Origin of the sequence: Xanthomonas hortorum pv. cynarae, assembly GCF_002939985.1 — a bacterium.
In the GTDB taxonomy this organism is placed as follows: domain Bacteria; phylum Pseudomonadota; class Gammaproteobacteria; order Xanthomonadales; family Xanthomonadaceae; genus Xanthomonas; species Xanthomonas hortorum_D.
The window spans coordinates 1-44,794 of record NZ_MDFM01000036.1 but is presented as its reverse complement, the minus strand read 5'-3'; the positions used below and the strand labels follow the sequence as shown (position 1 = coordinate 44,794).

General features: G+C 64.7%; 38 protein-coding genes and 1 pseudogene. 20 read left to right on the top strand and 19 right to left on the bottom strand.

All coding sequences use genetic code 11. The features are described 5' to 3' along the window. Positions 1-282: 282 nt before the first annotated feature. The 3 genes from XcyCFBP4188_RS19395 to XcyCFBP4188_RS19385 form a co-directional block, all read right to left on the bottom strand. Complete coding sequence (locus tag XcyCFBP4188_RS19395; protein WP_006450226.1) at positions 283-663, bottom strand: cupin domain-containing protein; 381 nt, start codon at positions 661-663, stop codon at positions 283-285. 127 nt (positions 664-790) lie between these two features. Further along, entirely contained in the window at positions 791-1,090 is a 300-nt protein-coding gene (locus tag XcyCFBP4188_RS19390) for a hypothetical protein (protein ID WP_104592660.1), read from the bottom strand. A gap of 148 nt (positions 1,091-1,238) precedes the next feature. Continuing rightward, entirely contained in the window at positions 1,239-3,374 is a 2,136-nt protein-coding gene (locus XcyCFBP4188_RS19385) for a TonB-dependent receptor family protein (protein WP_167393575.1), read from the bottom strand. Positions 3,375-3,530: 156 nt separating this feature from the next. On the opposite strand from XcyCFBP4188_RS19385, the gene XcyCFBP4188_RS19380 reads away from it, so the two are divergent. Together XcyCFBP4188_RS19380 and XcyCFBP4188_RS19375 are read left to right on the top strand one after the other, a co-directional pair. Next, on the top strand, positions 3,531-4,733 hold the full coding sequence (locus XcyCFBP4188_RS19380; protein WP_104592658.1) for an amino acid aminotransferase: 1,203 nt from the start codon (positions 3,531-3,533) through the stop codon (positions 4,731-4,733). Between the two features lie 251 nt (positions 4,734-4,984). After that, positions 4,985-6,001, top strand: a complete 1,017-nt coding sequence (locus tag XcyCFBP4188_RS19375; RefSeq protein WP_104592657.1) for a class 1 fructose-bisphosphatase — start codon at positions 4,985-4,987, stop codon at positions 5,999-6,001. A 168-nt stretch (positions 6,002-6,169) separates the two neighbouring features. On the opposite strand, the gene XcyCFBP4188_RS19370 is transcribed toward XcyCFBP4188_RS19375, so the two are convergent. Continuing rightward, positions 6,170-7,441: a right-handed parallel beta-helix repeat-containing protein gene (locus tag XcyCFBP4188_RS19370; RefSeq protein ID WP_236613485.1), complete on the bottom strand. Its 1,272-nt coding sequence runs from the start codon at positions 7,439-7,441 to the stop codon at positions 6,170-6,172. A gap of 391 nt (positions 7,442-7,832) precedes the next feature. Here XcyCFBP4188_RS19370 and XcyCFBP4188_RS19365 point away from each other — a divergent pair, with 391 nt between their 5' ends. From XcyCFBP4188_RS19365 to XcyCFBP4188_RS19315, 9 genes are all read left to right on the top strand, one after another. Next, entirely contained in the window at positions 7,833-9,461 is a 1,629-nt protein-coding gene (locus XcyCFBP4188_RS19365; RefSeq protein ID WP_167393574.1) for a TldD/PmbA family protein, read from the top strand. A 1,315-nt stretch (positions 9,462-10,776) separates the two neighbouring features. Next, on the top strand, positions 10,777-12,411 hold the full coding sequence (locus XcyCFBP4188_RS19350) for a TldD/PmbA family protein (protein ID WP_167387205.1): 1,635 nt from the start codon (positions 10,777-10,779) through the stop codon (positions 12,409-12,411). Positions 12,412-12,426: 15 nt separating this feature from the next. Further along, a complete protein-coding gene (locus tag XcyCFBP4188_RS19345) occupies positions 12,427-13,761 on the top strand; it encodes a TldD/PmbA family protein (protein ID WP_074056279.1) in 1,335 nt (444 codons plus the stop codon). Continuing rightward, positions 13,758-14,570 carry a DUF4159 domain-containing protein gene (locus XcyCFBP4188_RS19340; RefSeq protein ID WP_104592656.1) on the top strand — a complete coding sequence of 271 codons (813 nt, stop codon included), beginning with the start codon at positions 13,758-13,760 and terminating at the stop codon, positions 14,568-14,570. Before XcyCFBP4188_RS19345 ends, XcyCFBP4188_RS19340 begins: the two co-directional genes overlap by 4 nt. 101 nt (positions 14,571-14,671) lie before the next feature. Further along, positions 14,672-15,676, top strand: coding sequence for an AAA family ATPase (locus XcyCFBP4188_RS19335; RefSeq protein ID WP_104592655.1), 1,005 nt, complete (start codon positions 14,672-14,674; stop codon positions 15,674-15,676). A gap of 1 nt (position 15,677) precedes the next feature. Next, a complete protein-coding gene (locus tag XcyCFBP4188_RS19330; protein ID WP_006449346.1) occupies positions 15,678-16,574 on the top strand; it encodes a DUF58 domain-containing protein in 897 nt (298 codons plus the stop codon). Positions 16,575-16,644: 70 nt separating this feature from the next. Then, a complete protein-coding gene (locus tag XcyCFBP4188_RS19325) occupies positions 16,645-17,835 on the top strand; it encodes a BatA domain-containing protein (protein ID WP_104592654.1) in 1,191 nt (396 codons plus the stop codon). Continuing rightward, positions 17,832-20,108 (top strand): DUF4175 domain-containing protein, encoded by a 2,277-nt coding sequence (locus XcyCFBP4188_RS19320; RefSeq protein WP_167393573.1) that lies wholly within the window; start codon positions 17,832-17,834, stop codon positions 20,106-20,108. The genes XcyCFBP4188_RS19325 and XcyCFBP4188_RS19320 overlap by 4 nt, the downstream gene beginning before the upstream one ends. Then, on the top strand, positions 20,105-21,874 hold the full coding sequence (locus XcyCFBP4188_RS19315; protein ID WP_104592653.1) for a hypothetical protein: 1,770 nt from the start codon (positions 20,105-20,107) through the stop codon (positions 21,872-21,874). Before XcyCFBP4188_RS19320 ends, XcyCFBP4188_RS19315 begins: the two co-directional genes overlap by 4 nt. Before the next feature lie 278 nt (positions 21,875-22,152). Here XcyCFBP4188_RS19315 and XcyCFBP4188_RS19310 read toward each other — a convergent pair whose 3' ends face one another. Both XcyCFBP4188_RS19310 and XcyCFBP4188_RS19305 read right to left on the bottom strand, forming a co-directional pair. Continuing rightward, positions 22,153-22,791, bottom strand: coding sequence for a DUF938 domain-containing protein (locus XcyCFBP4188_RS19310; protein ID WP_006452541.1), 639 nt, complete (start codon positions 22,789-22,791; stop codon positions 22,153-22,155). 633 nt (positions 22,792-23,424) lie between these two features. Beyond that, a complete protein-coding gene (locus XcyCFBP4188_RS19305) occupies positions 23,425-24,219 on the bottom strand; it encodes an EcsC family protein (protein WP_043911403.1) in 795 nt (264 codons plus the stop codon). Between the two features lie 170 nt (positions 24,220-24,389). Here XcyCFBP4188_RS19305 and XcyCFBP4188_RS19300 point away from each other — a divergent pair, with 170 nt between their 5' ends. Next, a complete protein-coding gene (locus XcyCFBP4188_RS19300) occupies positions 24,390-24,839 on the top strand; it encodes an SRPBCC family protein (RefSeq protein WP_006453265.1) in 450 nt (149 codons plus the stop codon). Between the two features lie 42 nt (positions 24,840-24,881). On the opposite strand, the gene proP is transcribed toward XcyCFBP4188_RS19300, so the two are convergent. From proP to XcyCFBP4188_RS19275, 5 genes are all read right to left on the bottom strand, one after another. Further along, the gene (proP, locus tag XcyCFBP4188_RS19295) at positions 24,882-26,372 is read right to left on the bottom strand and encodes a glycine betaine/L-proline transporter ProP (RefSeq protein WP_104592652.1); all 1,491 of its coding nucleotides are present in this window, start codon (positions 26,370-26,372) and stop codon (positions 24,882-24,884) included. Between the two features lie 334 nt (positions 26,373-26,706). Beyond that, entirely contained in the window at positions 26,707-27,042 is a 336-nt protein-coding gene (locus XcyCFBP4188_RS19290; RefSeq protein WP_006453263.1) for a thioredoxin family protein, read from the bottom strand. A gap of 18 nt (positions 27,043-27,060) precedes the next feature. Beyond that, positions 27,061-27,459, bottom strand: coding sequence for a host attachment family protein (locus XcyCFBP4188_RS19285; RefSeq protein ID WP_006453262.1), 399 nt, complete (start codon positions 27,457-27,459; stop codon positions 27,061-27,063). A gap of 102 nt (positions 27,460-27,561) precedes the next feature. Further along, on the bottom strand, positions 27,562-28,701 hold the full coding sequence (locus tag XcyCFBP4188_RS19280) for an alpha/beta hydrolase (RefSeq protein WP_043911398.1): 1,140 nt from the start codon (positions 28,699-28,701) through the stop codon (positions 27,562-27,564). A 65-nt stretch (positions 28,702-28,766) separates the two neighbouring features. Beyond that, entirely contained in the window at positions 28,767-29,213 is a 447-nt protein-coding gene (locus tag XcyCFBP4188_RS19275; RefSeq protein ID WP_043911406.1) for an NUDIX hydrolase, read from the bottom strand. A 254-nt stretch (positions 29,214-29,467) separates the two neighbouring features. Here XcyCFBP4188_RS19275 and XcyCFBP4188_RS19270 point away from each other — a divergent pair. The 4 genes and pseudogenes from XcyCFBP4188_RS19270 (at position 29,468) to XcyCFBP4188_RS19255 (ending at position 32,794) form a co-directional block, all read left to right on the top strand. Next, positions 29,468-30,118: pseudogene (locus tag XcyCFBP4188_RS19270) on the top strand (SDR family oxidoreductase). 110 nt (positions 30,119-30,228) lie between these two features. Further along, entirely contained in the window at positions 30,229-30,996 is a 768-nt protein-coding gene (locus XcyCFBP4188_RS19265) for a M4 family metallopeptidase (RefSeq protein WP_006453258.1), read from the top strand. Next, positions 30,993-31,304, top strand: a complete 312-nt coding sequence (locus XcyCFBP4188_RS19260) for a protealysin inhibitor emfourin (protein WP_006453257.1) — start codon at positions 30,993-30,995, stop codon at positions 31,302-31,304. The genes XcyCFBP4188_RS19265 and XcyCFBP4188_RS19260 overlap by 4 nt, the downstream gene beginning before the upstream one ends. 320 nt (positions 31,305-31,624) lie before the next feature. Continuing rightward, positions 31,625-32,794, top strand: a complete 1,170-nt coding sequence (locus XcyCFBP4188_RS19255) for an HDOD domain-containing protein (RefSeq protein ID WP_104592651.1) — start codon at positions 31,625-31,627, stop codon at positions 32,792-32,794. 795 nt (positions 32,795-33,589) lie between these two features. Here XcyCFBP4188_RS19255 and XcyCFBP4188_RS19245 read toward each other — a convergent pair. Continuing rightward, positions 33,590-34,573, bottom strand: a complete 984-nt coding sequence (locus XcyCFBP4188_RS19245) for a hypothetical protein (protein WP_006451428.1) — start codon at positions 34,571-34,573, stop codon at positions 33,590-33,592. Between the two features lie 177 nt (positions 34,574-34,750). On the opposite strand from XcyCFBP4188_RS19245, the gene XcyCFBP4188_RS19240 reads away from it, so the two are divergent. Next, a complete protein-coding gene (locus XcyCFBP4188_RS19240) occupies positions 34,751-36,271 on the top strand; it encodes a helix-turn-helix transcriptional regulator (RefSeq protein WP_006451427.1) in 1,521 nt (506 codons plus the stop codon). Positions 36,272-36,403: 132 nt separating this feature from the next. Then, positions 36,404-36,592: a CsbD family protein gene (locus tag XcyCFBP4188_RS19235; RefSeq protein WP_006451426.1), complete on the top strand. Its 189-nt coding sequence runs from the start codon at positions 36,404-36,406 to the stop codon at positions 36,590-36,592. 331 nt (positions 36,593-36,923) lie between these two features. Here XcyCFBP4188_RS19235 and XcyCFBP4188_RS19230 read toward each other — a convergent pair whose 3' ends face one another. Together XcyCFBP4188_RS19230 and XcyCFBP4188_RS19225 are read right to left on the bottom strand one after the other, a co-directional pair. Continuing rightward, entirely contained in the window at positions 36,924-37,550 is a 627-nt protein-coding gene (locus tag XcyCFBP4188_RS19230; protein WP_006451425.1) for a dihydrofolate reductase family protein, read from the bottom strand. A gap of 182 nt (positions 37,551-37,732) precedes the next feature. Continuing rightward, a complete protein-coding gene (locus tag XcyCFBP4188_RS19225) occupies positions 37,733-38,110 on the bottom strand; it encodes a winged helix-turn-helix transcriptional regulator (RefSeq protein ID WP_043909519.1) in 378 nt (125 codons plus the stop codon). 92 nt (positions 38,111-38,202) lie between these two features. Here XcyCFBP4188_RS19225 and XcyCFBP4188_RS19220 point away from each other — a divergent pair, with 92 nt between their 5' ends. Beyond that, positions 38,203-38,727, top strand: coding sequence for a DoxX family protein (locus XcyCFBP4188_RS19220; RefSeq protein WP_228996106.1), 525 nt, complete (start codon positions 38,203-38,205; stop codon positions 38,725-38,727). On the opposite strand, the gene XcyCFBP4188_RS19215 is transcribed toward XcyCFBP4188_RS19220, so the two are convergent. Next, a complete protein-coding gene (locus XcyCFBP4188_RS19215) occupies positions 38,724-40,808 on the bottom strand; it encodes a S9 family peptidase (RefSeq protein ID WP_104592648.1) in 2,085 nt (694 codons plus the stop codon). The genes XcyCFBP4188_RS19220 and XcyCFBP4188_RS19215 overlap by 4 nt on opposite strands. A gap of 256 nt (positions 40,809-41,064) precedes the next feature. Here XcyCFBP4188_RS19215 and XcyCFBP4188_RS19210 point away from each other — a divergent pair, with 256 nt between their 5' ends. Further along, complete coding sequence (locus tag XcyCFBP4188_RS19210; protein WP_046932057.1) at positions 41,065-41,511, top strand: hypothetical protein; 447 nt, start codon at positions 41,065-41,067, stop codon at positions 41,509-41,511. Between the two features lie 256 nt (positions 41,512-41,767). On the opposite strand, the gene XcyCFBP4188_RS19205 is transcribed toward XcyCFBP4188_RS19210, so the two are convergent. The 4 genes from XcyCFBP4188_RS19205 to XcyCFBP4188_RS23700 form a co-directional block, all read right to left on the bottom strand. Continuing rightward, on the bottom strand, positions 41,768-42,175 hold the full coding sequence (locus XcyCFBP4188_RS19205; RefSeq protein ID WP_228996108.1) for a hypothetical protein: 408 nt from the start codon (positions 42,173-42,175) through the stop codon (positions 41,768-41,770). Positions 42,176-42,543: 368 nt separating this feature from the next. After that, the gene (locus XcyCFBP4188_RS19200) at positions 42,544-43,179 is read right to left on the bottom strand and encodes a hypothetical protein (RefSeq protein WP_104592647.1); all 636 of its coding nucleotides are present in this window, start codon (positions 43,177-43,179) and stop codon (positions 42,544-42,546) included. Positions 43,180-43,742: 563 nt separating this feature from the next. Beyond that, positions 43,743-43,967: a hypothetical protein gene (locus XcyCFBP4188_RS19195; RefSeq protein WP_006451691.1), complete on the bottom strand. Its 225-nt coding sequence runs from the start codon at positions 43,965-43,967 to the stop codon at positions 43,743-43,745. Between the two features lie 115 nt (positions 43,968-44,082). Further along, entirely contained in the window at positions 44,083-44,331 is a 249-nt protein-coding gene (locus XcyCFBP4188_RS23700; RefSeq protein WP_428977249.1) for a SymE family type I addiction module toxin, read from the bottom strand. Positions 44,332-44,794 lie beyond the last annotated feature (463 nt).

The following is a 44,794-nucleotide window of genomic DNA, read 5'->3' as shown; positions in this document are numbered from 1 at the left end:
GCTTCGAGAAGCTAGATATCATGTTCCTTGGATTCCTCAGCTTCGTCCTAGTCGTTGATGGGCTTCGGATGTGTTAACAGGCCCTAATCACAACCAAGCACACCGACCATCTCCACTGGTCCTTGCCCGCCCACCGTCGCGGGACCTTACGCGGCATGGATGCCGCGTAAGAGCCTACACGGACGTACTTGCGGCGTGTCCCGCGACGGTGGGCGGGCAAGGGCCCTGCAGCAAATCGGCAGATCAGCCGCTCCACACCCACACGCACGCACCGCACAACAATCAAATCCAGACGTCGTTGTCAGCCGTGTACGCACCACCCGCATCGCCGGTGTTGACCACGCCGCGCGGCTCCACCAGCAACACGCTGCATTCCTGCTCCGCCACCGGCCGGTGTTCGACACCCTTGGGCACCACATGCATCTGCCCGGCCGACAGCGCGACCACACCATCGCGAAACTCGATCGACATGTTGCCGTCCAGCACGATAAACACCTCGTCCGTGTCCGCATGCTGATGCCACACGAAGGCGCCCTGCAGCTTGACCAGCTTGAACTGGTAGTCGTTCATTTCCGCCACCACACGTGGCGACCAGTGCTGCGACAGCAGCGCGAGCTTGTCGCTGAAATCGATCGGGGCGTAGCGCGTGTTCAACGGAAACATCCTTGTGCGGGGAATGCGCTTGCAAGCTTAGTGCATCGCATTGCCGGCAGTCACCGCTGCATCAACGCAGCGCCTTGCAGCGACGCGCGACGGACAGCGCGAGCGGTTTGCCCGGCGCGATGCGCGCTCATGCGCGCGTGGTGCCGGTGTCTGCCGCGCGCCACGCCTGCACGGCCGCGGTGACCTGCGCACCGTGACTGGCGCTGACATCACGCGCGGCAAAGTCGTGCGGCCGCCATTGCACCTGCGCGGCCAGCCGTGCGCAGGCGGCATGCCCGTCTGCCAGCACATCGGCCTGCTCGGTTGCGTTCAATGCCAGCAGGAGCGAGAAGCCGGTGGCCGAGATTGTGCAGTTGATGTCCAGCCAGTAGCGGTTGTCCTTGTGCAGGAGAAACCAGTCTGCGGGGGCGTGATCGATGACGATCATGTGTGGCCTGGGGTGGTGTTGGAGATGCAATTGCGCTGCTGTGGCCGTTGCGTGGCGACGCGCGTGTTATCGGGAAGGCTTCGTCGCGCCCGGGTGCGCTCCTACGGGCGGCGTGCGCGTTGTTGGACGCGCGCCGCCTGCGGGTAGCTCAGCCGCCGAAATCCCATTGCAGGCCCACCGTGTAGGTGCGGTCCGGACCCGGCTCGTAATAGCGTCCGTTGCCGTCGTTGACGATCACCGAGCCGATGTAGTGCCGGTCCAGCACGTTGTCGATGCGGGCGAAGGTGCGCAGCGCGCCGACACTCGTGGTCCAGCGCCTGGAGGCTTCCAGATTGACCAGCGCATAGCCGGGTGCGCGTTCGGTAGCCAGGTCGTTGACCACGGTGGCGTCGGAGGCCACCGTTTCGGCGGCGAACTGCCACTGCGCCGGCTGCCACTGCCAACGTGCGAACAGCTGCTGACGCGGCACGCCGGGCAGGCGTGATCCGCTCGCGACCGGCGCAGTGGGCGTGGCGCAGCCGCTGCTGGCGCAGGTGAGATAGCCATCGCGCACGGTGGCATCGACGAAGGTATAGGCCAGCTGCACTTGCTGGGTGTCGCCCACCGGTTGATTCCAGCTCAGCTCCGCGCCCTGGCGGCGGGTGGCGCCGATGTTGCGATAGGTGCTGCGGCCATTGGTGTTGCTGGCCACCGCCAGTTCGTCGTCGGTGTCGGCACGGAACAAGGCGAATTCCACCGCAGCACCGCTTTGCGCGCGCCACTTGCTGCCGACTTCGTAGTTGCGGCTTGTCGCCGCGCCCAGATCCAGCGCCAGGCCGGCGCCGCCATCGTTGCGATAGCCCAACTCATTGAAGGTGGGCGTTTCGAAACCGCGTCCGACCGACGCGTAGAAACGCAGATCCTCGGCGGCACGGAACACGATGCCGGCCACCGGCGTGGTCGCCGAATAATCGCGCTGTCCGCTGTCGTCGGGATTGCGGCCGATGATGTAATGGTCGTCCGAGTCGAAGCGCACCTCGCTATGGCGCACGCCCAGCAACGCAGACCAGCGATCGCTCCATTGCCACCACAGCTGCGCGAACTGGTCCACGTTCTCGACCTGATCGCGCTGATTGCGGCGCAGCGCACCTTTGACGCCGAGCGTGTCGCCGACGAAGTTTTCGTAACCGGTGCGGTGCTGACGCTGGCGATCGACATTGGCGCCCACGGTCAGCTGCAGCGGCCGGCCCAACGCGTCGCCTTGCCAGGCCCAACGTGCATCGGCGCCCTCGTAATTGCTGTCCAGATCGATCACCCCGCCCGAATGCAGCGGGTTGCGCTGCACCGCCACCGGGATCGCCAGATACTGCTCCACGCTGCGCTGCCCGCCGTAGGCCATCAGGCGCAGCGTCTGGCTGTCGAACTGCTGGGTGAAGATCGCCCCGGCCTGCGATTGGCGCACCGATTTGCGGGTGTTGAACTGGGTCGCCACCGCCGTGGCCTGCGCCGGGTCGGCATTGAACTGGGCGCGGGTCAGGCCGAGCGGGTCCTGCGCGTCGGGTGCGTCCAGATAGTTGAGCACCAGATCCAGCCGGCGGCCTTCGGCCAGATCGAAACCGAGCTTGGCGTTGACCGAATCGCGCCTGGCGCGGCTATGGTCGCGAAAGCCGTCGGTTTCGAAATGATTGGCGGCCAGGTTGTAGTGCACCGCGCCCTGCTGGCCGAGCAATTGCGCGCCGACATTGACGGTGGCGTTGCTGCCGTAGGTGGCCCGCAGCCGCCACGGGTCGCCCGGCTTGCCGTCGGCGCTCCACAGCTGCAGCACCCCGCCGGAGGAATTGCCGTACAGCGCCGAGAACGGGCCGCGCAGCACTTCCACCCGCTCGGCGCCCAGCACGTTGAAGTGCGAGAGCTGGCCCTGGCCATCGGGCATGCTGGCCGGGATGCCGTCCACCAGCAGGCGCACGCCGCGCACGCCGAAGGTGGAGCGCGCGCCGAAGCCGCGGATCGACAGCTGGGTGTCTTGCGCGTAGTTCTGGCGGTCGCGCGCCACCAGGCCTGGGATGCCATCGAGCAGCTCGGACACCTGCGCGCCGCGGCGGTTGTCGTCGTCGGCCGCCACCACGGTGAACGAGGCCGGCAGGTCGAAGTCGTCCACCCCGTGCACGCGCGCGGCGTCCACCTGCACGGTGGGCAAGCGCTGGATCGGTGTCGACGACGGCGCCGTGTCGGCGGCCAGGGCGAGCGGCGCGGCGCTCGTGGCGAACAGGCCGCACGCGGCGGCCAACAAGGTGAGTCTGGGCATGGGCGTAGTGTCCCTCATCCGTACTGCGAGCGCATTGTTGCGTACGGAACGAAGCATGCTACGCCCGCCATGGGCTGCTACGATGAAGTGGTTTGGCCCAGCCGCGGTCAAGCACCCGGAAGTCCCTCACTCTTTCGTCCTTCAGCGAGTCATGCCGTGTCCTTCTTTGCAAACGTGGAACAGATTCCAGGCGACCCCATCCTGGGCCTGACCGAGGCCTATAACGCCGATAGCCGCCCCAACAAGGTCAACCTGGGCGTTGGCATCTATTACGACGAAAACGGGCGCATCCCGCTGTTGCGCGCCGTGCACAAGATCGAGCAGCAGCTCGCGCTGGAGGCCAAACCGCGCGGCTATCTGCCCATCGACGGCCTGGCCGCTTACGACAAGGCCACCCAGGAGCTGCTGTTCGGCGCCGAGTCGGCGCTGGTGGCCTCCGGCCGCGTGGCGACCTCGCAGACCGTCGGCGGCAGCGGCGCATTGCGCGTGGGCGCGGACCTGCTCAAGAAGCTGTTGCCCACCTCCACCATCGCCATCAGCAACCCGAGCTGGGAAAACCATCGCGCAGTGTTTGGCGCGGCCGGCTTCGAGGTTGTCGACTACACCTATTTCGACGCCGCCAGCCATGGCCTGAATTTCGACGGCATGCTGGCCGATCTGGCCAAGCTCGAACCAGGCACGGTGGTGCTGCTGCACGCCTGCTGCCACAACCCGACCGGCGCCGACCTGACCAAGGAGCAGTGGAAGCAGGTCGCCGGGCTGTTGAAGGAGCGCAACCTGTTCCCGTTCGTCGACATCGCCTACCAGGGCTTCGACAAGGGCATCGAGGCCGATGCGTATGCGGTGCGCCTGCTCGCGGCCGAAGGCATCGACAGCTACGTGGTCGCCAGCTCCTACTCCAAGTCGTTCTCGCTGTATGGCGAGCGCGTGGGCGCGTTGTCGGTGGTCTCGGCTACCGCGGCCGAAGCCAAGGCCGTGCAGTCGCAGGTCAAGCGCATCATCCGCACGATCTACTCCAGCCCGTCCACGCACGGCGCCGCCCTGGTGGCCGGCGTGCTGACCAGCCCGGAGCTGCGCGATCTGTGGGAGCAGGAACTCACCGAAATGCGCGAGCGCATCCACGCCCTGCGCGCAGGCCTGGTCGCCAAGCTCGCCACGCTGGGCGCGCCGGAGTTCGACTTCATCCAGCGCCAGGCCGGCATGTTCTCGTACTCGGGCCTGACCAGGACCCAGGTGGACCGCCTGCGCGACGAGTTCGCGATCTACGCCGTCGGCACCGGCCGCATCTGCGTGGCCGCATTGAGCCAGCGCAACCTGGAATACGTGGCACAAGCGGTGGCCACCGTCAGCCGCATGTGACCGCAGCGGTTGGGTGAAACGCCTAAACCGGGAGCGCGCGGGCCTCCCGGTTTTTTTGTGCTTGTTCGCCGCCCTTGCAGCCGCGCGGAGGCGCTCAAACGGCGAGTGGTACCTGCCGGTAGCCCATGTGGTCGGCAACACATTCGCGCACGTTCGATCAGGTTTGCTGCAAAACGCACATCAAGTGATCGAAATCTAACGGCGCAATGGCGACAATGGGCGACCACTTCCTACACAGGCTGCCCGTTCCCATGTCGCGTCCCTCGCTGACCCGCTTCCTGATCGAAGAGCAACACGCCGGCCGTATCGATGCGGAATTGCGCCAGCTGATCACCATCGTCTCGCGCGCCTGCAAGCGCATTTCCATCGCTGTGAGCAAGGGCGCCCTGGGCGGCGTGCTCGGCGATGCCGGCACCGGCAACGTGCAGGGCGAGGCGCAGAAGAAGCTCGACGTGCTGAGCAACGACATCCTGCTCGAAGCCAACGCCTGGGGCGGCCACCTGGCCGCGTGCGCATCCGAAGAAATGGATCACAGCCAGCCGGTGCCCGACCAGTACCCCAGCGGCGACTTCTTGCTGCTGTTCGACCCGCTCGATGGCAGCTCCAACATCGACGTCAACGTCTCGGTCGGCACCATCTTCTCGGTGCTGCGCGCCCCCGAGGGCACCGACAAGCCCGGCGACGAACACTTCCTGCAGCCGGGCACCAAGCAGGTGGCCGCCGGCTACTGCATCTACGGCCCCAGCACCATGCTGGTGCTCACGCTCGGCCACGGCACCCACGCCTTCACCCTGGAACGCGAGGAAGGCAGCTTCCTGCTGACCCAGGCCAACATGCGCGTGCCCGACGACACCGCCGAATACGCCATCAACATGTCCAACCAGCGCCACTGGGAACCGGCCATGCAGGCCTACGTGGGCGACCTGCTCGCCGGCAAGGACGGCACCCGCGGCAAGGACTTCAACATGCGCTGGATCGCCAGCATGGTCGCCGACGTGCACCGCATCCTCACTCGCGGCGGCATCTTCATCTACCCCTGGGACAAGAAGGACGCCACCAAGCCCGGCAAGCTGCGCCTGATGTACGAAGCCAACCCGATGAGCATGCTGGTGGAACAGGCCGGCGGCGCGGCCACCACGGGACGCGAGCGCATTCTGGATATCCAACCGACGCAATTGCATCAGCGCGTGCCGGTGTTCTTGGGCTCGAAGAACGAAGTGGCTGAGGCGACGCGGTATCACGTTGAGTTCGACAAGGCGCAGGGCTGAGATTCAAACACTGGGCTCCTCGATCATCTGAACAGGCTCCATGACACCCATTTTTTGGGTGTCGTGGATGCATCGGCGTTGAGCGAGACCAACCCGCTGGTTGTAACGATTGGAATGCCGTCGACGCTGGGAACATCCGGCATCGGCCTGTGACGCGAGCGATGCGTGCTAGCGCGACTCGAAGGCGCCCAGGTCCGGCGCGTTGCCGTTGTAGGCCTGACCACTGTCGGCCCCGGCATCGATCAGCGCACTACCTGGCGCCAGGGCCGCAAAGGTGATGACAGGCAGGTCGCCGTTGCTCTGCCGCGGACGCATGAGTTGCCGCTCGTCCAGGCTGACGAAATCGCTCGCGCTGACGACCAGTGGAAGATTGAACGAATTGCGTCCGATGTCATTCGCGGTGGCAGAGCCCAGGTTGATCATCTCGATCCGCGTTCCGAAGCCCAGATTGTTGGCCAGATCATGGTCGTATCCCGGCACGTCGGTGAGGTTGTCGCTCAAGGTGGATTGCATGTCGTAGTTGGCGCGGCCGTTCTTGATCGAGGTGTTGCTGGTCCACTCCTGCCCACCGATATGATGATTGGCATACATCCCGTTTGTTCGATTGCCCACCGCCAGATTGAACCGCACGATGTGCCGGGGGACCGGCTTCGGATAGACGCTTCCATTGCGGCCGTAGCCGCCTGCCTTGAAGCCTGCGCCATTGCCCAGCATGGTGAACTTGCTGTCGTAGCCGTTGTAGAAAGACCAGTTGCGCTGCAGGGTGACTGCGGCAGCCGCATTGATGAGGTCGAAGCCATCATCGCTGTTGAACCATGCGCGGCTGTCTTCAATGCTGTTGCCGGTACTTCCCGCAAGCGTCGGATGCACGCCAAACCCATCGATATTGCCGTCTGAGAAAGCGTTCAAGCCGCGGTTGTTGTACACATCGACGTTGTGCACCCGGTTGTTGCTGCCGGACACCAGATACCAACCGATCGCCTGGCCGTCGTGGATGGCCAGATTCTCGAACAGATTGCTATTGCCGCCATCGACGAAGAATGCTTCCGATTGCGTCATTCGATCTGCGATCGTGATGCGCACACCGACCACGTCGAAGCCTCTGAATACGCAATTGCTGGCCGCCACGCGAAAGGCAACCACACGCCGATCCACCGGGGTGACCGAGGAAAAGTCGAAAGTTGGCCGCTCGCCTGCGTAGGCGACATAGGAAATACCGCTCTTGACGAGATTGTTGATCACCGCGCGGACCGTATCGACCTTGTTGATATCGGCATTGGTCAGGCGATAGGTACCGCCACGCAGATACACGGTGTCGCCGGCAGAGGCCAGTGCTTGCGCTGCCATGATGGTGGGCAGTGGCGCGGCCCGGGTTCCGGAATTGCCCGCAGCACCGGTCGGGGACACATACCAGTCGGCGGCGGTTGCCGTCGAGGCCATGGCACACAGAACAACTGCCATCAGCGCGGCAGTGTGAGAAATAAGCTTCATTGCAATGATTGCCTTGGTGATTTGCATGCATGGATGCTAGGTGGGTGCCCTCCAGTCGAACGACATCCCGTGTGCCGCGTTGTTGCGAAGCGGCGGCGCAGCTTAGCGAACTTCGCTGGCCGCGCCAGCGGTCGCGTTCGCTATATGTGATGCCTATCGCAGCGCACATGCACGCAACTGCATGCGGCCTGGCATATGGCGACCGCATGCAGTTGCGGCAAGTTGCATTCGAACAGCTTGCGGTGCCGCGCCTGAAACAGGACCGACGACAGTTGACCGATGCCGCACTCAGCGGCGACTGTTGGATCTTGTTTGCCGCATTGTCATCGGAGAACGCTACGTGGACCGTCGTACCTTCCTCACCTTGTCCGGCATCGGTGCTGCCGGGTTGCTGCTGCCGCATACGCGCCTGATCGCGGCCGAGCAATTGCTTACCCCGGTGGATGCGGCGCGCAACCGGCGCCTGTCCGATACCGCGTTGACCACCGCCAAGGCGGCTGGTGCCAGCTACTGCGATGTGCGCGTGGGCCGTTATTTGCGTCAGTTTGTGATCACCCGCGAGGCGCAGGTGGAGAACGTGGTCAACGCCGAATCCAGCGGTGTGGGCGTGCGCGTGCTGGCCGATGGTGCGTGGGGTTTTGCGGCCACCAATACGCTCACCAGCGATGGCGTGGCCACTGCCACGCACCAGGCGGTAGCCATCGCCAAGGCCAACGCACGGCTGGGCGGTGCGCCGGTGCAGTTGGCGCCGGTGACCCCGGCCGGGCAGGTGAGCTGGAAGACTCCGATCAAGAAGAACGCGATGGCAGTACCGCTGGGCGACAAGGTGGCGCTGCTGATGGACGTCAACGCAGCAGCGCTCGCTGCCGGTGCCACCTTCGTTGCCTCACGTATGTTCGCGATCAACGAGCAGAAATATTTCGCCAGCAGCGACGGCTCCTACATCGATCAGGACGTGCACCGGTTGTGGTTGCCGTTTACCGTCACGGCGGTGGACAAGGCCAGCGGCAAGTTCCGCACCCGCGACGGGCTATCTTCGCCAATGGGCATGGGTTACGAATATCTGGATGGCGATGCCAGCCAGAAGCACCAGTTGCCTGGCGGACTCATCGGCTACGGCCACAGCTACGACGCGCGCGAAGATGCGATTGCTGCCGCCAAACAGGCGCGCGCCAAACTCACCGCACCCTCGGTGAAGGCCGGCAAGTACGATCTGGTAATCGACCCGAGCAATCTGTTTCTCACCATCCACGAGTCGGTGGGCCACCCGCTCGAGCTCGATCGCGTACTCGGCTACGAGGCCAACTACGCCGGCACCAGCTTCGCCACGCTGGACAAGCGCGATGCAGGTTTTCGCTGGGGCAGCGATGCGGTGACCTTCGTCGCCGACCGCACCCAGCCCGGCAGCCTGGGCGCGGTGGGTTATGACGATGAGGGCGTCAAGAGCAAGCAGTGGGAGCTGGTGAAAGACGGCATCCTGGTCGATTACCAATGCACGCGCGATCAGGCGCACCTGCTCGGCAAGACCGCTTCCGATGGCTGCAGCTATGCAGATTCCTGGTCCAGCGTGCAGTTCCAGCGTATGCCCAATGTGTCGCTGGCCGCAGGCAAACAACCACTTGGCGTTGCCGAGATGATCAAGAACGTCGAGCACGGGTTGTATATCCATGGGCGCGGTTCGTATTCGATCGACCAGCAGCGCTACAACGCGCAGTTCGGCGGGCAGTTGTTCTACGAGATCGAGAACGGCCAGGTCACGCGGCTGGTGGAAGACGGTGCCTATCAAATCCGCACGCCGGAATTCTGGAATGCCTGCAGCGCAGTCTGCGATCAACGCGACTTCCGCCTGGGCGGCTCGTTCTTCGATGGCAAGGGCCAACCCAGCCAGGTCTCGGCCGTGTCGCATGGATCATCCACCGCACGCTTCGATGGCATCAACGTGATCAATACCGCGCGTTCGTTGGGCTGAGAGTGGCTAACAAACGTTGGTAGTTGCTTTGCTGAAAGTCATGCGCACCGACCATCTCGACTGGTCCTTGCCCGCTCACCGTCGCGGGACCTTACGCGGCATGGATGCCGCGTAAGAGCTTACATGGACGTACTTGCAGCGTGTCCCGCGATGGTGGGCGGGCAAGGGCCCTGCAGCGAAGTTGCAGCCCTATCGCTCTGCCGCTGGAGCGTCTACACCGTTCAATCAGCTCACCGCAACAAAGATATCGACTTATATTGTTTAGATGCATTCAAACGCTGTGAGTCAAAAACATGGTCAGTCGAGCGCGCGGTGTCCTCACCAGAAAGTTTGCGGGCTGTTTTATTGAAAGCTACGCACACCGATCAACTCGACGGGTCCTTGCCCGCCCACCGTCGCGGGACCTTACGCGGCATGGATGCCGCGTAAGAGCCTACACGGACGTACTTGCGGCGTGTCCTGCGATGGTGGGCGGGCAAGGGCCCTGCAGCGAAGTTGCAGCCCTATCGCTCTGCCGCTGAAGCCCTTACATCGTTCAATCAGCTCACAGCAACAAAGATATCGACTTATGTTGTTTAAATGCATTCAAACGCTGTAGGTCAAAAGCATGGTCAGTCGAGCGCGCGGTGCCCTCGCCGCTCGCGGGACACGCCGCAAGTACGTCCATGTAGNCCACACGGTCCCGCAAGCGGCGAGGACACCGCACCAGAGAGTGAGTCGGTAGCTTTTTAAAGCCTGCAGGTTGATCGCCTTGCGTTACGAAGATGATCCGACGCGGCGTTATTCAAACAGCACACGTCATGCCTCGCTTGCAACCATGCACACCTACCATCTCGACTGGTCCTTGCCCGCTCACCGTCGCGGGACCTTACGCAGCATGGATGCCGCGTAAGAGCCTACACGGACGTACTTGCGGCGTGTCCCGCGATGGTAGGCGGGCAAAGGCCCCGCAGCCAGCGCGCAGATCATCTCCTTAGTTTGTCAGCCGCTCTGAACCTGTGAAGCAAATACTGCGCATGATGGCGTGATGTGTGCTGATAGCGCATCGCATAATCGTCGCTAAGGCAAGCATGCATGGCATCCGCTACGTGCCCCCGCGCAAATGCATCCATCGCACGCTGTCGGCCGCGCTCGCCACACCTGTATGCATGTTGTGCCACTCACTCTATGCGGGCACAGCATTTACCCACACCCATGTCGAAAGTCATTTGACGCAGCGTTCATTGCCCGGCAAGAATCGGCGATACCGTGCAGATACCCATCTGTGCGTCACCACACTACCTGCGCGCCGCGCGGGACTATTGGGAAGTTGCCCGTGCAACGACGTGATTTCCTGGCCCTGACCGGGCTGACCATGGGTGGGCTGATCGTGCCCGCCTACTTCGGCAAGGCCATTGCCGCCGAGCAGTTGTTGACGCAACTGGATGTGGGCCGCAAGAAGCGCCTGGCCGATGCCGGCCTCAACGCCGCCCGTCAGGCCGGTGCGAGCTATTGCGATGTGCGCATCGGCCGCTATCTGCGCCAGTTCGTGATCACCCGCGAGGACAAGGTGCAGAACGTGGTCAACACCGAATCCATCGGTGCCGGCATCCGCGTCCTCGTGGCCGGTGCCTGGGGCTTTGCCGCCACCAACGATCTCACCGAACAGGGCGTGGCCAAGGCCGCATCGCAGGCCGCCGCGATCGCCAAGGCCAATGCCAAGGTGCAGGGCACCCCCGTGCAACTGGCGCCAACGCCCGGCGTGGGCGAGGTGAGCTGGAAGACCCCGATCAAGAAGAACGCGATGGAAGTTCCGATCAAGGACAAGGTCGACCTGCTGCTCGGCGTCAATGCCGCCGCCACCGCGGCCGGCGCCAACTTCGTCAACTCGATGCTGTTCGTGGTCAACGAGCAGAAGTACTTCGCCAGCACCGATGGTTCCTACATCGATCAGGACGTGCACCGCATCTGGGCGCCGATGAGCGTGACTGCCATCGACAAGGCCAGCGGCAAGTTCCGCACCCGCGACGGACTCTCCGCACCGATGGGCCTGGGCTACGAATATCTGGATGGCGCGGCCTCGGGCAAGTTCGTCTCGCCCAACGGCGTGGTCAATTACGGCCTGTCCTACGACATGAAGGAAGACGCCATTGCGGCGGCCAAGCAGGCGCAGGAAAAGCTCAAGGCGCCGTCTGTGAAACCGGGCAAGTACGACCTGGTGCTGGACCCCTCGCACACCTGGCTCACCATCCACGAATCGGTCGGCCACCCGCTGGAACTGGACCGCGTGCTCGGCTACGAGGCCAACTACGCCGGCACCAGTTTCGCCACGCTCGACAAGCTCAAGGCCGGCTTCCAGTACGGCAGCGACAAGGTGCATATCCTGGCCGACAAGCTCCAGCCCGGCAGCCTGGGCGCGGTGGGCTACGACGATGAAGGCGTCAAGACCAAACAGTGGGATCTGATCCGCGACGGCAAGCTGGTGGACTACCAGGCCATTCGCGATCAGGCGCATATCCTCGGCAAGACCGCCTCCGATGGCTGCTGCTACGCCGACTCGTGGTCGAGCGTGCAGTTCCAGCGCATGGCCAATGTCTCGCTGGCGGCCGGCAAGACGCCGCTGAGCGTGAGCGACCTGATCAAGAACGTGGAAAACGGCATCTACATCATCGGCGACGGCTCGTTTTCCATCGACCAGCAGCGCTACAACGCGCAGTTCGGTGGCCAGCTGTTCTACGAAATCAAGAACGGCGCGATCACCCGCATGCTTGAGGACGTGGCCTACCAGATCCGCACCCCGGAATTCTGGAACGCCTGCAGCGCAGTGGCCGATCAACGCGATTACCGCATGGGCGGCTCGTTCTTCGACGGCAAGGGCCAGCCCAGCCAGTCCTCGGCGGTCTCGCACGGCTCGTCCACCGCCCGTTTCGACGGCATCAACGTCATCAACACCGCCCGCTCGCTCGGCTGATCAGGAGAAACCCATATGAGCATCCTTACCGAAGCGCAGGCCAAGGCCATTCTGGACAAGGTCATCAAGTTGTCCAAGGCCGATGAGTGCACCGCCACGCTCACCGGCGCGATCGACGGCAATATCCGTTTCGCACTCAACAACGTGTCCACCAGCGGCATCGTCGACAACACCGACCTGCAGGTGCAGGTGGCGTTCGGCAAGCGCGTGGGCATCGCCACCATCAATGAGTTCGACGACGCCGCGCTGGAACGCGTGGTGCGGCGTGCCGAAGATCTGGCCCGGCTGGCGCCGGAAAATCCGGAATTCATGCCGGCGGTCGAGAAGCAAACCTATACCGCCAGCCCGACCTTCAGCGACTCCACCGCGGCCATCGACCCGGCGTTTCGCGCGCAGGTCGCCGCCGATTCGATCGCCCCGTGCAAGGGCAAAGGGCTGATCGCTGCCGGCTTTCTCGAGGATGGCCAAAGCTTCACCGCATTCGCAAACAGCAAGGGCAATTTCGGCTACCAGCGTGGCGCACGTTTCGACTACACCTGCACCGTGCGTACCGAAGACGGCCGCGGCTCGGGCTGGGTGGGGCGCAACTTGAAGGATGCCGCCGACTTCAAGGCAGAGCAGGACATCCGCATCGCCATGCGCAAGGCCAGCGATTCGGCCGAGGCCAAGGCGCTGGAGCCGGGCAAGTACACGGTGATTCTGGAGCCGGCCGCCGCTGCGGGGTTGATCTCGTTCATGATGAATTTCTTCGACGCACGCCGCGCCGATGAAGGCCGCAGCTTCCTGTCCAAGAAGGGCGGCGGCAACAAGCTCGGCGAGCAGGTCTACGACCCGCGCGTGAACATCACCGCCGACCCGTGGGATGCGCGTGCCGCAGTGTTGCCGTGGGACGAAGAGGGCCTGCCGCGCGAGAAGATGTCGATCGTGGAAAACGGCAAGATCGCCAACCTGCAGTATTCGCGCTACTGGGCCCAGAAGAACGGCAAGCGCGCGATCGGCGAGCCGGGCAACCTGCTGATGGCCGGCGGCGACAAGAACATCGCCGAGCTGGTGCGCGGCACCGAAAAGGGCATCCTGGTCACGCGCACCTGGTACATCCGCATGGTCGACCCGCAGACCGTGCTGCTCACCGGCCTCACCCGCGACGGCACCTTCTACATCGAGAACGGGCAGATCAAATACCCGGTGAAGAATTTCCGCTTCAACGAATCGCCGGTGATCATGCTCAACAACATCGACGAGTTGGGCAAGCCGGTGCGCGTGGCCGGTGACGAATCCAGCTTCGTGATGATGATCCCGCCGATGCGGCTGCGCGACTTTACGTTTACCTCGTTGTCGGATGCGGTGTGAGTAGGAGCCGGGAATGGGGAGTGGGGAATCGAGAATGGGAGAGCAGGCGCTGCTCTTGCCAACCGGATTGTTTACCAGCGCTTCCGGTTCCCGGTTCCCTCCCGGCCACGACATCGCGTCGCTATTTCCTCGGTCTGCTGCTCGGTAGTGCCACAACGTTGGCGCTACCGCTACAGGTGCGTGCGGCGGGAAACTACGATTTCTGGTTCACCCGGCTGCGTTACGACTCCGGTGATTGGGATGTGGATGCGCGCATGCCGTCCAACTTGATCACCTCGCTGATCGACTACACCCAGCTACGTGTGGACCCGCAGGAACACGTGCTGGATCTGGCCGATCCGCGCATGTTGCAGGCGCCGTTCTGCTATCTGTCCGGGCACAAGCTGGTGGAATTCAATCCGGCCGAGCGGCGCAACTTCGAGCGCTATGTGCGCAATGGCGGCTTCGTGTTCGTGGACGATTGCAATCACGATATCGATGGCCTGTTTGCGACGTCGTTCGAGGCGCAGATGGCGTCCATCTTCGGCAAGACCGCGCTGCAGAAGTTGCCCAAGAGTCATCGCCTCTACAACGCGTTCTTCAAGTTCCCCGATGGCCCACCGGCTACCAGTTTCGAACTCAATGGCTGGGGCGACGATCTGGTGCACGATTACCTCAAGGGCATCAGCATCGATGGCCGGCTCGGCGTGTTGTACAGCAACAAGGATTACGGCTGCGAATGGGATTACGACTGGCGCAACAAGCGGTTTCTGGCCGAAGACAACACCAGGTTCGGCGTCAACATCGTGATGTATGCGCTGACCAATTGACCGCCGTGTAGGAGCGCGCTGGCGCGCGATGAAGATTTCCCGGTGAAGCGTCGCGCGCAAGCGCGCTCCTACGCCAGCAACCCGATAACGAGACTTCCCCCATGACCTCCCCCAACGACGACATTCTTGCCAACCAGCTCTCCCAACTCGGCGCGCTGCGTGCAGCGCTGGCCCAGGCGGTGGTGGGCCAGGACGCGGTGGTGGAGCAACTGCTGATCGGCCTGCTCGCCGGCGGCCACTGCCTGCTGGAAGGCGCCCCCGGCCTGGGCAAGACGCTGCTGGTGCGCTCGCTCGGGCAAGCGCTGGAGCTGCAGTTTCGCCGCGTGCAGTTCACCCCCGATCTGATGCCCAGCGATATCCTCGGCACCGAGTTGCTGGAAGAAGATCACGGCACCGGGCATCGGCATTTCCGTTTTCAGCAGGGGCCGATCTTCACCAACCTGCTGCTGGCCGACGAACTCAATCGCACCCCGCCCAAGACCCAGGCCGCGTTGCTGGAAGCGATGAGCGAGCGCACCGTCAGCTACGCCGGCACCACCTATGCGCTGCCGGCGCCGTTCTTCGTGCTGGCCACGCAGAACCCGATCGAACAGGCCGGCACCTATCCGCTGCCCGAAGCGCAGCTGGATCGCTTCCTGCTGCATGTGCGGGTGGACTACCCCAGCGAGCAGGAAGAGCGCGACATCCTCACCCAGACCACCGGCACCGCAACTGCGCAGGTGCCGGTGGTGATGGACGCGGACAGCGTGCTGGCGCTGCAGCAACAGGTGCGGCAGGTGCATGTCGGCGCGGATCTGCTGACCTGGATCAATCGCCTGGTGCGCGCCAGCCGGCCCGGCCCGCAGGCCAGCGACGAGGTGCGCCAGTGGATCCGATGGGGCGCCGGCCCGCGCGCCGGGCAATCGCTGGTGCTCGCCTCCAAGGCACGCGCATTGCTGCAAGGCCGCTTTGCCGCCACCCGCGACGATGTCATTGCGCTGGCCGCGCCAGTGATGCGCCACCGCCTGCTGCTGTCGTTTGCGGCCGAGGCCGAACAACGCAGCGCCGACGATGTGGTCGCCGCGCTGCTGCGCGCCGTGCCGTTCCCGGCGTGGGGCGCGCAGTAGCGTGAGCGTGGACCTGCCGGCGTTGATTCCTGCCGAGCTGCGCAGCCGCCTGCGCGGTTTGCAGCTGCATGCGCGCCACGCGCAGGGCGCGCACGGCATCGGCCAGCACGCCAGCCGCAACCGTGGTGCCGGGCTGGAATTTTCGCAATACCGCGCTTACGAACCCGGCGATGCCTTGCGCCAGATCGACTGGAAACTCTACGCGCGCTCGGACCGCTTCTTCGTGCGCGAAGCAGAGCGCGAAAGCCCGCTCACGCTGTGGCTGTTGCTCGATGCCACCGCCTCCGCGGGCCAGGCAGACCAGGCACGCCCTGCCTACACGCGCTTGCAGGCGATGGCGACCTTGGCCGCATGTGCTGCCGAAGTAGCGCTGCGCCAGGGCGATCAGGTCGGTTTGTTCGCCGTGCACGGCGATGGCCTGGTGGCAGTGCCGGCAGGCGGCGGGCCGCGTCAACGCGACCGGCTCTGGCTGGCCTTGCAGCGTCTGCGCGCCGGCGGGCGCTGGCCCGGCATGGATGCGCTACGCCCGCTGTGGGAACGCATCGCCGCACATGCGCTGGTGCTGTCGATCGGCGATGGCTTCGACGAAGAATTGGTCGGCGCCCTCGAAAAACTCGCCGCCGCACGCCGCGAAGTGATCCAGCTGCAAGTGCTGACCTGCGACGAACGCGATTTCACTTTCAGCGGCGGGCACCGCTTCCGCGACCCGGAAACCGGCGAAGAATTGCTTGGCGATGGCGCCGCGATGCGCGCCGCATACATGCAGCGTTTCGGCGATGCACAGCGCGCGCGGCAGGCCCGCTGGCAGGCCGCCGGCATTGCGCATGCGCTGCATTATCTGGATGCACCACCCGACGCGGCATTGCGCGACTTGTTTGGGCAGGGTGCGCGGCGATGAGCCAATACTCCCGTCTCAGCGAGGTACCGTCATTGCACCTCGTCGCGCACGCCGCTGAGGTGGCGCGGCCGTGAACCTGCTCCTGCTCTTCCCCGCCGGCCTGGCCGCGTTGGCCGCACTGCTGCTGCCGCTACTGATCCACCTGGCACGCCGCAGCGAACACCGGCCTACCGACTTCGCCGCGCTGCGCTGGCTGCGTGCGCTGCCGCGCCCACGGCATCGTGTGCGCTTCGACGAATGGCCGCTGCTGCTGGTGCGCCTGCTGTTGCTCGCGGCATTGGCGCTGCTGCTGGCCGAGCCGGCATTGCGCAACCATCAGGATGTGCGCCCGCGGATTGCGGTGAGTCCTGGCGTGGATGTGACTGCGGCGCGCGCGCTCAGCCACGCAGCAAACGCGCAGTGGGTGTGGCTGGCGCCGGGCTTCCCGCCGATCGATGCCGATGCGACCAACCCATACACCGCGCCCGGCGGCACCACGCAACCGGTCGGCAGCCTGCTGCGCGAGCTCGATGCCAGCCTGCCGCCGGACACCGCACTCAGCATGATCGTGCCGAGCCACTGGGGGCCGCTGGATGCGCAGCGCCTGCAGCTGTCGCGCAACGTGCAATGGCAGGTGCTGCCCGGCCAATCGCCGCTCGCCCAAGCCGCAGCTGTCGCACCGCTGCGGATGCAGGCGATCGCCGACGCCCCCACCGACCCGGCGCTGCGCTATCTGCGCGCCGTACACGCTGCCTGGGCAGTGCCCGGCGCGTTGCCAGTCAGCGCCCCCGACGCCGCAGTGCAGGCGCGCTGGGCACCCGGCACGGTGGTGGTCTGGCTCTCGCACAGCGCACCGCCTGCGCCGGTCATCGCCTGGGTCGCAGCCGGCGGGCACCTGCTGCTCGACGCGCAGACGCCGGCCCCTCCCGCACTCGCCGGCCCGCGGCAGGCAGTGCTGCAAGACGCGCACGGCGCGCCACTGATCGATGCCATCGCATTCGGGCGCGGGCGCCTGCTGCGCTGGTCCGTGCAGCTGCAGCCGCAGCACCTGCCCGCCTTGCTGGATGCCGATTTCCCCACCCGCCTGCATGACGCCCTGCAGCCGGTTCCCACCCCACAGCGCGCGCTGGCACAGACCCAACAACCACAGCGTGGCCCTGCGGCCATCCGCCTGACCACCGCACCGTGGCCGCTGGCGCCGTGGTTGATCGGTCTGGTGCTGCTGCTGTTCGCAGCCGAACGCTGGCTGGCCACATCGCCACGCCGGAGCAACGCGGCATGAGCACGCCCGCGCTGCACCACGCATGGCAGGCCGCGCGACGGCGGCAGGCCGCAGGCGTGCTGCTGTTCGGGCTACCGCTGGCCGTCCTCCCGGCGGTGCTGGCCTGGCGCACCGGCGCGCACGTGGCGATCGTGCCGTCGCTCATTGCGGGTGTGTTGGCACTGGCCGGCGTGGCGATGCTGGCGACACGGCGACTCGACCAGACCTGGCTGATCCGCCGGCTGGATCGCGAAGCGGATCTGGAAGACAGCAGCGACCTGCTGTTCGCCTCGACCGCGCAGCTCGGCCCCTTGCAGGCCCTGCAACGGCAGCGCCTGGAACAGCGCCTGCGCAGCACCCCACGCGATCTCCGCCCGGCCTGGCCGTGGCGGCGCGCCTGGCCATGGAGCCTGCTCGGCCTGCTGGCCTGCGTCGCACTGCTGCTGTGGCCGCACCGCGCCACCCAGCCCGCGCCGAGCAACGACCGCGTCGCCGCTGCCCGTGCCGGCAACGGCGCTCCCACGCTGCGTCAGGCACAGCTACACAGCACCCCGCCCGCTTACACCGGCCTGCCGTCCGCACGCCTGCCCGGCCTGGATGCGCACGTGCCAACCGGCACCCGGCTGGAGTGGCAGCTGCAGGTCAGCCCCGCCCCGCGCAGCGTGGCGCTGCGGCTCACCGACGGCCGCCTCATCGCGCTGGCCCGGCAAGGCAGCAGCGATCAGTGGCAAGGCCAATGGATCGCCGAGCGCGCCAGTCTGTATCGCATCCTCATCGACGGTGCGCCGGCAGACCGCCAGCTACATCGGCTCGACGTGCTGCCGGATCGCCCGCCGCAGGTGCGCGTGCTCGCGCCCGAACAAAGCCTGGTGCTGTGGACGCCCACCAATGCCGGCTGGACGCTGCGCTTCGAAGCCAGCGACGACTACGCGGTGGCCGCCACCGCCGAACTGCGCCTGACCCTGGCCCAGGGCAGCGGCGAGAACATCACCTTCAAAACCCAGCACCGCACCCTCACCGGCAGCGGCCCGGCCAGGCAACGCAGCTTTTCCACCACGCTGCAGCCGCAGGCCCTGGGCATGGCGGCCGGCGACGACCTGATCGCCCAATTGATCGTCCACGACACCCGCCAACCCGGGCCGCAGGAAGGCCGCAGCGCCAGCGTGATCCTGCGCTGGCCGCCGCCCGAACAGACCATGGCCGCCGGCCTGGAGGCCAGCGTCAAACAGACCCTGCCGGCCTATTTCCGCAGCCAGCGCCAGATCATCATCGACGCCGAAGCGCTGCTGCAGGAAAAGCCGCACCTGGACCCGGATGCCTATCTCAAGCGGTCCGACGCCATCGGCGTGGACCAGCGCCTGCTGCGGCTGCGCTACGGCCAGTTTCTCGGCGAAGAAAGCGAAGGCGCACCCAAGGGCCCGCCCACTGCCGACGACCCGCCCACCAGTGACGCCCCGGCCGACGATCTGCCCACTGCCGACATGCCCACTGCGGATGCACCGACAACGCCTGCGACAGCTGCGCAGGCGCCCGCCCAGGACGAACACGGGCACGACGAGCACGAACGCGACGCCGCATCCGAACCCGGCGCCGCCGCGCTGGATGACCACGACCATGACCACGGCAACAACAACGGCCGGCCCGAGCGCAGCAGCTTCGGCCAGGCGCAGGATGTGCTCTCCGAGTTCGGGCATACCCACGACCACGCCGAAGCCGCCACCCTGCTCGACCCGCAAACGCGCGCCCTGCTGCGCGCCGCGCTGGACCAGATGTGGCAATCCGAGGGCGAGCTGCGCCAGGGCCACCCCGAGCGTGCGCTGCCTTATGCCAATAAGGCGCTGGGCTTCATCAAGCAGGTGCAACAGGCCGAACGCATCTACCTGGCGCGGGTCGGCACCCAGCTACCGCCGATCGACCCCAGCCGGCGCCTGAGCGGCGACCGCGCCGGCCTGGGCGACCGTGCCGCCGGGCTGGACACCCGCCCGGATCCCGACCCGTCCGCGCTGCAGCTCTGGGACGCGCTGGGCGAACCCGCACCCGTGCCGGACGCCACCCTGGCCCGCTACGCGCAGTGGCTGCAACGCCAGCAAGACCGCCTGCACGATCCACTGAGCCTGGCCGCCGCTGTAGAGACCCTGCGCGCCGAACCGGACTGCGCCAGCTGCCGCGCCCAACTGCGTACCCAGGTCTGGCGCACCCTCGTCGCCCCGCCCGCGCCCGTCCACCGACGCGCCACACCGGACGCGCGCGGCCAACGCTATCTGGATGCACTGCACCGGGAGCCGCAGCCATGACGCTATCACTGCCCTGGCTGGTCGGTTCTGCACTATTCGTACTGGTCGTCGTCGGCTGGTTCCGGCTGTTACGCGCGCACGCTCGGCAACCACATTCGCGCGCCAGGCTATGGTTGTTGCTTGCCGCCCAACCGTTGCTCGCCGGCCTGCTGTACCCGGTGCTGCTGCCGCCCCCGCGCGCTGGCAGCATGAGCGAGCTGCACGTCGCCACCGCGGGCACTACGGCAGCTCAGGTCGGCCCGAATGCGGCGCAATGGGTCGCCTTGCCCGAAGCGCCTGCGCTGGCAGGCGTGGCACGCGTACCGGATCTGGCCACCGCCCTGCGCCGCGCGCCCGGCACCACCGCAGTGGTCGTGCATGGCACCGGCCTGCCGGCACGCGACCGCGATGCACTTGGCGTACCGCTGCGACTGGCGCTTGGCCCGGCACCGCAGGGTCTGGTCGCCGTCTCGCCACCGCCACCGGTCGCCCCCGGCGAAACCTTCGCCATCAGCGCCCGCGTCCAGGGCCTGCCGGCAGCACGGGTGGAGCTACTCGATCCCGCCGGCCAGGTGGTCGACACCGCCGTAGCCAACGCAACCGGCCAGGTGCATCTGCGTGGCCTGGCGCGCGCAGCAGGGCAGGTGGTGTTCGCACTGCGCCTGCGCGATGCCGCAGGCGCCGAACGCAGCCGCGTACAGGTGCCGGTGCTGATCACCGCAGTGCCGCCCGCGCGTGTGCTGTTGCTGGCCGGCGCGCCGCAGCCGGAACTGAAATACCTGCGCCGCTGGGCCAGCGATGCCGGGCTGGACGTGCGCAGCCAGATCGCGGTCGGCCCCGGCGTGCAACTGGGCGAGAGCGCCGCACTGGACGCCACCAGCCTGGACAAGCTCGACCTGCTGGTCATCGACCAACGCCGCCTGGCCGCGCTGAGCAGCACGCAACGCCAGAGCGTGCGTGCCGCGATCGACCGCGGCCTGGGCGTGCTGGTACGCACCGACGGACCACTGGATACCGGCACCCGCGCAGCACTCAACGCGCTCGGCTTTACGACAACCGGTGGCAGCACCAGCACTGCAATCGCCGCCCCGCGGTCGCTGTCATCGGCCGCACCGTCCATCGATCCAGCTGCAGCCCCTGCCGACACTGCCGCACTTCCACCGCTGCAACGCCGCGATCTGCAACCGCGAGATGCCGAGGCAGTGATCGCAGCACGCGCCGACGACGGTAGCGCGCTGGGCTGGTGGCACGCACAAGGCCGCGGCCGTATCGGCATCGCCCTGATCGAAGACAGCTTCGCGTTGGTATTGGCCGGCCGCAGCGACCTGCATGCCGCGCTGTGGGCACAGCTGTTCGGCGCCATCGCCCGCGCGGGCGGCACCGCACCCGCCCCGGTGCAAGAAGGCTGGTCGCAACAACGCATGTCACTGTGCGGTATCGCTGCAGACGCGCATGTCACCGGCTCCACCGGTCCAGCCCAACCGTTGCTGATCGACCCCAACAGCGGCGCCAAAGTCTGCGCCGCCTACTGGCCCACAAGCGCAGGTTGGCATCGCCTGCAAACCGGCACAGCACAACGCTGGCTCTATGTCCGCGCGCCCGGCGACGCCCCCGCCTTGCATAGCCAACAAACCCGCGACGCCACCCTTGCGATGGCCGCCAAAGCAACCAACACAAACGCGACCCTCAGCACGCCAATAGCCCAACCCGGCACCCGCTGGCCGTGGCTACTGGCCTGGCTCACGCTAGCCACGGCGTTGTGGTGGCTGGAACGACGCAGGCGCTGAGTTGCTGCCGCGTCAACCCGCATCAGCGCATGGGTGCGATGCCGCTCTTTAACGACTCGAAATTTTGAGTGCCATGTCGTGGCCGTAGGATCAGGTGGAGAGCGGCTGATCTGAGGCTTTGCTGCAGGGTCCTTGCCCGCCCCCCATCGCGGGACACGCTGCAAGTACGTCCTTGTAAGCTCTTACGCGGCATCCATGCCGCGTAAGGTCCCGCGACGGGGGGCGGGCAAGAACCAGTCGGGAATGTCGGTGTGCATGCTTTTCAAAAAGCAATCGACTTACGCTCGCCGCCACACTCGACATACATTATTTGCCGGCAACGCAACATCTTCCACCAACCGCAACCCCACCTGCTCCGCCAATGCATCCACCGCCTCTGCATCGCGAATCCCCGAGGCCGCATCGCGCTCACGCAACATCGCGTCGAATGCACGATTGCTGTCGCTGGTGAATTGCCCATCGCGGTTGAACGGTCCATACACCACCAGCAGCGCATCCGGCGCCATCACCGCAGGTAACCCCGCGAACAACGCCTGCACTTGCGGCCAGCCCATGATGTGCAAGGTATTGGCGCTATATACAGCGTCATAGCCGGCAGGCTCGCCTGCCTGCACCGGCGGCAATGGCGGGGCGGGCGCCAAACCCGGCGTCGGCGTCAGCACCGCCTGCAACGGAATCGGTGGCGGCGTATTTGGCAATGCCGCCTCGTCCAGCCACTGCGTCATGCCCGGCAGATGATCGGGATGATCGCTCGCCTGCCAACGCAGCCACGGCATCGCCGCCGCAAAATGCACCGCGTGCTGCCCGGTGCCTGCACCGATCTCCAATACATGGCGGCGGTCGGCAAAGTAACGCTGCAATACCGCAAGGATCGGGTCACGGTTGCGCGCGGAAGCCGGCGAAAAAGGTTTGCTCATGGACGAGGTCCGACATAGGCGAAAGTGATTGTGACGTGTCGCAGTGGCATCGTGCATCCAAAGCTCTGCTGGCAAGCGATCACCTCGCAGATAGCGGAAATGACCGACGGAGCAACGCAAGACTTGGAGGTCAGTGAACTACTATGTCCACCAAGTAAGTGAGCGCAGTCGGCTTTGTAGTTCCCATCAGCACACAGCCAAATGAGCAGGTGCGATGCGCTCACCGCTTGCGGGACCGTGTGGCGGCATGGATGCCGCCACCGAGCCTACATGGACGTACTTGCGGCGTGTCCCGCAATCGGTGAGCGCATGGCGCCCTCGACCAACGCCGACCAACGCGGCTTTGAAACATCCAAACGACGCTGAAGCTCGAGCTCTCGGTCGCCTTGAGAGGTAAATCGAACGGTGTGGATGCGTCGGTTGTAGAGCGGCTGATCTGCGGGTTTGCTGCAGGGCCCTTGCCCGCCCACCATCGCAGGACACGCCGCAAGTATGTCCCTGTAGGCTCTTACGCGGCATCCATGCCGCGTAAGGTCCCGCGACGGTGGGCGGGCAAGGACCAGTCGAAATGGTCGGTGCGCAGGTGCGAGCAGTACATGCCGCGCGGGCGTCCTATGAGGTGCTATCTGAATCTCAACGCGGTGCAGGCAATGCGTCATACGCGCGCCGCACGGCCTCTTCCCCAAAGCGCCGCTCCAATCGGCGCACGATGAAATGCCCGCGTGCCATCGCCTGGAAGTGGCGCATGAACACGGTATTGAGCGTTGCGCCACTCACGGCGCCCACCAGCGGCACCGCCTGCACCGCGAGTTTTTCGCCCACGTTGACCGAGAACTTGGCCGCAACGCGCGACACCAACGACACCAGCGCGGGTGCGCCCTTGCTGGCGAAACCATGTGCGGCCACGTAATGCGCAGCGGCGCTGAGTTGCTGCGCCATGGCCGCGCGTACGGCGAAATAGCCGGATTCGGCGCCATCGTCGCTGACGCTGCGTCCGCCATGCGCCAGCACTTCCAGACAGGCCAGCGCCGTTTCCGGATCGTGCAGCGATTCGCCTTCCGAGCGTGCGATATCGGCAATGGAGCGCAGCATCACCGTGGTGGTCACCGGCAGCTCCACCAAGAGACCGGGCAATCCGAAAAATCCGCCTGCGCCGCCCGCGACAGCCACCACCATGGTGTGCCGCGCGGTGGAGGCGGGCTGCTGCGTATCGGCCTTGCCGCGCAAGCTGAGCAATGCCGATTTCATTGCCACCTGCAATGCGCGGCGGGTGACCCCATCGATGCTGCGGGCAAGCATTTTCGGTAGCCGCTTGGTGATCAGACTTTCGATCGGCGCGCCCAGCGCGTTGGCAAGTTGCGCTGCCACGCCGGGGTTTTCCAACAGCGCGTGCGCCGTGGCCAGATCGCGTTGCGCGGCAACGTCCATCACTGGTATCGGAAGCGTCGTCATGCCTGTTCTTCATCGTTAGGGGTCGCCCCGATGGTACCCAGCGCCATGTGAGCGTTGGACGAGCGAACTGTGCAGTGCCAAGACAATCCTGCAATTGGCCTGCAAAATGCGCGATCATCGGGATCTACGCTGCGAATGCCCACCAGATGAATCGTGAGATCCGCCACAGCATCGTCATTGCCGCCGCGCCGGAAGTGGTTTCCGCTGCGCTGTCCGAGCCAAGGCAGCTGGCCCGCTGGTGGACGCGCGAGGTGAGCCTGGGCAACGGCAGGGTGCGGCTGGACTGGAGCCGTCAGGGCTGGCGGGTGGAGTTGAGCATCGACGAGGGCGCCGATCATCGCCTGGTGTGCTGGCGTTGCCACGACTCCAACATGCTCGATTCGGACGCATGGAAAGGCACCGTGATGCGCTTCGAGCTGCACTCCACCAGCCAGGGCACGCAGGTGGAGTTCGTCCAGTCCGGTTATCGCGAATCGCCGTGCAAGGAGGCCTGCGCGCGCGGCTGGCGCTTCTTCCTGGGCAGCAGCCTCAAACGCTATGTGGAAACCGGCGAAGGCATGCCCTCGGCCGACATGCTGGCGCCCAACCTGCACTGAGCCCGGTGCGCATCACGCGCATCCACGCTGCGCCGAGCCCGCTTACGCCGTGCGCGGCTGGCCCATGGAGGGCGCGGAGCGCAGTGGCAGCTGCGCATCCACCGTCACCGGGCTATCGGCCTGCAACAGCGCGCGTGCTTCGGCATCGGTGGCCACGGCCGGCGGTGAGCCACGCAACGGCAAGCCGGCGGTTTCGCGCACGAACAGCATGGTCACCAACCCGATCGCGGCTGCGCCCATCAGGTAGTACGCCGGCACCAGCGGGTCGCCGGTGCGCTCCACCAGCCAGGCAGTGACCAACGGCGTGGTGCCGCCAAACAACGACACCGAGACGTTGAAGCCGATCGACAGCGCGCTGTAGCGCACCGGTGTGTAGAACAGCGCCGGCAACGTGGAGGGCATCGAGCTGGTGAAGCACACCAGCGCCAGGCCGAGCAGCATCAGCCCGGTGAAGATCAGCCCGTCGTGGCCGCTGCCGATCAGCATCAGGCACGGAATCGCCAATACGAACAAGGCAATGCAGGCGCCGATGATCATCGGGCGGCGGCCCAGCTTGTCGCTGAACAGGCCGCCGACGATGTTGAGCGGCATCATCACCAGCATCACCAGAATGATCAGCAACAGGCCCTTGCTCTCGGCATAGCCCATGGTGACGCTGAGGTAGCTGGGCATGTAGGTCAGCAACATGTAGTCGGTAACGTTGAACACCAGCACCAGCCCAACGCACTTGAGCAACTGCGGCCAATGCAGGCGCAGCAGCGTGAGCAGGCCTTGCCCTGCGGTTTGTCGTTCGCGTTGTTCCGATTGCGCGGTATAGGCGCGAAACGCCGGGGTTTCTTCCAGTTTCATGCGCATGTACAGGCCCAGCAAACCCAGCGGGCCGGCGACCAGAAACGGGATGCGCCAGCCCCACTCGAGCATCTGCGTCTGGCTCAAGCCCATGTGCAATGCGGTCACCGTGGCGGCACCGGCGATGTAACCGCCCAGCGTGCCGAATTCCAGCCAGCTGCCCATCAGGCCGCGATTGCGGTCGGTGGCGTATTCGGCGATGAAGGTCGCTGCCCCGCCGTATTCGCCGCCGGTGGAAAAGCCTTGCAGCAGCCGCGCCAACAGCAGCAACACCGGCGCCCACACGCCGATGGTTGCATGGGACGGAATCAAGCCGATGCTGAAGGTGCCCAACGCCATCAGAATCATGGTGGCCGCCAGCACTTTCTGCCGCCCGTAGCGGTCGCCGAGCGGGCCGAACACCATCCCGCCGATCGGTCGCACCAAAAATGCGACGGTGAACGTGGCAAACGTCGCAATCAACTGCGCGGTGGGATTGCTCGCGGGGAAGAACACCTGCCCCAAGGTCACCGCCAGATAGCCGTACACGCCGAAGTCGAACCACTTCATCGCATTGCCCAGTGCGGCCGCACCCACGGCCTTGCGCAGCATCGGGCGGTCGACCACGGTGACTTCGTCCAGTTGCAGTTGGCGACGGCGCTTGAACCAACCGAAGTGCGAGGCAATCGTGCGCGTGTCGTGCATATGTTTGGTCTCCATGTGCGGCCATCGCTGCCCACTCGCCCTGGCAACGCACAGGACACAGCACATCGCGCGCGCATGGCAAACGCACATGCAGGGGATGACACCGGAGGCATTCCCGGACGGCCGCGAACACTCAGCGACGCTGCGGGACAGACGACCAAGGGGTGGGCAAGTGCCCAGGGGCTTGATCAGCCGCACATGTTACTACAGCGTGCAGATCGCTGCAGGCGCGAGGGCGCCGCTTTGCCAAAACGCCCTGTTTTCAAGGCGTTTCAGCGCATACAGCAAAGGCCGCGTCCACCTGACGGTGAGCGCAATAGTTTTATCAGCCGCTCTAAATCGCAGGCTCACCCAGCACTGCCAACAACGGCTGCAGATCCTCGCGCGTTTGCGGGCGCACCGCGCGCGCGACTTCTTCGCCATCGCGCAGCAAGATGATGGTTGGCCATAACTTCACGCGGAAAGAGCGGCCAAGCGGCCGCCCTTTTCCATCTTCGACCTTGCGGTAATCCACCGCCTGGAAACCACCCAGCAGTTTTTGCAACAGCGGCTGGGCAGCCATGCAGTGACCGCACCAATCGGTGCCGAACTCCAGCACCTGCAGCCCGGCCTGTGCATCCACCTCGCTGCGCTCGGGTGCCTGCGTGGCGTACTCGCGAACAAACCCCATCGCGCGCGTGCTCCGCTATCAGGACAGCGCGCGCTGGATGTCTTCCAGCGGCAGATTGGTGAGGTCTTTGGCCAGATCACCCACCAAGCGCTGCTGTGTTTCCTTGTGCAGCAAGGGGCGGACGCGGCCCAGCGTGGTCGGGTCGGCCACCAGGACCAGATGCGTGTATTCGTGCTTCAGCGCGCCATCGTTCAAGGCATGCGACAACTGCTTGGCGAAGGTCATTTCGTCCAGATCAGCGTTGCTCAGATCCTGCGGCGCCTTGCCGGCCGGGCCGTCGTCATCGACGTTCTGCACATCGGTGCGCGCGTGCTGACGCAGCACCACCTTGGCTTCGTTGCCGGTGTTGGTGAACCAACGCGCTTCGCCGCCATCGGCCACAACCACCAGTGCACCCTGAGGAATTTGCAGACTCATCCGACTCTCCTGATCAATGTCGGCACTGCAAGTGCAGCGCCGGTCCGTCTCAACCTAGGCGAGAAGATGTAAGCGCGGTGCCTAGTCGATGTCAGCGTGGCGTTAGTGTGGCGCGGCCAATGCCGGTGGTGGCAGGCCCAGATGCTTGCTGAAGAAGCGTGCAGTGACCCGCAACGCCTGCTGGCTTTCCGGCAGTGTCTCGGTGAGGTGGAAACCGTGGCCCAGCCCGTCCCAGACGTGCAAGTCCGATTCGCGACCCAGATCCACCAGGCGCGCATGTGTATAGGCCGTGGCGCTCAACTCGGCCGCACGCGTTGCGGTGAGAAACAAGGTCGGCGGAAACTGGCGCAGCACCGCATCGGAGAACACCGGCGACACCAGCGGGTCATGGAAGTCCACGTTCTCGCCGTAATACAGGTCTTCCATGATCGGCAGCGCCCCGGCATTGTCGGGCAGCAAGGCATCGTTCACTGCGGCGACCACCACACGCGAATCGCCGCGATAGCGCGCATCGCCAGCGGCGCAGAACATGCCTGCCGCCGCCGGCATCGGCAGGCGCTCCTTGGCAAACCAGGCCAGCGACTCGCCGGTGAGCACACCGCCGGCCGAGCAGCCGAAGATGCCGATACGCTCCGGGGCGTAGGTCTTCTTGAGCGCGGCGCGATACACCGCCGCCACATCTTCGCTGGCGGCCGGGAAGCGATGCTCCGGACCCATCCGGTAGTCCACCGCAACCACGCTCATGCCGGTCATCGCCGCGATCGGGATGGCTTCCATCAGGCCGAACGAGGCAGCGCTACCCATCACGAATCCGCCGCCATGCAGCTCGATCAGCAAACGCTTTGCCTGTTCGGGTGTGCGCGTGCGTGGCTCCACCCGCAGCACCGGCACGCCGTTCCAGGTCTCGGGCGTGATCTCCACCGCGTAGCGTGTGCGCAGCTGCGCGATCACGCCTTCGGCCCAGCGTTCGGTGTCGGCGCGGATGCTGGGCAATTGCGTCAGTAGCGTGGCGTTGTCGGCCTTGGCCAACGGATCGACGCGCGCGACTTCTGCAGCTACATGCGCGCGTGCCGCCGGGCTCAGATACTCAGAGACCGGCAGCGCGAATGCACTCACATGCCGGATGCCATCTTGTGCGGTTGCAGCAGCGGGTTGTGCCGTCTCTGCCGCTGCAGCGTATGCAGTGCCTACGCTGCCGATCAGCAGCAAAACAACCGTTCGTGTCCACCAATGGTGTGCCATGCGTTGCCCTCCCAGGCAGTCAGCCGGCGAGGATAACGCCAGACAGCTGCGATGACCTGCCGCGCTCAGCCTGTAGAGGCCGGCAGGCCTTGCACGTGCAGATGCTGCAATGCCTGCACCGTGGAGGTGGTCAACGGCGATGGCAGTGCGTCCAGCGCGAACCAGCCGATAGCGAGGATTGCCTCGGGCTCGCGCCGCACCGCGTGTTCGCTGCCTTGGATGGCGGCCAGATACACCGGCGCGACCCAGTGCTCCGGTGGCGTCAGATCCGGCTCGAAGTAGCTGACGATGCACAGCACGCGTTGCAGGTGCACATGCAGGCCGGTTTCTTCCAGCACTTCGCGCACCACGGCGTTTTCGACGGTTTCCATCCAGTCCACTTTGCCACCGGGCAAGCCCCAATGGCCTTGCTCGGGCGCACGTCCGCGTTGCACCAGCAGCAAGTGGCCATCGGCACGGCGGATGAAGGCGCCACATCCAACGCGTGGACGCAAATCATGGGAGGTGGTCATCGGCATCTCGCACACACAGGGGCCGCATAGTGTCCCAGATGCGATCGATGCGGTCATTGCGCCATGCGCGTTTTGAGCCGGTGTATTGGCTGCTGCCGATACCTTGCACATAGCGGGCGACGTGGGTTCGATGCAATGAAGACAAACACTGAGAATAAGAAGCTGATCGCCGCTGCGATAACACCGCCTTAGCACCGCATTGGCGAGGATGGTGGCATTCCGCGCCCTTGCGGCGCGCAGTGCTGGAGTGGTGGATGTCTCGTATCGTGTTGATTGGCGGCCATGGCAAGGTCGCGCGTTTGCTCACCCCGCTATTGGTGCGCGGTGGGCATCAGGTGACTGCGTTGTTCCGCAATCCCGAGCACACCGACGATGTGATTGCCGATGGCGCCACGCCGTTGCTGTTCGACATCGAACACGCCGATACCGATGCGATTGCCGCTGCGTTCTCCGGCCACGATGCGGTGGTGTGGTCGGCCGGCGGTGGCGATGCAGCGCGCACCTATGCGGTGGATCGCGATGCGGCAATCCGTTAGATGCATGCCGCCGAACAGGCGCGCGTGCGCCGTTACGTGATGGTGTCCTATCTCGGTGCCGGGCTGGAACACGGCATCGGGCCGGACGATGGCTTCTTCGCCTATGCGCAGGCCAAGGCCGCCGCCGACGCACATCTGCGCGATACCACGCTGGACTGGACCGTACTGGGACCGGGACGACTGACCCAGGATGCGCCAACCGGCCGCATCACCCGCGACCCGGGCGGCGATGCCGACGGTGGCGTCTCGCGCGGCAACGTGGCGCAGGTGATCGCAGCGGCATTGGCAACGCCGGCCACCATCGGCAAGACTGTCGGCTTCATCGATGGGCAGACGCCGATCCAGCAGGCATTGGCGCAGCTGGAATGAACGCCAGACCTATCGCAACACGCCACAGGCGTGTGATCTGGGCCGGCCTAACGTTTTCCTAAACCAGGCCTGGGCATAGTCGCGAGCGCATCCCACTGTGGAGACCGCTTATGTCTGCGTCCGTCGCCCCGCGCCGTGCCGGCATTCTGCCGCCGTATTTGCTGGACCATGTGGCGCAGGCGGCGCCCGAGCATGCACGCCACTGCGCGCAGCTGTCCCGCCACATCACCGCGTTCCTGCGGCAGCAGCGTGCGCGTGGCCTGCTCGCACGTGCAGAGGCGCTCGTCGCGGATGCCGCACCGGCCACGCACGCGGTGCAGCGGCGTATTTACGATGCGCAACACGGCACCGCATTACCCGGCACCCTGGTGCGCGACGAAGGCGCTGCAGCCACCGACGATGTGGCAGTGACCGAGGCGTATGACTCTCTCGGTGCCACGCATGATTTCTTCCAGACGGTGTACGGGCACAACTCGATCGATGACGCCGGCATGCCGTTGATCGGCAGCGTGCATTACGAGCGCGGCTACGACAACGCCTTCTGGGATGGCGAACAGATGGTGCTGGGCAAAGATCCGCAACCGGCCACCATGGCCGGCTACGTCAACACGCAAGAGGACGATGGCGGCGTGCATTACAACTCCGGCATTCCCAATCACGCGTTCTATCGCGCTGCGGTGGCGATCGGTGGCGCGGCGTGGGAGACAACCGGCCGCATCTGGTACCGCACGCTCACCGGTGGCGAACTGGCTGCGGGTGCGGACTTCGCCACCTTTGCCGCACGCACTGTCAGCGTCGCCAGCGCCGATTACGGCCCCACCAGTGTGAAGACACTCGCCGTGCAACAGGCCTGGCGCGACGTGGGCGTGCTGGCATGAGTCCACAGTTGCCGCCGGTGGAGTTGGGCGTAACCCTGCGGCTTGCACGCGAGGGCGGCGTGGCCGCGTTCCCGGCCATGCGCCGCGAGCGGCAACTGGTGATGGATGAACTGGACGATGCGCAGCGCCTGCACCTGCGCACGCTGCTGGACCAATGCCTGGTGCATGCACTGCCGCGCCCGCAGGCCGGTGGCGGCGACCGACGCTATTTCAGCATCGCCTGGGACGGTGCCAGCGAGCCGCTGCGCATTCCCGAAGAACATGCCCCGGCCGAAATCGTGCGGCTGTGGAAACAGGGCACGCTGTAGCGCGGTTGTGCCGCGATGACGGTGCCCGCTAACCAGCGCGCGTGTCCATCACCACACACAAACGAAGACACCGCGCAATGCGCGGTGTCTTCGTGAAAGATGGTCCAACTGCGGATGCCTGCACCCTTTAAGCTGCCTAGATGCTCTAGGGCTGCACAGCTGGTGACGCATAGTGGTCCCCGCTGCGTTAGCGTGACGTGCAGCGCAGCGGTCAATCTGAAGACACGCCACGCACCGCTGCACTGCGGCAGCTCCTCGCGCCCACATTGCCGCCGCGACCGGCTTCGCGGATAGTCGCAGCACTGCTCAGACGAATTCCCATGACGCCCGTGATTGTGTTGCTGCTTGCTGCCGGACTCCTTGCCGGTTTGGTACTCGCCGGTGTCATTGCCTGGCTGCTGCTGCGCCATCGTGCCCAAACGATCAGCGCAGCTGCCGCGGCTATCGCGTCCAGTGCGCACGCCGCGCCAACGGTCACGCCGGAACTGGCGCCTGTGCACGAGCAGGCGCAAGCGCACACGCAGGCGCACACCGCTCCTGCACCGCAGCCATTGCCGTCCGGGCCGCCACCGATGCGCCCGTTGCTGCGGCGCATGTATGCCGCGGTGATGTCCACCCCGTCGCTGGCCGATGGCAGCCTGCCGGTCGATCCTGCGCAGGCCGATGTGCTGGCGGCGGTGGCCAGCGCGCTCGAACACGTCGACCTGCGGCCGCAGCTATTGCCGCGCCGCCCGCAGCTGTTGCCGCAGCTGATGCGTGCGGTCAACGACCCGGATGCCTCCGGCCGCGGCATCGCCGCGATCATCGCGCAGGACCCGGCGCTGGCCGCCAACCTGTTGCGCATCGCCAACAGCGCGCTGTACCGGCCGCAAGGCGGCCCGCTGGAAAGCCTGGAACGGGCGGTGGTGCATATCGGTACCGAGGGTGTGCGCCAGATCGTCGCCGCAGCGGTCATGCAGCCAGTGCTGAGCCTGGATGGCGGCCTGTACTCGCGCCTGCCGGCGGCGGTGTGGGATTACGCCCTGCGCACCGCCACCGCAGCGGCCGCCTACATGCGCGAGCGCGGCGGCGACACCTTGTCGGCGCAGCTGGCCGGCCTGCTGCAAGGCCTGGGCGCGGTGGTGATCCTGCGCGTATTGCGCGACACCTACGCCGAACGCCCGGCACTGCCCTACAGCCTGGAAGTGGCCGCCGCCTTGGTCGAACGCCACACCGCCACGGTGGCCAAGACCATCGCCACCGCCTGGGAGCTGCCTGCCTCGCTGAGCACCGCGCTGGACGAGCAGCGCCCCGAACACGACACCACCCTGCTGGCCACCTCGCTCGGCATGGCGCTACGTTACGGCCGGCTGGCCGCCGCGCTGGCCATGCTCGCTCGCCACGGTGCCGAGCATCAAGACCATGCGCTGAGCGTGCTGGCCACGTTGGAACCGGACAACGACGCCAACGCTGCGTTGTGGCAGCGGCTGGTAGCGTCCAGCGTGGAGTGAGGGCCGGCCGGGTGACGCAACACGTCTGAAACACGCGTACAGCGCAGCGATCGATGCACGCTTCTGCACAGGTATCGCGAAGGGACTGTCAGCGTGCATGCGGATTCATCGCGTCCATGCAAGCGCCCTCGGTGAACAAAGCAGTCGCGTAAAACTGGCAGGCGTCATGTGCGGGCTCGGCTTGTGCGCGGTGCCGCATCCAGTGTCGGGACACGCCGTGAATCCGTCCGTGGAGGCTCAGTGGCGGCATCCATGCCGCCACATGGTCCCGCCCCCGGATACGACACCGCGCCCCCACTTTTCGTAACTGCTGATCGGCAAGCAATGCCGTCGCTTTTCAATCAGCCACCGACAACATCCGAAGGTGCTTGCACGCGTACCGGCGTGGGACCTTACGCGGCATGGATGCCGCGTAAGAGCCTACACGGACGTACTTGCGGCGTGTCCCACGCCGGTACGCGTGCAAGCGCCCGCAGCAGACCGAAGCACTCGCACAAAACCGGCAGACCTAGTGTCAACGCAAACCGCAAAAAAAAGCACACAGAAAGTCGAGTTATCAACCCACTTCCAAGCCCAGAACACACAGCGGCAAACACGCAATATCTCCACGCAAAAAAACACCGGACCATCCCTAGATGGCCCGGTGGAGAGCGAGTCTTGGCATCCTTCGCCGAGAAGGGGTTACCCCGGTTGCTTGCTCAGTGTCACTCCTAACTCGGCGCACCTTGGGACCAAGGACGCCTTGCAGCAGGCGACGGTTCCCCAACCGTCAACCTGACACCTCGGCAAGAAATCTCACACCCCAACAACCGGGTCGATCACAACAGGATCGGTGCGGCGACCCGCACGCCCGGCGGCAAACGCAATGCCCGCGCCCAGGATCAACAACACCAAGGTGCTCCAGGCCGCGCGCGAGATGCCGCGTGCCGCAACATCGCCGGCCTCGCGCGCCTTCTGCTCGGCGGTGCGCTTGAGCGCTTCGTATTGGGCCACGGCCTTCTGGTAGCTCTGCGCGTAGTTGTCGGCAATCTGCTCGGCCTCCGCGCGCGATTTACCCGTGCGCGCCACGATCAGGTTGATCAACGCATCGCGGTCGGCCGCATCGATGGCCGGCTTGGCCTGCGCACGCACACGGTCGAACCACGCGGCCAGTTCGTCCGAGGCGGCCTGCGGGGTCTGCGCCGCATCGGTGGCGGTGACCTTGCCGTCTTCGCCCACGTTCTCGGCCTGATCCTTCAGACGCTCAGGATCGAGCTCGGCCTTGCCGGTCTGGCGCAGCACCGTGTCCAGCTGGCCGCGCAGGTCGCCCCAATCCAGCTCGATGCCCTGCTTCTTCAATTCATCCTGCACCCCATTGCCCAACGCTGGCGCCGCAGCGGCGATGCCCTGCCCGGTGAGCGACAAGCCCTTGCCGACCACGCCCGACACCGCACCTACCGCGTTGCTGGCCAGCGCCGCCACCAACCATGTGGTGATCAGCGAAGTGACCGCCCAGCTCAACAGACCGTGCAGCCCGCCGCGTACCGTGGCCAGGCGGCCGGCGACGAACGCGCCTACGCCGATCGAGATCAATGTGCTCAACGCCAGCCAGATCCCCGCACCGGTGCCCAGCCCGCTGACCGGGTTGGCTTCACGCAGCGGGTCGATGGTGGAGGCACCGATCGCGGTGCCCAACACGCTCAGCGTCAGATAGGTCACCAGCGCGAAGGTGCAGCCGGCGAGCACGGCGCCCCACGACATCCTGGGGGCGAGAGTGAACTGGCGAACGACCTGTGCCATGGGAGTGCCTCACAACGGTAGAAATGGGTGCTCAGTGTGTAAGGCGTGCTGCGCCCGTGCCTGAGCCGAATGCACCAGTGCGGCTAGTGCATTCGCGTCAGGCAGCGGCTACCGTGTGCCGCCACCCTTGGTTTCCATTGCCTGGTTTCCATCGCCGTTGTTACCCGAGGTCACCCCATGTCGTCAGCGAGTGAAACCGCGCCGCCCAGCAGCCCGCCCCAGTCCACCAACCGCCGCCAGCTGCAGCAGATCATCACCGGGCTGAGCGAAGGCGTGATTCTGGTAGAGCCGGATCAGTCCATCACCTGGGCCAACGAGGCCGCGCTGGCCATGCATGGCGCCACCGTGCTGGAAGACCTGGGCGCCACGGTGAGCGAATACCGCGAGCGCTTCCAGCTGCGCTATCGCAACAACCATCGCCTGAGCGCGGGCAATTACCCCATCGACCGTGTCATCGCCGGCGAAGTCTTCAACGATGTGGTGGTGGAAGTGGTGCGCGCCGGCACTGAGGAGCAATGGGTGCACCGCGTGCGCAGCCTGGTGCTGACCGACGCACAAGGCGCGCCGGATTGCCTGGTGCTGATCGTCGCCGACGCCAGCGACTGGGCCAGCGCCGAGCAGCGCTTCGAACGCACCTTCAACGCCAACCCGGCGCCTGCGGTGATCTGCCGGCTCGCCGATCAGCGCTATATCAAGGTCAATCAGGGCTTTGTGGAAATGACCGGCTACACGCGCGAAGCGGTGGTGGGCAAGAGCGTGTTCGAGGTCGATGTGCTGGAACTGGCCGACCGCCGCGAGCTGGCGCTGGAACGCCTCAACGAGGGCACCACCATCCCGCAGATGCAGGCCGAACTCAGCCTGCCCGATGGCACCACCAAGATGGTGGTGGTGGCCGGCCAGCCGATCGAAATCGGCGAAGAAGCCTGCATGCTGTTTACCTTCATGGACCTGGAGCCGCGGCGGCGCGCCGAGGTGGCCTTGCGGCAAAGCGAAGAACGCTTCGCCAAGGCCTTCCGCATCACCCCGGTGCCCACGCTGATCTGCAATGCCGACACCTTGCAGATAGTGGAAATCAACGACGCAGTGGCGCAGACCACCCAGTACGCCAGTGAAGACATCATCGGCAAACCCATCGAAGAGATCGGCCTGTTTCCTACACGCCAGGCCTATCAGCAGTTCTGCCACGCGCTGCAGCAAAGCGGCAGCATGCTCAATGTGGAATACCCCATCGCGCGCAAGGATGGCGAGCAGCTCGATTGCCTGATCTCGGCCGAAACGGTGAGCATCCACGGCGTGCCGTGTTACCTGTTGTCGCTGATGGACATCACCGACCGCAAACGCACCGAGATGGAATTGGTCGCCGCCATCGAAGAAGTGATGCAGGACGCCTCCTGGTTCAGCCAGACCCTGTTGGAAAAGCTGGCCAACGTGCGCCGCGCCAATCGCCCCAGCCAGGCACAGAGCTGCGGCATCGCAGAACTCACCGGACGCGAGCGTGACGTGTTGGGCCTGCTCGCCGAAGGCCTGGCCGACAAGGAAATCGCACAGCAACTCAGCGTTGCGCCCAATACCGTGCGCAACCACGTGGCCGCGCTGTATTCCAAGATCGATGTGCACAGCCGCGGCGAAGCCATCGTGTGGGCACGCGAGCGCGGCTTTGCCGGCCGCAGCACCAAAAAGCCCGCGCGCAAGGTCTGAGCGGCACAAGCTGGGCCGGATGCACTAGCCGCCCTGGTGCATCCGCATGTGGGCAGGCACCGCGCGGGCCGACACCATGCTCACACCGGCCCGCACAGACTGAGCCGGTTCCCCAACTACGAGAAACGTCCCATGGATAAGAACCGTATCGAAGGTACCGCCAAGCAGGTCAAGGGCTCGGTCAAGGAAGCCATCGGCCGCGTCACCGGCGACAAGAGCACCGAGCTGGAAGGCGCCGCCGAAAAGAATATCGGCAAGGTGCAAAGCAAGGCCGGCGAAGTGGCCGACAAAGTACGTGACGCGTCCAAGTCGACCAAGTAACTCCATTGGCCGAGTCGTATCGGCTGAGTAGGGTTCGATTGCGTTGCTGGCAGGCGTTGCGTCTGCCGCGCTGAGGCGATGGTTTGGCTGTCTTGTATAACGCGCTGCTTCGCAGCGTTATTTCGCAAACGGCGCTACCGAGTTTTAGTGATAGATCGCACCAACGCCCCGACTTGATCGGGGCGTTGGCGTTTGTGGGGTTGGAATGAGTTACACCACCCTTGAATGAGGCGATCTGACTTTCGAAAGCAAGCAACAACAAAAAGCTGCTTGCCGACGCGATGCAGCACAGAGGCGATGAAGAACGTCACGCTCCCCCCGTGGCTTGCTCTCACGCAGGCCGATACGTTTGCGCCATAAAGCCGCTCGGAAAGATCTTTGAGCTGATCAATGTCAGTGGCATCGGCGCGGGTAAGTCGCAGAAAATCGGTGCGCCCCTGCCCAGCAGGATTGGATAAATGCCCAGAACATATTCGTCGACCAAATTGTGGGCAATGAGGCTGCGCGCGAACGCCGCGCCACCGTGGGCGATGATCGGCTTGCCGTCCTGCGCCTTGAGTGCGGCCACTTCATCGGCCAACCCGCCGCTGGCTACATACGCCTGCGCCCAGCTTTCTGCACCAGCCTGCAGCTGCCCTCCGGGCGTCGTGTTGACCAGTGCCTGCGCATCGGTGAGTGCCTTGGCGGCAGCTTCCAATATGGCCGGACCCTGCGTCGAAAAGACCGCTTTGGGAATCTGGTTCATCGGTGGTGCGAATGGGGAGGTGGCGGTCGGCCAGAAGCCGGCCATGCCCTGAAAGACGCCGCTGCCCATGAGGTGCAGGCTGGCATTCCAGGCTATTTCCACCTTCCAGGCGATGGCTTGCTGGTCGCCGTTGAACACCCAATCGATCTCGCCAGCCGGGCCGCTGACAAAACCGTCCAGCGACACCGACATCATCAGTTTCAGTTCTCGCATTGCGTTCTCCTAGCGCTCGTGAACCAAGCAACGGGTTGATCAACGGCTGCAGCGATGGCCAGTCTTCACTACCACGACGGATGGACGGGTGAGACATCTCCATCGATACCGGTGTTGAACATATCTGCAATCGACGCCTTAGACGAACGCCTGAACGTCATGCGGACTCCCTGGCTTGCCTCCTAAACGCTTGGCTTGCGCCCGCGTGAAGCAGGCCGCTTCGCGACGCTGTCGCCGTACTGCTGCCACCATGCGGTCAGCGCTTCCATGGTTGGCCCCAGTCCATGCGCCTTCGGCGTGATGGCGTATTCCACGCGCGGCGGTACCTGCGCAAACACCGTGCGTGTGACCAAGCCATCTGCTTCCAGCTCGCGCAACTGTGCCGTCAGCATGTGTTGAGTGATGCCGGGAATTGCCTCGCGTAGCTCGCCAAAGCGATACACCCGCTGATTCAGCAGCCACATGATTTCCAGCTTCCATTTGCCTGACAGCAGCGCAAATGCACGGCGCATCTCTTCGTGCATGTTGCGCTCGCTGCTTTCAATGGTCTGGTTTTTCATACTAAGCCCTGGTGATTCATCCTACTTTTCAATACCCATCTTAGGCGACATTCTGAGTGCCGGTTGCATTCGCACATTGACTGGCAAACACCATGAGCATCTCTGTCTACTGGATCAGTACCGCGCTGCTGTGCCTGCTGTATCTCGCCTCTGCCTGCATGTATCTGGCCAAGGGCGAGTTCGTACGCAAGGCGCAGGCCGAGCTGGGCTATTCGGCGCCATTGCTGGTGCCCTGGATGATCGTCATCAAGATCCTGGGCCCGGTGGCGATTGTGTGGCGCTTCAACACCGCGCTGAGCGATCTCGCCTACGCCGGCATGTTCTATCACCTGCTGTTGTCCGGCATGGCGCATCTGGGTATACGCAAGCCCAAGGGTGCGATTCCTGCAGCGTTGGGCCTGCTCTTTCTGTTCGCCTCGTTCGGCACGCAAAACGCCGCGCGCCAGCCGCCCTCGCCCTATGCACCGGCTGCAACGGCGATAGGATCTCGGGGAGTAATTGATGGACGGCCAGCGAGAACAGCTGCGAACCACCATCGAGCTGCAGCAATGCAACGCATTACTGCAGCTCCCATCAACCGCTATCCAGCCCACGCTACCACCCACACCCAAAGCTAATTCCGAATCGCCTGCGTATGCGTCTTCAACGCGTCGGCAAGGCCGTCGATATGCTCGGCGCCTGTGGGCACGGTGATGCTGGAGCCGGTGAGGTCGCTTCCGATGGGTTGCACGCGGCCGCCCAGGCACTGGCCCAAAAAGGTTTCCGCCACTGCGTTGAAAGCCTTGCTGTTTTGGGGGCGGTGGAAGCCGTGGCCTTCGTCGGGGAACAGCACATAGGTCACCGGCAGATGCTTGACGGTCATGGCATTGACGATCTGTTCGCTCTCGGCGCGGTTGGTGCGTGGGTCGTTGGCGCCCTGGCCAATCAGCAGTGGCTTTTTAATCTTGTCCACATGCGTCACAGGCGAGCGTTCGGTAAGCCACTGCTTGCCGGCGGCTGTGGCCGGGTCGCCCATGCGCTTGGCAAACTGCTTGTAGGTGCCGGCCCAGTATTTCGGCACGGACCCGAGCAAGGTGTTGAGGTTGGCCGGGCCGACGATGTCTACGCCGCACTTGAATGTGTCTGGGGTGAAAGTCAGGCCCACCAGGCTGGCGTAGCCGCCATAGCTGCCACCCATGATGGCCACGTTGTCTGGCGTGGTCACGCCTTGCTTGACCGCCCACTGCACCGCATCGAGCAGGTCGTTGTGCATCTTGCCGGCCCACTCGCCATTGCCGGCGTTGGTGAAGGCCTTGCCAAGGCCGGTGGAGCCGCGGTAGTTCACTGCCAGCACGGCGTAACCGCGATTTGCAAACCACTGCGTGTACTCGCCATAGCTGTTGTAGCTGTCGCGCAACCAGGGGCCGCCATGCACGAACAGCACCATGGGCACCGGCTTGTCGGGCTTGCCGTCATGGTTGGTGTCGGCGTCGGCCGGCAAGGTGAGGTAACTCACCATAGCCAGCCCGTCGCGGGAGGTGAGCGTCAGCGGCCAGCTCGGCACCAGCGGCTTGCCCTCCAGCGCCGGGAATGCCGAAAACAGCTTGGTCAGCTTGGCGGTAGCGCGGTCGTAGCGGTAGTACCGCAAGGGCGTCTCGGCAGCCGAATAGCTCACGATCCAGGTGGTGTCGTCCTGGGTGCGTGCTTCCACCTTGGCATCGCCTGGGCCCAACGACTTTAGTGCTTGCAGGTCCTTGGCAATGCCTGGATCGAGCGCCTTCCATTCCCGGCGCAGATACTCGGACGAGGCGGCCTGCACGGCGCCGGTCTTGGGATCTTTCAACACGGCATCCACATCGGCGCGCGCGTCTTCGCTGAGCAGCGTGCGTGCCTTGGTGGCGGTGTCCACCGCATACAGTGCCGAGGTATTGCGGTTGCGCGAGTCGCGCAGATACAGCGTTTTGCCATCATCGGTCAGGCCCACCACTTCGGTGGTGATCGCGTCATCGAAGGGAATGATTTCCACTGTTTTCCAGGTGCCGCCCTGGTAGGCAAGCACCTCGGTACCACCATCCTGGCTGGTGCGCATGGCATAGCGCGGCTGGAGGTTGCCGTCGGCCAGGTAGCTATCAAGCTGTTGCGTGTTCTTGTCCACCAGGGTGGCTTTGCCGGTGGCAATGTCTACCCGATACAGATCGCGCCATTTGGGGTCGCGGTTGTTGATGCCCACCAGGATCTGGTCAGGGTGTTGCGCACTTAGGCCATACATCTCCACGCTGGCCTTATCGAACGGGGTGAGGTCCTTGCTGCTGCCGTCGGCCAGGTTCAGCGCATACAGGTGGAAGTTTTCGTCGCCGCCCTGGTCGCGCTTGTACAACAACGTGCCGGCGCGGTGGCTCCAGAAATACTCCCTGATGCCGCGCCCGGTGTCTTGGGTGACCGCGCGCGCTTTGTCCGGCGCATCGATGGGCGCCACCCACAGGTTGGGCACACCCTTCAGCGGCGCCACCCAGCTGAGCGTGGCACCGTCCGGGCTCACCAGCACATGCGCCTTCTCGGCCGCACCAAACAGCGCGTCACGGGTGATGAGCTCAGGCGGCGTGGCAGCGGCGGCGGGCGATGCACTGGCGCCGCTGGCAGGCGGAGCGTGTGGTGTGGATTTGTCGCTGCAGGCAGACAGCGCCACCAGCATGCTGGAGACAAGAAGCAGGCGTTGCATGAAACCTCCGGTATGGCGTCGGCTGGGGTGCCGAGACGTCCAACTGCCGCGGAGCATACGGTGGCCGCTTGCCCGATAGGTGAACCCCGTGCGGTCTGCTGCGCGTTTGCGGTCATATGTTCCGAAACAGCACCCTCCTCCCGGCATCCCGCTGCGTTGTGCAGCGGGAGCGCGCACACGGCTCAGCACCAAGCGGGCTGAACCACCCGCGTGCGCGGCGTGTGGTCTAGGATCGCTGCGTACAAGGGGGAACACCATGGACAGGATCATCACCGCGCGCCGTGTCGCGCTGGCACTGACAGCGCTATGCCTGCTTGCATGCGGACAAGGCGTGCCGGCACAAAGCATGCGCTCTGCCACTGGCAAATCGGCCGGCAAATACATCGCGCCCACGCAGCAGCCATACAACTCCATGGCGCGCGACACCACGCCGTTCAATTGCGAGCAATACCGCGCGCACCCGCATCCGGGCATGGCGCGCTACTGCCAAGGCATCGAGAACATGACGTTGCGTAACGAAGCGCATCGGCAGGGGCGCCCTGCTCCGTCGGATTCCATCATCGCGCTGCCGGGCTTGGGCACGGCGGAGGCAAAGCAGCTGGGCTATGCGTGCGTGGGTGGGCAGGCGATGAAGCGGCTGCGCAATGGATGGGAGCAGGTGTCGGCCGCTGCGGGTGGATGGCAGCGGTGTCAGGGTGGGTGAGTGACCCTATTCTCCGCTAGCTTTAAGAAGCCAATAAATGGCGGCCCTGACCAACACTGAAATCCCCATTGCTAGCACCGGAGCGAAGCGGAGTGGCGTACGGCTAAAACCCGCCCACTAGATGCCCACTTGGCCAGGAGGCACGGACATCCCCGCACAAAGGCGAAGTGCACTACGGGTTTCGTTCCGTTGAAGACCAGCTCAAGGCAAACCTTGAGCACGTAGGCGGCAAGACGCTGACCTGATCCCGATGTAGCTAGACCGCGCTGACGCCGACCAAAACTCGTGTCAGTAGCACATAGCCGATTATCGCCAGCGTTGCAAAAACAAGACCATTAGCTATGAGGTGAGAGCGGTTGCCGCGGCTGTCAGCTGCGGCACGTTGTACTGCCTGTGCCCGGTTAACCCGGTAAAGCAAGAATGCCGAGCCAACCATGATCACTGCACTACAGCCGAAAGCTGCAGGATGATTGGAGATGAGATAGCCCTGCAAGAATTTCCCGTGACTCGGAACTGCAGCCTCCCAGCCGGCTGGTAGGGATTTACCTTGAAGATCGAGAGCAGCAATGGGCTTGGCTGAGAGGAACGTGGACGTAGCATAAAAGGAGACAATTAGCGGCAGCCATAGCAGCAGCTCAACTACGTACAGGAGTGGGAGCTTCATATTTTTCAGCATATTTTTCGGATATCTCCACCTAGTAATCAGCTTTTGAATAATCGAGCTTTCGCTCTCAATCGCGCCTCAAACGAATTTTCCCACAACATCTCGCCAAGCTGTTGGTGATCCGAAGAGCCGCGCGCTACAAACCTTGCTAACTTAGCCGAATACGTAAGTGCGATGAATCCTGCCAGTTCCCAGTTGGTCGTGATGCACCGCCAAGGGGCGCACTGTATCGCCCTGCCATTACTCACCCACCGCCGCACGGCGGGCGTCCACAAGCTGGTCCACCGCGCGGCTGGCTTAGAGCGGCTAGCAAGACTATTGCGCGGCCGTTAGGCGGGCGACCGCTCGCTACCTTTTGTTTGCCGCTCTTAATCCGGTTTCTTCCAGTTTGGATTGTTCCCCAATGTCGGGTATCGCCTGACCAGCGTGTGCAGTGCGTCGGCCAAGGCAACGGGGTCTTCGCGTCTCTCCCTGACAATGCCTAAGACCCCTCGTGGCAGAGGCGCCATTTCCGTAAGATTTTTAAGAAGATTCAGTATGCGTCTCCCATGTTCTTCGCTCGGCGCATCGTATGTCTCCTCGATCCTGGACACCATGTTCGCAACCTGCGCTGCCACGTCTTGCTTGAGGATCAGGCCCTCCTCCCGCTGCAAGAACTTTGCATCGCCGCCTGCCTTGGCCACCTGGATCTCGAGGTCGACATCCGCCGCGAGTTGCCGCATCTGTTTGAACATGGGGTGGCCTGCGTATTGCTCGATGCCCTCGACAGGCGGCGCGGCTGCGTCGGGGTTCGCATAATGGTTAGCGATCCGGTGCTGGATCTGCTTAATTCTTTCAGCAATATCGTCGCTACCGCCAACCGCCCTTTTCCCGAGTGCACACTCACTCATGCGCGTGAGCAACTTGAGTGCTGATTTATGCTCGGCATGGAGGGCTTGATTATTGAGGATTGGGGCAATCGCATTGAGCAATGTGTGCGCCATCCCCTGCATCTCCAACAGCATGCGAGTTTCCAAGCCCGATCGCTGTGGCCGCGTTGGCTGTGACGTCGTTGGACGCGATGGAGTTGGCCGTGACGTTGGCCGTGATGGGGTTGACGGGCGCGGCGGGCGACGCTGCAGCCCCTGCAATGGCGATTGATTCGGCAAGGGTGTCGATGGGGCCGGCCGCTGCGGCGTGCTCTGGGGCGTGGGTTCGTGCTGCGTGTAGGTCACGTGCGCGTGGGCGCCACTGACATTGTTTGAAAGACAGTTTCCCATTGATTTTTCCCACTACTTCAGTCATGGGCGGCGAGTACATCAGAGCCAATCCCGGCATTGCGCAAGCAAACGCGAATAGGCGGTTGTGGATCCGAAGCTACGCCCTGCTGGTCAGCAATGCAGAAGAACCCCTTCGCAAAGCACGAGGCCAGCTGCCGTAGGCGGGCAGACGATGCAGCGGCTGCGTAACGGATGGGAGCAGGTGTCTGCGGCTGCGGGTGGATGGCAGCGGTGTCAGCATGGCTAGGTGGCTCAGGTTGGCAGGCGTGAGGGCTTGGTGCATCTGCCCGGCTGCTCGTGATGTGCCGCTAAGGCGCACAAGCCGTGTGCTCCACCCGTTGCTCAAGAATCGCGCGCACCGCGTTGGCGGCGTCGAAGATGGCCTGGCCCAAGGTTGGCAGCGTCTGTGCGTGCAGGCACTGTGGGGCGCTCAGGGCGATCACGTCGCCGTGGGCGGCGATGGTGCGCATCAGGCGGTCGAGTTGATCGATCTGGTCCAGCGTGAGACAAAAGACGGCGGCATGCGGTTGCATTGCGTGATCCTCTGCGAGGCGTGGCGAGGCACGTGCGCACTTGGCGCAGCATGCGCGCAGCGCGCCTGAAGGGTGGCCGTGCACCTGCATGGCGGCACGCGCACGGTGGGGCCGGTCAGTCTGTGGGCGCCACACTCACTACCAGCTCGCCATCGCGCAGGCGGATGTGCAGCTTGCTGCCGATGGCAAAGCCCAGTTGTTCCAGCCAGCGGCCGCGCAGGCGTAGCGTGGGAATGCGTTGGTCGCTGGCGGGGTAATAGCCATAGCCGACGGTGCAGTGTGTTGGGGCACGTGGATGGCCGGGGCGTGGGGGGCGGGCTTCGGTGCGGGGTTGGGGGATGGGGGATGGGGGTGCGCTCGACATAGGGCCGCGGCTTGATCGACGGGTCGAGCGAGTGCCAGCCGATCTCGCGGGGCGGCGGCTCCGTGGCGCGCTTGCGTGGGGATGTGGGACGGGACGTGGATCGACGCATGGTAAAGCCCTCCTTGACGAACAGGCCCCGTTGCACGACGCAACGGGATGTCGGGAGGCTAGAAACCACAGACAGACTTCTGAATTGTTTTCCCAAACAACTTTGCATTAGCCGCACTCCGACATAGGTATCGCGTCGGCTGCACTCGCACAAAAAATCTAGGCACAAAAAACCCACCGGTTTGACGGAGGTGGGTACCGCTGTCTGAGGAGTTTCTAGGCTCCTTGCAGCCGAGATTGCTACCTGTTTGGCGATGTGTCAACTGGTAACTAGGGCCTGTTAACACATCCGAAGCCCATCAACGACTAGGACGAAGCTGAGGAATCCAAGGAACATGACATCTAGCTTCTCGAA

Excerpts from the sequence above, each read along its gene's own strand:
- XcyCFBP4188_RS19305 (WP_043911403.1), bottom strand. The coding sequence starts at position 24,219 with ATGGACGTTGCCGCGCAACGCGATCTGGCCACGGCGCACGCGCTGTTG.
- XcyCFBP4188_RS19225 (WP_043909519.1), bottom strand. The coding sequence starts at position 38,110 with ATGAAAAACCAGACCATTGAAAGCAGCGAGCGCAACATGCACGAAGAG.
- proP (WP_104592652.1), bottom strand. The coding sequence starts at position 26,372 with ATGCACGACACGCGCACGATTGCCTCGCACTTCGGTTGGTTCAAGCGC.
- XcyCFBP4188_RS19310 (WP_006452541.1), bottom strand. The coding sequence starts at position 22,791 with ATGAGCAAACCTTTTTCGCCGGCTTCCGCGCGCAACCGTGACCCGATC.
- XcyCFBP4188_RS19335 (WP_104592655.1), top strand. The coding sequence starts at position 14,672 with ATGACCTCCCCCAACGACGACATTCTTGCCAACCAGCTCTCCCAACTC.
- XcyCFBP4188_RS19265 (WP_006453258.1), top strand. The coding sequence starts at position 30,229 with ATGTCTGCGTCCGTCGCCCCGCGCCGTGCCGGCATTCTGCCGCCGTAT.
- XcyCFBP4188_RS19285 (WP_006453262.1), bottom strand. The coding sequence starts at position 27,459 with ATGAGTCTGCAAATTCCTCAGGGTGCACTGGTGGTTGTGGCCGATGGC.
- XcyCFBP4188_RS19385 (WP_167393575.1), bottom strand. The coding sequence starts at position 3,374 with ATGCCCAGACTCACCTTGTTGGCCGCCGCGTGCGGCCTGTTCGCCACG.
- XcyCFBP4188_RS19280 (WP_043911398.1), bottom strand. The coding sequence starts at position 28,701 with ATGGCACACCATTGGTGGACACGAACGGTTGTTTTGCTGCTGATCGGC.
- XcyCFBP4188_RS19205 (WP_228996108.1), bottom strand. The coding sequence starts at position 42,175 with ATGAAGCTCCCACTCCTGTACGTAGTTGAGCTGCTGCTATGGCTGCCG.
- XcyCFBP4188_RS19235 (WP_006451426.1), top strand. The coding sequence starts at position 36,404 with ATGGATAAGAACCGTATCGAAGGTACCGCCAAGCAGGTCAAGGGCTCG.
- XcyCFBP4188_RS19220 (WP_228996106.1), top strand. The coding sequence starts at position 38,203 with ATGAGCATCTCTGTCTACTGGATCAGTACCGCGCTGCTGTGCCTGCTG.
- XcyCFBP4188_RS19255 (WP_104592651.1), top strand. The coding sequence starts at position 31,625 with ATGACGCCCGTGATTGTGTTGCTGCTTGCTGCCGGACTCCTTGCCGGT.
- XcyCFBP4188_RS19230 (WP_006451425.1), bottom strand. The coding sequence starts at position 37,550 with ATGCGAGAACTGAAACTGATGATGTCGGTGTCGCTGGACGGTTTTGTC.
- XcyCFBP4188_RS19300 (WP_006453265.1), top strand. The coding sequence starts at position 24,390 with ATGAATCGTGAGATCCGCCACAGCATCGTCATTGCCGCCGCGCCGGAA.
- XcyCFBP4188_RS19390 (WP_104592660.1), bottom strand. The coding sequence starts at position 1,090 with ATGATCGTCATCGATCACGCCCCCGCAGACTGGTTTCTCCTGCACAAG.
- XcyCFBP4188_RS23700 (WP_428977249.1), bottom strand. The coding sequence starts at position 44,331 with ATGTCGAGCGCACCCCCATCCCCCATCCCCCAACCCCGCACCGAAGCC.
- XcyCFBP4188_RS19345 (WP_074056279.1), top strand. The coding sequence starts at position 12,427 with ATGAGCATCCTTACCGAAGCGCAGGCCAAGGCCATTCTGGACAAGGTC.
- XcyCFBP4188_RS19290 (WP_006453263.1), bottom strand. The coding sequence starts at position 27,042 with ATGGGGTTTGTTCGCGAGTACGCCACGCAGGCACCCGAGCGCAGCGAG.
- XcyCFBP4188_RS19260 (WP_006453257.1), top strand. The coding sequence starts at position 30,993 with ATGAGTCCACAGTTGCCGCCGGTGGAGTTGGGCGTAACCCTGCGGCTT.
- XcyCFBP4188_RS19195 (WP_006451691.1), bottom strand. The coding sequence starts at position 43,967 with ATGCAACCGCATGCCGCCGTCTTTTGTCTCACGCTGGACCAGATCGAT.
- XcyCFBP4188_RS19315 (WP_104592653.1), top strand. The coding sequence starts at position 20,105 with ATGACGCTATCACTGCCCTGGCTGGTCGGTTCTGCACTATTCGTACTG.
- XcyCFBP4188_RS19320 (WP_167393573.1), top strand. The coding sequence starts at position 17,832 with ATGAGCACGCCCGCGCTGCACCACGCATGGCAGGCCGCGCGACGGCGG.
- XcyCFBP4188_RS19275 (WP_043911406.1), bottom strand. The coding sequence starts at position 29,213 with ATGACCACCTCCCATGATTTGCGTCCACGCGTTGGATGTGGCGCCTTC.
- XcyCFBP4188_RS19370 (WP_236613485.1), bottom strand. The coding sequence starts at position 7,441 with ATGGCCTCGACGGCAACCGCCGCCGACTGGTATGTGTCCCCGACCGGT.
- XcyCFBP4188_RS19375 (WP_104592657.1), top strand. The coding sequence starts at position 4,985 with ATGTCGCGTCCCTCGCTGACCCGCTTCCTGATCGAAGAGCAACACGCC.
- XcyCFBP4188_RS19240 (WP_006451427.1), top strand. The coding sequence starts at position 34,751 with ATGTCGTCAGCGAGTGAAACCGCGCCGCCCAGCAGCCCGCCCCAGTCC.
- XcyCFBP4188_RS19245 (WP_006451428.1), bottom strand. The coding sequence starts at position 34,573 with ATGGCACAGGTCGTTCGCCAGTTCACTCTCGCCCCCAGGATGTCGTGG.
- XcyCFBP4188_RS19200 (WP_104592647.1), bottom strand. The coding sequence starts at position 43,179 with ATGCTGTTGGAGATGCAGGGGATGGCGCACACATTGCTCAATGCGATT.
- XcyCFBP4188_RS19215 (WP_104592648.1), bottom strand. The coding sequence starts at position 40,808 with ATGCAACGCCTGCTTCTTGTCTCCAGCATGCTGGTGGCGCTGTCTGCC.
- XcyCFBP4188_RS19210 (WP_046932057.1), top strand. The coding sequence starts at position 41,065 with ATGGACAGGATCATCACCGCGCGCCGTGTCGCGCTGGCACTGACAGCG.
- XcyCFBP4188_RS19395 (WP_006450226.1), bottom strand. The coding sequence starts at position 663 with ATGTTTCCGTTGAACACGCGCTACGCCCCGATCGATTTCAGCGACAAG.